This is a genomic window from Stenotrophomonas sp. YJH_SMC_131 (genome assembly GCF_059367975.1).
This window is the reverse complement of sequence record NZ_JCAFRJ010000008.1, coordinates 1-55,785: the sequence shown is the minus strand read 5'-3', so window position 1 is coordinate 55,785 and position 55,785 is coordinate 1. Positions and strand designations below refer to the sequence as shown.

The 55,785-nt window shown below is 67.5% G+C and carries 52 protein-coding genes and 2 pseudogenes (1 of these 54 only partly in view); 26 read left to right on the top strand and 28 right to left on the bottom strand.

Features of this window, described 5'->3' with window-relative positions; all coding sequences use genetic code 11:
• The 4 genes from AC5P56_RS16320 to betT form a co-directional block, all read left to right on the top strand.
• Window positions 1–261, top strand: partial view of an SMR family transporter gene (locus AC5P56_RS16320; protein ID WP_010485170.1) — the 3' portion only. Its footprint begins 93 nt before the window's first position; 261 of the gene's 354 nt are visible here — the last part of the coding sequence; its start codon lies beyond the left edge, outside the window; it ends in the stop codon at window positions 259–261.
• Complete coding sequence (locus AC5P56_RS16315; protein ID WP_014647443.1) at window positions 261–584, top strand: DMT family transporter; 324 nt, start codon at window positions 261–263, stop codon at window positions 582–584. Before AC5P56_RS16320 ends, AC5P56_RS16315 begins: the two co-directional genes overlap by 1 nt.
• A gap of 97 nt (window positions 585–681) precedes the next feature.
• The gene (locus AC5P56_RS16310) at window positions 682–1,062 is read left to right on the top strand and encodes a VOC family protein (protein ID WP_046431075.1); all 381 of its coding nucleotides are present in this window, start codon (window positions 682–684) and stop codon (window positions 1,060–1,062) included.
• A gap of 183 nt (window positions 1,063–1,245) precedes the next feature.
• A complete protein-coding gene (gene betT, locus AC5P56_RS16305) occupies window positions 1,246–3,225 on the top strand; it encodes a choline BCCT transporter BetT (protein ID WP_014647441.1) in 1,980 nt (659 codons plus the stop codon).
• A 110-nt stretch (window positions 3,226–3,335) separates the two neighbouring features.
• Here the strand turns inward: betT and AC5P56_RS16300 are convergent, their stop codons facing one another.
• A complete protein-coding gene (locus AC5P56_RS16300) occupies window positions 3,336–5,963 on the bottom strand; it encodes a TonB-dependent receptor (RefSeq protein WP_495223208.1) in 2,628 nt (875 codons plus the stop codon).
• Window positions 5,964–6,164: 201 nt separating this feature from the next.
• The gene (locus AC5P56_RS16295; RefSeq protein WP_046431070.1) at window positions 6,165–7,142 is read right to left on the bottom strand and encodes a zinc-binding dehydrogenase; all 978 of its coding nucleotides are present in this window, start codon (window positions 7,140–7,142) and stop codon (window positions 6,165–6,167) included.
• Between the two features lie 433 nt (window positions 7,143–7,575).
• Here AC5P56_RS16295 and AC5P56_RS16290 point away from each other — a divergent pair, with 433 nt between their 5' ends.
• The 4 genes from AC5P56_RS16290 (at window position 7,576) to AC5P56_RS16275 (ending at window position 11,872) form a co-directional block, all read left to right on the top strand.
• Entirely contained in the window at window positions 7,576–9,939 is a 2,364-nt protein-coding gene (locus AC5P56_RS16290) for a ribonucleoside-diphosphate reductase subunit alpha (protein WP_495231807.1), read from the top strand.
• A 101-nt stretch (window positions 9,940–10,040) separates the two neighbouring features.
• Window positions 10,041–11,081 (top strand): ribonucleotide-diphosphate reductase subunit beta, encoded by a 1,041-nt coding sequence (locus AC5P56_RS16285; protein ID WP_495231806.1) that lies wholly within the window; start codon window positions 10,041–10,043, stop codon window positions 11,079–11,081.
• 13 nt (window positions 11,082–11,094) lie between these two features.
• Window positions 11,095–11,574: a flavodoxin gene (locus tag AC5P56_RS16280; RefSeq protein ID WP_041864216.1), complete on the top strand. Its 480-nt coding sequence runs from the start codon at window positions 11,095–11,097 to the stop codon at window positions 11,572–11,574.
• Entirely contained in the window at window positions 11,546–11,872 is a 327-nt protein-coding gene (locus AC5P56_RS16275) for a thioredoxin family protein (RefSeq protein WP_005409967.1), read from the top strand. The genes AC5P56_RS16280 and AC5P56_RS16275 overlap by 29 nt, the downstream gene beginning before the upstream one ends.
• Before the next feature lie 62 nt (window positions 11,873–11,934).
• Here the strand turns inward: AC5P56_RS16275 and AC5P56_RS16270 are convergent, their stop codons facing one another.
• Entirely contained in the window at window positions 11,935–13,266 is a 1,332-nt protein-coding gene (locus tag AC5P56_RS16270; RefSeq protein ID WP_049440868.1) for an Nramp family divalent metal transporter, read from the bottom strand.
• 117 nt (window positions 13,267–13,383) lie between these two features.
• Here AC5P56_RS16270 and mntR point away from each other — a divergent pair, with 117 nt between their 5' ends.
• Entirely contained in the window at window positions 13,384–13,854 is a 471-nt protein-coding gene (gene mntR, locus AC5P56_RS16265; protein WP_014647435.1) for a manganese-binding transcriptional regulator MntR, read from the top strand.
• Window positions 13,855–13,968: 114 nt separating this feature from the next.
• On the opposite strand, the gene AC5P56_RS16260 is transcribed toward mntR, so the two are convergent.
• The 3 genes from AC5P56_RS16260 to fabR form a co-directional block, all read right to left on the bottom strand.
• The gene (locus AC5P56_RS16260; protein ID WP_041863553.1) at window positions 13,969–14,517 is read right to left on the bottom strand and encodes a thioredoxin-like domain-containing protein; all 549 of its coding nucleotides are present in this window, start codon (window positions 14,515–14,517) and stop codon (window positions 13,969–13,971) included.
• Complete coding sequence (locus AC5P56_RS16255) at window positions 14,507–16,675, bottom strand: TonB-dependent receptor plug domain-containing protein (RefSeq protein WP_495231805.1); 2,169 nt, start codon at window positions 16,673–16,675, stop codon at window positions 14,507–14,509. The genes AC5P56_RS16260 and AC5P56_RS16255 overlap by 11 nt, the downstream gene beginning before the upstream one ends.
• A gap of 269 nt (window positions 16,676–16,944) precedes the next feature.
• On the bottom strand, window positions 16,945–17,601 hold the full coding sequence (gene fabR / locus AC5P56_RS16250; protein WP_014647432.1) for an HTH-type transcriptional repressor FabR: 657 nt from the start codon (window positions 17,599–17,601) through the stop codon (window positions 16,945–16,947).
• 92 nt (window positions 17,602–17,693) lie between these two features.
• Here fabR and AC5P56_RS16245 point away from each other — a divergent pair, with 92 nt between their 5' ends.
• Together AC5P56_RS16245 and AC5P56_RS16240 are read left to right on the top strand one after the other, a co-directional pair.
• Window positions 17,694–18,764, top strand: coding sequence for a ferredoxin reductase (locus AC5P56_RS16245; RefSeq protein ID WP_288495313.1), 1,071 nt, complete (start codon window positions 17,694–17,696; stop codon window positions 18,762–18,764).
• 11 nt (window positions 18,765–18,775) lie between these two features.
• A complete protein-coding gene (locus AC5P56_RS16240; protein WP_014647430.1) occupies window positions 18,776–19,924 on the top strand; it encodes a fatty acid desaturase family protein in 1,149 nt (382 codons plus the stop codon).
• 5 nt (window positions 19,925–19,929) lie between these two features.
• Here the strand turns inward: AC5P56_RS16240 and AC5P56_RS16235 are convergent, their stop codons facing one another.
• The 5 genes from AC5P56_RS16235 to AC5P56_RS16215 all read right to left on the bottom strand — a co-directional run bounded on the left by AC5P56_RS16235 (window position 19,930) and on the right by AC5P56_RS16215 (window position 24,119).
• Complete coding sequence (locus tag AC5P56_RS16235; protein ID WP_075077115.1) at window positions 19,930–20,265, bottom strand: tetratricopeptide repeat protein; 336 nt, start codon at window positions 20,263–20,265, stop codon at window positions 19,930–19,932.
• Window positions 20,262–20,840, bottom strand: coding sequence for a flavin reductase family protein (locus tag AC5P56_RS16230; protein WP_032962524.1), 579 nt, complete (start codon window positions 20,838–20,840; stop codon window positions 20,262–20,264). The genes AC5P56_RS16235 and AC5P56_RS16230 overlap by 4 nt, the downstream gene beginning before the upstream one ends.
• Window positions 20,837–21,466 carry a superoxide dismutase gene (locus AC5P56_RS16225; protein WP_134808987.1) on the bottom strand — a complete coding sequence of 210 codons (630 nt, stop codon included), beginning with the start codon at window positions 21,464–21,466 and terminating at the stop codon, window positions 20,837–20,839. The genes AC5P56_RS16230 and AC5P56_RS16225 overlap by 4 nt, the downstream gene beginning before the upstream one ends.
• A gap of 585 nt (window positions 21,467–22,051) precedes the next feature.
• Window positions 22,052–23,572, bottom strand: coding sequence for a thioredoxin family protein (locus AC5P56_RS16220; RefSeq protein WP_041863549.1), 1,521 nt, complete (start codon window positions 23,570–23,572; stop codon window positions 22,052–22,054).
• Window positions 23,573–23,669: 97 nt separating this feature from the next.
• The gene (locus tag AC5P56_RS16215; RefSeq protein WP_134808986.1) at window positions 23,670–24,119 is read right to left on the bottom strand and encodes a GNAT family N-acetyltransferase; all 450 of its coding nucleotides are present in this window, start codon (window positions 24,117–24,119) and stop codon (window positions 23,670–23,672) included.
• 66 nt (window positions 24,120–24,185) lie between these two features.
• Here AC5P56_RS16215 and AC5P56_RS16210 point away from each other — a divergent pair, with 66 nt between their 5' ends.
• From AC5P56_RS16210 to AC5P56_RS16165, 10 genes are all read left to right on the top strand, one after another.
• Window positions 24,186–25,121: a TIGR03571 family LLM class oxidoreductase gene (locus tag AC5P56_RS16210; protein ID WP_288495315.1), complete on the top strand. Its 936-nt coding sequence runs from the start codon at window positions 24,186–24,188 to the stop codon at window positions 25,119–25,121.
• Between the two features lie 125 nt (window positions 25,122–25,246).
• The gene (locus AC5P56_RS16205; RefSeq protein ID WP_041863547.1) at window positions 25,247–25,558 is read left to right on the top strand and encodes a DUF3817 domain-containing protein; all 312 of its coding nucleotides are present in this window, start codon (window positions 25,247–25,249) and stop codon (window positions 25,556–25,558) included.
• A gap of 151 nt (window positions 25,559–25,709) precedes the next feature.
• The gene (locus tag AC5P56_RS16200) at window positions 25,710–26,906 is read left to right on the top strand and encodes an MFS transporter (protein ID WP_049439387.1); all 1,197 of its coding nucleotides are present in this window, start codon (window positions 25,710–25,712) and stop codon (window positions 26,904–26,906) included.
• On the top strand, window positions 26,903–28,096 hold the full coding sequence (locus AC5P56_RS16195) for an isochorismate synthase (protein WP_014647421.1): 1,194 nt from the start codon (window positions 26,903–26,905) through the stop codon (window positions 28,094–28,096). Before AC5P56_RS16200 ends, AC5P56_RS16195 begins: the two co-directional genes overlap by 4 nt.
• Window positions 28,093–29,745, top strand: coding sequence for a (2,3-dihydroxybenzoyl)adenylate synthase (locus AC5P56_RS16190; RefSeq protein WP_495231804.1), 1,653 nt, complete (start codon window positions 28,093–28,095; stop codon window positions 29,743–29,745). Before AC5P56_RS16195 ends, AC5P56_RS16190 begins: the two co-directional genes overlap by 4 nt.
• Window positions 29,745–30,377 carry an isochorismatase family protein gene (locus AC5P56_RS16185; RefSeq protein ID WP_329767903.1) on the top strand — a complete coding sequence of 211 codons (633 nt, stop codon included), beginning with the start codon at window positions 29,745–29,747 and terminating at the stop codon, window positions 30,375–30,377. The genes AC5P56_RS16190 and AC5P56_RS16185 overlap by 1 nt, the downstream gene beginning before the upstream one ends.
• Complete coding sequence (locus tag AC5P56_RS16180; protein WP_075077147.1) at window positions 30,377–30,634, top strand: phosphopantetheine-binding protein; 258 nt, start codon at window positions 30,377–30,379, stop codon at window positions 30,632–30,634. Before AC5P56_RS16185 ends, AC5P56_RS16180 begins: the two co-directional genes overlap by 1 nt.
• Window positions 30,631–34,521, top strand: coding sequence for an enterobactin synthase subunit F (locus tag AC5P56_RS16175; RefSeq protein ID WP_495231803.1), 3,891 nt, complete (start codon window positions 30,631–30,633; stop codon window positions 34,519–34,521). Before AC5P56_RS16180 ends, AC5P56_RS16175 begins: the two co-directional genes overlap by 4 nt.
• Window positions 34,512–35,270 (top strand): 2,3-dihydro-2,3-dihydroxybenzoate dehydrogenase, encoded by a 759-nt coding sequence (locus tag AC5P56_RS16170; RefSeq protein ID WP_197574566.1) that lies wholly within the window; start codon window positions 34,512–34,514, stop codon window positions 35,268–35,270. Before AC5P56_RS16175 ends, AC5P56_RS16170 begins: the two co-directional genes overlap by 10 nt.
• A gap of 170 nt (window positions 35,271–35,440) precedes the next feature.
• The gene (locus AC5P56_RS16165; RefSeq protein WP_495231802.1) at window positions 35,441–35,887 is read left to right on the top strand and encodes an REP-associated tyrosine transposase; all 447 of its coding nucleotides are present in this window, start codon (window positions 35,441–35,443) and stop codon (window positions 35,885–35,887) included.
• Window positions 35,888–36,137: 250 nt separating this feature from the next.
• Here AC5P56_RS16165 and AC5P56_RS16160 read toward each other — a convergent pair whose 3' ends face one another.
• The 4 genes from AC5P56_RS16160 to AC5P56_RS16145 are packed head-to-tail and all read right to left on the bottom strand — an operon-like array spanning window position 36,138 to window position 40,074.
• A complete protein-coding gene (locus AC5P56_RS16160; protein ID WP_495231801.1) occupies window positions 36,138–36,587 on the bottom strand; it encodes a DUF2894 domain-containing protein in 450 nt (149 codons plus the stop codon).
• The gene (locus AC5P56_RS16155; protein ID WP_014647413.1) at window positions 36,511–37,149 is read right to left on the bottom strand and encodes an OmpA family protein; all 639 of its coding nucleotides are present in this window, start codon (window positions 37,147–37,149) and stop codon (window positions 36,511–36,513) included. The genes AC5P56_RS16160 and AC5P56_RS16155 overlap by 77 nt, the downstream gene beginning before the upstream one ends.
• A complete protein-coding gene (locus AC5P56_RS16150) occupies window positions 37,146–39,410 on the bottom strand; it encodes a DUF802 domain-containing protein (RefSeq protein ID WP_495231800.1) in 2,265 nt (754 codons plus the stop codon). The genes AC5P56_RS16155 and AC5P56_RS16150 overlap by 4 nt, the downstream gene beginning before the upstream one ends.
• 10 nt (window positions 39,411–39,420) lie before the next feature.
• Complete coding sequence (locus AC5P56_RS16145) at window positions 39,421–40,074, bottom strand: DUF3348 family protein (protein ID WP_014647411.1); 654 nt, start codon at window positions 40,072–40,074, stop codon at window positions 39,421–39,423.
• Window positions 40,075–40,220: 146 nt separating this feature from the next.
• Here AC5P56_RS16145 and AC5P56_RS16140 point away from each other — a divergent pair, with 146 nt between their 5' ends.
• Complete coding sequence (locus tag AC5P56_RS16140) at window positions 40,221–41,141, top strand: M14 family metallopeptidase (protein ID WP_033835608.1); 921 nt, start codon at window positions 40,221–40,223, stop codon at window positions 41,139–41,141.
• On the opposite strand, the gene AC5P56_RS16135 is transcribed toward AC5P56_RS16140, so the two are convergent.
• The 7 genes from AC5P56_RS16135 to AC5P56_RS16105 all read right to left on the bottom strand — a co-directional run bounded on the left by AC5P56_RS16135 (window position 41,045) and on the right by AC5P56_RS16105 (window position 46,980).
• The gene (locus AC5P56_RS16135; protein ID WP_049439411.1) at window positions 41,045–42,853 is read right to left on the bottom strand and encodes a phosphoethanolamine transferase; all 1,809 of its coding nucleotides are present in this window, start codon (window positions 42,851–42,853) and stop codon (window positions 41,045–41,047) included. The two genes, AC5P56_RS16140 and AC5P56_RS16135, sit on opposite strands and share 97 nt — an antisense overlap.
• Window positions 42,854–42,926: 73 nt before the next feature.
• Window positions 42,927–43,313: a diacylglycerol kinase gene (locus AC5P56_RS16130; protein ID WP_014647409.1), complete on the bottom strand. Its 387-nt coding sequence runs from the start codon at window positions 43,311–43,313 to the stop codon at window positions 42,927–42,929.
• 47 nt (window positions 43,314–43,360) lie between these two features.
• Window positions 43,361–44,614, bottom strand: coding sequence for a HAMP domain-containing sensor histidine kinase (locus AC5P56_RS16125; protein WP_049439413.1), 1,254 nt, complete (start codon window positions 44,612–44,614; stop codon window positions 43,361–43,363).
• The gene (locus tag AC5P56_RS16120; RefSeq protein ID WP_014647407.1) at window positions 44,611–45,285 is read right to left on the bottom strand and encodes a response regulator transcription factor; all 675 of its coding nucleotides are present in this window, start codon (window positions 45,283–45,285) and stop codon (window positions 44,611–44,613) included. Before AC5P56_RS16120 ends, AC5P56_RS16125 begins: the two co-directional genes overlap by 4 nt.
• A gap of 104 nt (window positions 45,286–45,389) precedes the next feature.
• The gene (locus AC5P56_RS16115; protein WP_049439415.1) at window positions 45,390–45,920 is read right to left on the bottom strand and encodes a Cif family virulence factor; all 531 of its coding nucleotides are present in this window, start codon (window positions 45,918–45,920) and stop codon (window positions 45,390–45,392) included.
• A 35-nt stretch (window positions 45,921–45,955) separates the two neighbouring features.
• Window positions 45,956–46,408 (bottom strand): YbbD-related protein, encoded by a 453-nt coding sequence (locus AC5P56_RS16110; protein WP_049439417.1) that lies wholly within the window; start codon window positions 46,406–46,408, stop codon window positions 45,956–45,958.
• 32 nt (window positions 46,409–46,440) lie between these two features.
• Window positions 46,441–46,980: a hypothetical protein gene (locus AC5P56_RS16105; RefSeq protein ID WP_478411071.1), complete on the bottom strand. Its 540-nt coding sequence runs from the start codon at window positions 46,978–46,980 to the stop codon at window positions 46,441–46,443.
• Between the two features lie 52 nt (window positions 46,981–47,032).
• On the opposite strand from AC5P56_RS16105, the gene AC5P56_RS16100 reads away from it, so the two are divergent.
• Both AC5P56_RS16100 and AC5P56_RS16095 read left to right on the top strand, forming a co-directional pair.
• Entirely contained in the window at window positions 47,033–47,536 is a 504-nt protein-coding gene (locus AC5P56_RS16100; protein ID WP_478411070.1) for a hypothetical protein, read from the top strand.
• Between the two features lie 17 nt (window positions 47,537–47,553).
• A complete protein-coding gene (locus AC5P56_RS16095; RefSeq protein WP_049439423.1) occupies window positions 47,554–47,868 on the top strand; it encodes a hypothetical protein in 315 nt (104 codons plus the stop codon).
• Window positions 47,869–47,918: 50 nt separating this feature from the next.
• Here the strand turns inward: AC5P56_RS16095 and AC5P56_RS16090 are convergent, their stop codons facing one another.
• The 5 genes from AC5P56_RS16090 to AC5P56_RS16070 form a co-directional block, all read right to left on the bottom strand.
• A complete protein-coding gene (locus AC5P56_RS16090; protein ID WP_049439424.1) occupies window positions 47,919–48,266 on the bottom strand; it encodes an RcnB family protein in 348 nt (115 codons plus the stop codon).
• 134 nt (window positions 48,267–48,400) lie between these two features.
• Window positions 48,401–49,837: an efflux transporter outer membrane subunit gene (locus AC5P56_RS16085; protein ID WP_049439426.1), complete on the bottom strand. Its 1,437-nt coding sequence runs from the start codon at window positions 49,835–49,837 to the stop codon at window positions 48,401–48,403.
• Window positions 49,834–50,718 carry an HlyD family secretion protein gene (locus AC5P56_RS16080; protein ID WP_046431015.1) on the bottom strand — a complete coding sequence of 295 codons (885 nt, stop codon included), beginning with the start codon at window positions 50,716–50,718 and terminating at the stop codon, window positions 49,834–49,836. Before AC5P56_RS16080 ends, AC5P56_RS16085 begins: the two co-directional genes overlap by 4 nt.
• Window position 50,719: 1 nt before the next feature.
• Entirely contained in the window at window positions 50,720–50,929 is a 210-nt protein-coding gene (locus AC5P56_RS16075) for a DUF1656 domain-containing protein (protein ID WP_014647401.1), read from the bottom strand.
• A gap of 4 nt (window positions 50,930–50,933) precedes the next feature.
• Window positions 50,934–52,808 (bottom strand): FUSC family protein, encoded by a 1,875-nt coding sequence (locus tag AC5P56_RS16070; protein ID WP_080355741.1) that lies wholly within the window; start codon window positions 52,806–52,808, stop codon window positions 50,934–50,936.
• Between the two features lie 166 nt (window positions 52,809–52,974).
• On the opposite strand from AC5P56_RS16070, the gene AC5P56_RS16065 reads away from it, so the two are divergent.
• Window positions 52,975–53,769, top strand: coding sequence for an AraC family transcriptional regulator (locus AC5P56_RS16065; RefSeq protein ID WP_049439428.1), 795 nt, complete (start codon window positions 52,975–52,977; stop codon window positions 53,767–53,769).
• 35 nt (window positions 53,770–53,804) lie between these two features.
• Here the strand turns inward: AC5P56_RS16065 and AC5P56_RS16060 are convergent.
• Window positions 53,805–54,347: pseudogene (locus AC5P56_RS16060) on the bottom strand (alpha/beta fold hydrolase); the annotation flags it as partial.
• Between AC5P56_RS16060 and AC5P56_RS16055 the strand changes: the two are divergent.
• Window positions 54,277–55,785 (top strand): annotated as a pseudogene (locus tag AC5P56_RS16055) (RHS repeat-associated core domain-containing protein); the annotation flags it as partial. The pseudogenes AC5P56_RS16060 and AC5P56_RS16055 sit on opposite strands and share 71 nt — an antisense overlap.

Here is a 55,785-nt window from a genome sequence, read left to right as displayed (position 1 = left end):
GCCCACGCCGCCCGCGATGGCGGCTGGACCGGTTATCTGATCATGGCCGGTGCGCTGGCGCTGTCCTACTTCTTCCTGGCGCAGTCGGTGCGTCGCATCGCGGTGGGCGTGGCCTACGCGGTGTGGGAAGGCCTGGGCCTGACCCTGCTGACCGTGGTCGGCCTCACCGTGTTCGGCGAGAGCCTGTCACTGCAGCAGCTGGCCGGCCTGGTGCTGGCGGTGGTGGGCATCGTCTGCGTCACCCTCGGGGAGGCACACTGATGAATACCCTGGCTCTGTTTTTCGTGATCTGTTCGGCGCTGATCGATGTCGCCGCGAACATGATGGTGGCCAAGTCGGAAGGCTTCCGCCGCTGGCGCTGGGGTGTCGCTGCGATCGTCATGGTCTGGATCGCCTTCGCCCTGCTGGGCCAGGCGGTGCGTTACATGGACCTGGCCACCGCCTATGCGATGTGGGGTGCGATCGGCGTGATCGGAACCGCCACCTGCGGACGCCTGTTGTTCGGCAACCGCCTGCGTCCGATCGGTTGGATCGGCATCGGTCTGGTCACTGCGGCGGTGCTACTGCTCAGCACCGCCAAGTAGCAACGGGTCTTTTCGCGGGCGTGGCGGCACCGGTGCGGGCGATTTGCGAAGTCGCCCGCGCTCGCCGACACTGCGGCTTTCCACAAGGAGTGCCCGCATGTTCAGCCACATCACCGTTGGAACGAACGACATGGACGTCGCGCATCGCTTCTACGATGCCCTGTTCGCCGCGATGGGGGCACGTCCGGGTGTGTTCGACGAAAAGGGTCGGCTGCTGTACTTCAAGGATGGGCGGATGTTCGGCGTGACCGCGCCGATCGATGGGCAGCCAGCGTGCCATGCCAACGGCGGCACCATCGGTTTCAGTCTGGGCAGTGCAGAGGCCGTGCGTGCCTGGCAGGAAGCTGGCGTGGCTCACGGTGGTACCGCAATCGAAGATCCGCCCGGCGTCCGCAACATGTCCGGTCGGCAGGTGTTTCTGGCCTATCTGCGTGACCCGGATGGCAACAAGCTGTGTGCGGTGCATGTAATGTCGTGATCGGACAGGATGCGCGTGGCCGCGCCGCGGCCCGCGCGGGCAAGGTTGCGCTCCGGCGCGCGCGTGATAACACGGAATGGTGGGCCGGGCCTGTGACCACAGGCCGCAACTTCATGCTCTGTCCACTGCGGTTCAGCCAGAATCGGTCGGCTAACCCTTTGATCTACCGGAGAACGCCGCCCCATGGATGTACTGGAGCCGCAACAATCCCCGGTGCGCACCCTTCGGCCTGTGTTCGCCTTCGCGGCGATCGTTGTCGTGGCGTTCGCGCTGTTCGTCAGCCTGTTTCCGCTCGGTGCGGGCCGCCTGCTGGTCAAGGCGCAGGACTGGGCCGCACTCAATGTCGGCTGGTACTACCTGCTGGCGATGACCCTGTACCTGGTGTTCGTGGTCGGTGTGGCGCTGTCCAAGTATGGTGGCATCAAGCTCGGCGCCGACCATGATGAGCCGGAGTTCAGCTATCTTTCCTGGGCCGGCATGCTGTTCGCCGCCGGCATCAGCATCACCCTGTTCTTCTTCTGCGTCTCCGAACCGCTGACCCACTACCTGCAGCCGCCGCAGGGCGATCCGGCTGCAGGCGAGGCCGGGGCGCGCCAGGCCATGCAGCTGCTCTTCCTGCACTGGGGCCTGCATGGCTGGGGCGTGTTCGCACTCGCAGCGATGGCGATGGCCTACTTCGCCTATCGCCACAACCTGCCGCTGGCGCTGCGCTCGGCGCTGTATCCGCTGATCGGCAAGCGCATCAACGGGCCGATCGGCTACACCGTGGACGCGCTGGGCATTGTCGCCACCGTATTCGGCATCGGTGCCGACATGGGCTTCGGCGTGCTGCACCTCAACGCGGGCCTGTCGCACCTGTTCAACATCCCGCACTCCAACCTGGTGCAGATCATCCTGGTGGTCAGCATGATGGGCGCGGCGGTGGCCGTCGCGGTTTCAGGCGTGGAGAAGGGCGTGCGCTGGATGGCCAACATCAACATGCTGCTGGCGATCGCGCTGGTGCTGTTCATGCTGTGCGCCGGCCCCACCCAGTACCTGCTGAGTACGCTGATGCAGAACCTGGGCGACTACCTGGGCAGCGTGGTCGGCAAGAGTTTCGATGTGTACGCCTATGGCGGCCGGCCGGAATGGCTGGGCGGTTGGACGGTGTTCTACTGGGCCTGGTGGATCGGCTGGGCGCCGTTCGTCGGCCTGTTCATCGCGCGCATCTCGCGTGGCCGCACCATCCGCGAATTCGTGTTCGGCGTGCTGCTGATCCCGCTGGGCTTCACCCTGGCCTGGCTGTCGATCTTCGGCAACAGCGCGCTGGACCAAGTGCTGCACCACGGCCAGCAGCAGCTGGCGCAGCTGGCGGTGGATGACCCACCGACCGTGCTGTATGCACTGTTGGATGGCTACCCGTGGAGCCGCACGGTGATCGCGGTGACCGTGCTGGTCAGCTTCATCTTCTTCGTGACGTCGGCTGATTCGGGGGCGGTGGTGTTGTCCACGCTGTCCTCGCACGGCGGCGCGCCGGAGGATGATGGTCCGCGCTGGCTGCGCGTGTTCTGGGGCACGGTGATCGCGGTGCTGACCGCCGGGCTGCTGCTGGCCGGCAGCATCGATGCACTGAAATCGGCGGTGGTATTGGCCTCGCTGCCGTTCTCGGCGGTGCTGCTGCTGATGATGTGGGGCCTGACCCGCGCCTTCAGTGACGAATCGCACCGCAAGCGCGCGCTGCAGTACCGGCCCTCGCCGCTGATCGGTGACGATCGCCACCATCAGGGCTGGCGCCAGCGCCTGAGCCAGGCCATGCACTTCCCGGTGCGCGACCAGGTCTACCGCTTCATGGATGACACGGTGAAGCCGGCGATGGAAGCGGTGGCCGAACAGCTGCGCGGGCAGGGCTGGGACGTGGCCACGCGCTTCGAGGCCGGCGACATGGAGCTGACGGTGAACCATGGCGAGCAGCAGGATTTCCTGTACCGGGTGATCCTGAGTGGCTACCTGACCCCGTCGTTCGCCGCGCAGCAGCTGCGCAACCAGCGCTACTACCGCGCGGAAGTGCATCTGTTCGAAGGCAGCCAGGACTACGACCTGGTCGGCTACAGCCGCAAGCAGATCATCAACGACATCATCAGCCAGTACGAACGGCACCTGCAGTTCCTGCACCTGAGCCGGTGATGCGGTGGGTGCGGACCGTTGGTCCGCACACCCCTGCAGAGCCGAGCCCATGCTCGGCTTCCTGTTGCCGAAGAGCAGCCGAGCACGGACTCGGCTCTACAGGTGGCGCATCAGAACCGGTAGCGCGCGCCCAGCGAAACGAACTGCCCGCGCAGGTTGTACTGGCTGATGTCGAAACCGTTGGAGCCGCCGGCCGGGTCGAACGGCGGGTCCTTGTCGGTCAGGTTCAGCACCGACAGCGACAGCGTGGTGTTGGGAATGCCTTCGTAGGCCACGTACAGATCCAGCTGCTGATACGGCTTGACGCGGTCGCGCAGGCCCGGATTGCTGGTGGCCGTCGCCACGCGCTGGTCGTAGCCGCTCACGTACTGCAGGCTCAGCGTGCTGCTCCAGTCGCCCACCGCCCAGTTCAGCGACGTGGTGCCGCGGGTGCGCGGCAGGGCGCCGTGGCGGTTGTTGCCGGCCCCGTCATAGGGCGCCTGGCCGGCCACCAGCGGCTGCTTGAAGCTCAGCAGGTGGGTCCAGCTGCCGGCCACGGTGAAGGTGCCCCAGCCCTCGGTGCGGAAGGTGCGGTTGGCGTCCAGGTCCAGCCCGGAGGTGGTCAGTTCGCCCTGGTTGGCGTACTGGTTGGTGATGAACTGGATGCGCCCCTGCGCATCACGCTGTACACGGCCGGGGAACAGCGTCGGGTTGTCGACGATGAACTGCGCGCTGTCCGGCTTGACCAGGTTGTCCTGCTCGATGCGGTACCAGTCCAGGCCGATGCTGGTATCGCCATCCGGCGACCACACCGCGCCCACGTTGAAGTTGCGCGAGCGTTCGGCCTTCAGGTCCGGGTTGCCGGTGCGGATGTTGGTCACGCCACGGCTGCCACCGGGCTGCAGCGGATCCAGCGGATCGATCACCGAGCCGTAGCTGACGGTCTGGCCTGGCGCGATTTCCGGCAGCGAGGGGGCGCGGAAGCCGCGCGAGAACGAACCGCGCAGCAGCAGGCTGTCCAACGGCTGCCAGCGCAGCGCCAGCTTCGGCGAGAACGCCTTGCCGAAATCATCGTAGTGGTCGCCGCGACCAGCCACCTGCAGCTCAAGCGTGCGGTGCAGCGGCACGCTCAATTCGGCGTAGGCGGCGCTGACCTGGCGCTCGCCGTTGACCACGTTGATGGCCGGGCGCAGTTCGGTGCCCGACAGCACCTGTGCACTGGTGCGCGCATCCAGTGACTCCTTGCGGAACTCGGCACCCCAGGCGAAGCCGACCGCACCGGCCGGGAGGTCCCACAGCGAGGTCGAGGCCTTGACGTTCAACGCGTGCAGCTTGTACCAGCCTGGCCGCTTGGTCTGCAGGCGCAGTGCATCCAACGCGCCCGGCGTGCTGGACGGATTGAGGAAGTTGTAGCTGCCATCGCGCAGGATCTGTTCGAACGCGTAGCGGTTGACGAAATTGTCGACGTACTCGCGCTGCGCGCTCTGCGAGGTCAGCGCCGCCGCTTCCCAGTCCCAGCGCTCGCCACTGCCACGCACGCCGGCCAGGGCACGGTAGAACACCTGGGTGTTGTCCTTCAGGCGCGGGCCGAGGTCGAAGAAGGTGTACTCGAACGGCAGCGGCGTGCTGCCCGGGTTGTTCGGGTGGCCCACCGGCAGCACCGCCGGCACGTCGATAAGCGTGCCGGTGGCCGGGTTGTAGGCACGCAGGCCAGGGCCCACGGTGAGCGGCGCGCTGAAGATCTGGTCGGCCTTGTTGTGGCTGTACAGCACATCGGCGAAGGCTTCGACGCTGTCGTTGAAGCGGTAGGTCGCGCTCAACGACGCCTGCAGGCGCTCGGCGCCGGGCTGCAGGGTCTTGAACGGCTGCGCGTTGAAGGCGCAGGCCTGGCCGGGCAGGGTGCTGCCGAAATCGCTGTAGGGGCGCAGCTGGCTGCCCTCGGGGCAACTGGCGAACGGTTGCGGCGCGCGCGGGTTGGACAGCCAGTTGCCACCGGCAGTGGACCAGCCGGCCAGGCGGCCGCCGGGCCTGTCGCGGAAATCGCCGCTGCGGGTAAAGGCGCGCTGGTCTGCATCGAGCCGATCGCGCTTGAGCAGGTCCAGCCCGAACAGCACGTTCCAGCCCTGCTGTTCGAGGTCACCGAAGCCGGCCAGCAGGTTGGCCTTGCGTTCGTCCAGGCCGCCCTGGGTGGCGGTACCGAAGCCGCCGCCGACTTCCACGCCCTGGAAGTTCTTTCGCAGGATGATGTTGATGACGCCGGCGATGGCATCGGAACCGTACACCGCCGAGGCACCGTCCTTCAGCACTTCGATGCGTTCCACTGCGCTGATCGGCAGCGCGTTGAGGTCAACGAAGGTGTCCTGCGTGTTGAGCGCGAAGCCGAAGTTGGACACGCGATAGCCGTTGACCAGCACCAGCGTGTTCTTCGGCGACAGGCCGCGCAGGCCGATCGATGCAGAACCGGCGGCGAAGCTGCCGGTGTACTGCTCGTCGAAACTGTTGCCGGCATTGGCCGACAGGTTGCGCAGCACGTCGGTGAGGGTGGAGCGACCGGTCTGCTCGATCTGTTCGCGGCTGACGATCTGCACCGGGTTCGGCCCGGCGGTGTCGCTGCGCTTGATGTTGGAGCCGGTCACCAGCACGGTGCCCAGGGTGGTGCTGTCCTTGCCGGCATCGGCGGTTTCAGCGGCGCCGGCAGCGCCGGCGGTGAGGCCCAGCGCGATCGCGCCGGCAAGCAGGTTCAGGGTGGTGCGGTACATGGAAGCGACAACGCCGAACGGGGGAGGAGCCGTCAGTACCGCATGCAGGCAAGTACGCCTTCCAATGACGAAAGCGCATTCAGTTATACATCACAGGTTCTTAACGAACTGACTCGGTGGGTGCGGACCGTTGGTCCGCACTCCTCCTGGGGGTCAGATCCCTTTCCAGCGGAAAGGGATCTGACCCCGGTTGTCCTACCCTCAAGGCCGCAGCAACACCTTGCCGTTGCGGCCCGAACCGGCGCCCGCCTTCGCTGCCTGGGTAATGTCGTCCAGTGCGAAGATCTGCTCCACCGGCAGGGTCAGTTCGCCGCTGGCCGCACGCTTCAGCAGCTCGCCGACCAGCCGGCGCTTGTCCTCCACCGCCATCGCCTGGCTGACTTTGCTGCCCCAGAAGCCCTTCACCGTGGCCTCCTTGTAGATCAGGCCACCGGCGGGAATGCGCATCGGCTCGCCGCTCATCACCCCGAACGACACCAGCGTGCCGTGGTGGCCGAGCAGGTCGACCAGGTCACCGCTGGCGTCGCCGCCGATGGAATCCACCGCGGCCGCGGCCTGTGCTTCGCCAGTCGCTTCACGCACGCGATCCTTCCAACCCTCCACCGAGGTGTCGAACACATGATCGATGCCCAGCGCCTGCAACTGCGCGACCGCATCGGCATTGCGCACCAGGTTGGCCACATGCACGCCACGCGCCCGCGCCAGCATCGCCAGCGACTTGCCCACCGCGCCATTGGCGGTGTTCTGCACGATCCACTGGCCTGCTTCGACGTGCAGGAATTCCAGCAGCATCAGCGCGCTCAGCGGCATGGCGATCAGCTGCGCGGCCATTTCGTCGGGGATCGCCTCGGGCATCGGAATTACCATGCGTGCCGGTGCAATGAACGCTTCGGCCCAGGTGCCATGCACCGAGGCGGCGGCCACCCGCTGGCCGATCTGCAGGCCGTCGACGCCTTCGCCGAGTGCATCGACCACGCCCAATGCTTCACTGCCACCGATCGCCGGCAGTGTCGGCTTGTAGCCGTAGAGGCCGCGCACGGTCAGCAGATCGTGATTGTGGATCGAGGCCAGCACGGTGCGGATGCGCACCTCGCCGGGGCCGGGCTCGGGGAGGGTGGCATCGGCAATGGCGAGGACGTCGGCCGGGTTGCCGAAGGAAGGGTACTGGGCAGCGCGCATGGGCGGTGTTCCGCGGAAAGTTGATGTTGTACCGAACTGGGGACGCAGGCGCTGTCGACAAGGCGCCGCAGGTGCAACACGGCATCCTGCGACTGATCGTCGCGGCATGTCGTGATTGCCGCATCTTGTGTTGACGGTTCCGATTATCCCCACTATGTTGTGGTCGTCACTCCCGGTCAGCCGCCGCCGCCGGACACGCAGCAAACGTCCCGCGGCCCGCCCCTGAAGGCTTGCCGTGTCGACGCGGCCGCCATCGTGCGGACCCAGATCGCCCCCACGGCCCGGATACCGGCCGCAGGCGCAGGCTGTTGCCGACGATCTGGTGTTCCCGCGCTTTGGCATCCCACCCCGACCGCCCCGTGCGCCGGTATCGCGTGCAGGGCCGCCATGGCATCGACCGCCAACGCGCGTGCGAGCCTGGAGCTTCACCACCATGACCGACAGTACCTTCCGCGTGGCCGATCTGGCCGGCGCTGGCGACGCCTTGCGCGCCGGTGGCGAGCGCGTGCCGACCTGGGTCACCAAGGAGGCCGGCAACCGCCGCCTGCCATTCGACGCCGAGCGCCTGCAGCGCAGCATCGATGCGGTGCACGCCGAGTTCCCGCAGCTGGATGTGAGCGACTACCGCCGCGTGGTGCAGGCAATGGTCGAGCGCAAGCCCAGCATCAGCGCCGATGACCTTGTCGATCTGCTGATCCGCGAGGCCGAATCGCGCGTGGACCTCGTCGCGCCGGAGTGGGAGCAGTTTGCCGCGCGCATCTACCTGCGCCGCCTGTACAAGCGTGCCAGCCGCAACCGCTTCTACGATGTCGGCCTGAAGTACGGCTCCTACGTGGGCCTGCAGGAAAGCCTGGCTGACCGCGGCATCTACAGCAACGACATCCTGCGCTGCTACTCGAAGGAAGAACTGCAGCAGGCCGGCGGGATGATCGACCCGGAACGCGACCGCCTGTTCGCCTACAACGGCCTGTACCTGCTGGCCACGCGCTATCTGGCCAGCGACCGCAGCCGCGAGGTCTATGAGCTGCCGCAGGAGCGTTGGCTGACCATCGCGCTGCACCTCATGCAGGAAGAAAAGCCGCGCGAGCGGCGCATGCAGCTGGTCGGCGAGGCGTACTGGGCGCTGTCCAACCTGTACATGACGGTGGCCACGCCGACCCTGGCCAACGCCGGCAAGGTCGGGGGGCAACTGTCCAGCTGCTTCATCGACACGGTGGACGACAGCCTGCAGGGCATCTATGACTCCAATACCGACATCGCCCGCGTGTCCAAGCACGGCGGCGGCGTGGGTGCCTATCTGGGCTATGTGCGCAGCAGCGGCGCGCCGATACGGGGCGTGCCCAATTCCTCCGGCGGCGTGGTGCCGTGGATCAAGCAGCTCAACAACACCGCAGTTTCGGTCGACCAGCTTGGCCAGCGCAAGGGCGCGGTGGCGGTGTACCTGGACATCTGGCACCGCGACATCGAAGCCTTCATGGACCTGCGCCTCAACAACGGCGACCAGCGCCTGCGTGCGCATGATGTGTTCACCTCGGTGTGCGTGCCGGACCTGTTCATGGAAGCAGTCGAACGCCGTGCCGACTGGTACCTGTTCGACCCGCACGAGGTGAAGCAGGCCAAGGGCTGGTACCTGCAGGACTTCTACGACGAGAAGCGCGGCGCGGGCAGCTTCCGCGACCGCTACGCCGAACTGGTGGCCGACGAGCGCATCAGCCGGCGCACGGTGAAGGCGATCGATCTGTTCAAGCGGATCATGCTCAGCCAGCTGGAGACGGGCAACCCGTTCCTGTTCTACCGCGACGAGGTCAACCGCCGTAACCCGAACAAGCACGCCGGCATGATCTATTCCAGCAACCTGTGCACCGAGATCCTGCAGAACATGAGCCCGACGCGGATGATCCAGGAGATCGTCAGCGGCGACCAGATCGTCACCACACGCCGCGCCGGCGACTTCGTGGTCTGCAACCTGTCTTCGATCAACCTCGGCCGCGCGATCCGTGCGCCGGATGACCTGCTGGCCACCGATGTGCTGGAGCGCCTGATCCCGATCCAGGTGCGCATGCTGGACAACGTGATCGACCTCAACGCACTGCCGGTGCCGCAGGCCACGATCACCAACCGCAAGTACCGCGCCATCGGACTGGGCACGTTCGGTTGGCACCACCTGCTGGCGCAGCAGGCGATCCAGTGGGATTCACCGGATGCCGAACAACTGGCCGACCGCCTGTATGAGCGCATCAATTTCCTGACCATCCAGGCCAGCGCGCAACTGGCGAAGGAAAAGGGCAGCTATCCGATGTTCACCGGCAGCGATTGGCACAACGGGCGTTACTTCCGTGATCGCGACTACACTGGCGCCGCATGGGACAGCCTGGCGCGCGAGGTCGCCACGCACGGCCTGCGCAACGGCTGGCTGCTGGCGGTGGCGCCGAACATGAGCACCGCGCAGATTGCAGGTTCCACCGCATCGATCGACCCGATCTACAGCGCGTTCTACTACGAGGAAAAAAAGGACTTCCGGCGGCCGGTGGCAGCGCCGGGGTTGTCGCTGGAAACCTGGCCGTACTACGAGAAGGGGGCGTACAAGGTCGACCAGTTCGCCAGCGTGCGCCAGAACGCGCGTCGCCAGCGCCATGTTGATCAGTCGATCAGCTTCAACCTGTACGTGCCCAGCACGATCCGCGCCAGCACCCTGCTGGAGCTGCACCTGAGCGCCTGGCGTGAAGGCCTGAAGACCACGTACTACGTGCGCTCCAACGACATCGACATCAGCGAATGCGAGTGGTGCGCCAGCTGACCGCTGTAGCGCCGAGCCCACGCTCGGCTCCGACGCGAAGAGCAGCCGAGCATGGGCTCGGTTCTACATCTGCAACGCACGTAATACGAAGGTAGACGACCATGGCAACCCCCCTCGACCGCATCAAGATCCTCGAACCGCGCCATCCCAACCGCAGCACCGGCATCATCAACGGCCGCACCAGCGGGATCCTGAACTGGAATGACATCCCGTACCCGTCGTTCTATCGGGCCTACAAGGAGCTGTCGACCAACTTCTGGATCCCTGACGAGGTCGACATGAAGGCCGATGCGCGCCAGTACGGCGAGCTGTCCGGGCGCGAAAAGAACGCCTACGACTCGATCATCGGCCTGCTGGCCACGCTCGACTCACCGCAGACGCGCTTCATCTACAACGTGGCCGAGTACATCACCGACCCGGCGGCGCATGCCAATGCCGCGATCATCGGCCAGCAGGAAGTGATCCACAACGAGAGTTACAGCTATGTGCTGGCCTCGATCACCGACCTGCCGAACCAGAACCGCGTATTTGAACTGGCGCGCACCCATCCGACCATCATCAAGCGCAACGCGCCGATCATGGGCGCGTATGACGACTTCATGCGCGAGAAGACCGCCGAGACCCTGTTGAAGTCGTTGATCCAGTCCTCGATCCTGGAGGGCATCAACTTCTATTCCGGATTTGCGTACTTCTACAACATGGTGCGGCAGAACCGCATGACCGGCACCGGCAAGATCGTCAGTTTCATCAACCGCGACGAACTGGCCCATACCAAGTTCATCAGCGAGCTGATCCGCGCCATCATCGGCGAGAACCCGGAGCTGCAGACCAACGAGCTGACCGCCTATGTGCACCAGGCGTTCGAGCACGCCATCGAACTGGAAACCCAGTGGTCATCGGAAGTACTGGACGGCATCGATGGCATCGATGTGGAGGAAATGACGCGCTACGTGAAGTACCGCGCCAACAAGATGGCCGGCATGCTCGGCATCGAGCGCCTGTACAGCGACACCACCGACAACGTGATGCCGTGGATCAAGGCCTACGCTGACAACTTCACCGAGACCAAGACCGACTTCTTCGAGATGCGCAATGCAAGTTACAAGAAGACCAACGTCGACAACGGCTTCGACGACCTCTGAGTCCGGCACGGCGCTGAGCATCCTGCTGGTGGTGGCCTCACTGAGCGGCAACACCCGCGAGCTTGGCCGGCAGATTGCCGAGCGTTGCCGCGCTGCAGGCCATGCCGTGCACTGGCAGGAGGCCGACGACCTGCAGCAGGCGCCGTCCCTGGCGGCCGACGAGGCCGACCTGGTGCTGCTGGGCTGCTGGACCGACAACGCCGGCCGCACGCCTTCGGAGATGAAGGCATGGGTGGCTGGCATCGCCGAGCGCGGCGAGCGGCCGCGGCAGCTGGCGGTGTTCGGTACCGGCGAGACACAGTGGGGGCAGGAGTACTACTGCGGTGCTGTGCACCGGCTGATCCGCTACTTCCACAGCGACTATCCGCCGCTGGAGATCGAACAGATGCCGCATGGCGAGCGCCATGCCGCGGCCATCGAGGCTTGGACCGATGCGGTCCTGGCCCATTACTGGAGCAACAGCGATGCAGATCATCGACGCCACCACGCCTGAGCAGTTCCAGCAGCTGCTGGCCGAACACCCGCGCGTACTGGTGGACTTCCACAAGGACCAGTGCCCGGGGTGCCGGATGCTGGAGATGTCGCTGCACCGGGTGGCCAACAGCGTCGCGGGGCAGGGCACCACGCTGCTGCGCGTGCAGCTGGAGGTGCTGGGCGAGGCGTTCTTCAGGGAACTGGGGCTGCGGCAGACGCCGACGCTCTCGCTGTTCCGTGACGGGGACGAACGTACCCGCCTGGCAGGGTTCCAGTCGCCGCAGCAGATCGAGGCCGCGATTGCGTTGCATCTGTAGCATGGAGATGGCGGGGTCGGAGCCCTTGCCTGCGGCAGGGAGTCCGACCCCAGGGATGCGGTTTACGCCCCGGCGAAGGTGTCCACCAGCAGCTTCACGTTCAACACCACGATGACCAGCGCGATCACCCAGGCGATCGCGCCCAGCCAGCGCGGTGCGACCAGCGCGCCCATCGTCACCTTGTCGGTCACGATCCGTACCAGCGGGATGATCGCGAACGGCAACTGCATCGACAGCACCACCTGGCTCAGCACCAGCAGCTTCACCGCGCCCTGGTCGCCGAACAGCAGGATCACCACCACCACCGGGATGATGGCCAGCGCACGCGTGATCAGCCGACGCAGCCACGGCGGCATTCGCAGGTGCAGGAAGCCTTCCATCACGATCTGGCCGGCCAGCGTGGCGGTCACCGTCGAATTCAGGCCCGAGGCCAGCAGGGCCACCGCGAACAACGTCGCCGCCGCGCCCACACCCAGCATCGGTGCCAACAGCTGGTGCGCCTGCTCGATGTCTTCCACATCAAATCGGCCATTGGCATGGAACACCGCCGCCGCCAGGATCAGGATGCTGGCGTTGATGAACAGCGCCAGGGTCAGCGCGAGGGTGCTGTCGGTCACCGCCCAGCGCAGCGCACTGCGGCGGCCTTCATCGGTACGTGGGTAGGCGCGGGTCTGCACGATGGACGAATGCAGGTACAGGTTGTGCGGCATCACGGTGGCACCAATGATGCCGATCGCGATGTACAGCGCGTGCGGATCGGTCACCACCTGCGCGCGCGGAATGAAGCCGCCCAGCACCGCCATCACCGGCGGCGCAGCCATCGCGATCTGCACCACGAAGCAGGCGAAGATCACCATCAGCAGCGCGATCACGAACGCTTCCAGCGCACGGAAGCCGCGGTTCATCAGCAGCAGCACCAGCAGCGTGTCCAGCGCGGTGATCACCGCACCCCACAGCAGTGGCAGATCGAACAGCAGTTTCAGTGCGATGGCGGTGCCGATCACCTCGGCCAGGTCGCAGGCGATGATCGCCGCCTCGCACAGCGCCCACAGCGCCAGGTTCACCGGCTTGGGGTAACGCGCGCGGCAGGCCTGCGCCAGGTCCATGCCGGTGGCGATGCCGAGCCGCGCCGACAGCGCCTGCAGGATCACCGCCATCAGGTTGGAGACGAGGATGACCGACAGCAGCAGGTAGCCGAAGCGCGAACCGCCGGCGAGGTCAGTGGCCCAGTTGCCAGGGTCCATGTAGCCGACCGAGATCATGTAGCCCGGGCCGAGGAAGGCCAGCAGGCGGAACCACCAATGGCCCTTGTCGGGCACCGCGACCGAGGCGTTGAGCGCACCCAGGCTGGCCGGAGTGGAGGCCGAAGGGTCGCGGGGCGCCAGGGTGTTCATGGGTCCGAATATAGCTCCTGCTATAGTCATTAGCAATGTGAAACAATCGTCTTTGTCGTGTGACTGGTCCAGAATTCAGGTTCAACACCGGATTGCACCGGAAGGACAGGCGCAGGCGTGGGCAAGACCGACGATTCGACATCGCTGAAAAGCACCCCCTTGATCGAGGCCGAGCGCCAGGTCGAGAGCTTCCGGCAAGTGCGCGAGGCGCACCGGATGGAACTGGTGGAGGACTATGTCGAGCTGATTTCGGACCTGCTGGCCGACGGCGGCGAGGCCCGCCAGGTCGACATTGCCACCCGACTGGGCGTGGCCCAGCCCACCGTGGCGAAGATGCTGCGGCGCCTGGCCCGTGATGGCTGGGTGGTACAGCGGCCGTACCGTGGCGTGTTCCTGACCCCGGAAGGCGAAGCGCTGGCCCACGCCAGCCGCCAGCGCCACCAGACCGTGGAGCGTTTCCTGCTGGCGCTGGGCGTGGACGCGGATACCGCGCGGCGCGATGCCGAGGGCATCGAGCACCATGTGAGCGAGCAGACGCTGGCCTTGTTCGAAGCCTTCGTGCGCAAGGCCGAGGGCGAGGCGCCGTAACGGTAGCGCCGGGCCATGGCCTCCGGCCGTTCGCGCGATCCCGGTTTTTGTAGAGCCGAGCCATGCTCGGCTGCCGTTCGCACGGTGATCGAATGCGTCGAGCGTGGCTCGACTCTACAGATCGGGCGGGCAGCGCGCCTGCTGCTGCGCACACGCCCGTTTCATCCATTCCTTCAACACCGGCTGCAGGCCTTCATAGCGCCGGCCTTGCCAGCCGTTGGCCAGCACCGTGCCGTCGGCATCGATCAGTACCAGGTTCGGCGGTGCCAGCCCGGCCAATGCCTGCAGCGCCGGCATGCGCGCGGCGCGGCGCGGGTCCAGCACCGGCCACGGCATGTCCTGCGCGTGCATGTAGCGGCGCAGCGCGCTCTCGCTCTCATCCAGGCTGACGTACACCACTTCGGTATCGGCGCCGGCTTCGCGCAATGCGTCGCGCACGCTGCGCAGCGTGGGAACGAACGCATGGCACGGTGCGCACCAGTCGGCACCGAAGTACAGCGCGACCAGCTTCGGCGGCGGCGACCACTGCATCGGCCGCAGCGAGCGCTGCTCCGGCCGCATCAACGAGGCCGAGACCTGCGCGTGCAGGTCCGCAGCCACCGTCGGTGCGGCCGGCAGCACGGCACAGGCCAGCACCAACGCTCGCAGCGCTTCAGAACGCATAGCGCAGGTTGACATACCACGAGCGCGCGAAGCGCGGCCCGTAGACATAGTCGCTGTCACGCAGTGCGCCCACTTCCAGATCCTTCTGGCGCTGATCGAACACGTTCTTGACGCCCGCGGCCACCGACACTTCCTGCTGCGCCTGTGCGCCCAGGTGACGGTGCCAGCGCGCCCCGAGATCGGTGACCAGGAACGAACGCGTGCGGTGCAGTTCGCCCAACCGGTTGTTCAGCACCGACATCGGCCCGGTATGGCGCAGCGCGACGAAGGTCTCCCACGGTTCGGCCGGCATCCAGCTGAGCTGGGCCAGGCCGGTCCAGCGCGGAGTCTTCAGGTAGTCGCGGCTTTCGATCACGGTGTCGCCACCGTCGCCACCGTCGCCGCTGTCGTCGAAGATGCGCTGCGGCTCGCGGAAGCGCGAGCGGTACCACGAGGCGCCGGCGGTCAGGCGCCACTGCGGCGACGGCTGCCAGCCGAGGTTGGTTTCCGCACCCAGCACGTCCGAGCCGGAGGCGTTGTAACGCAGCTGGCTCAGCTGGCCGTCATCGCCGCGCTGGATCTCGCCCAGCGCGAAGGTATCGCGGATGCGTGCATAGGAGGCGGTAGCATCCCAGCTCCACACCGGATTGGCCGGGTCCGAGCGCCAGTCGAAGCCGAACAGGGTGGTCAACGCGCGCTCTTCCTTCAGGCCATCGGTATTGCGCACGCGTACCTGTTCGCCACCGAGCGTATCGACGTGCACATCCTCAACGAAGATCTCCGGAGCACGGAAGCCGGTGGCGATGCCCGCCCGCCATTTCAGGTTCGGTGTAGCCTGCCAGGCCAGCGCGATGCGCGGCGAGAACACCGCGCTGTCCAGTTCCGAGCTCTTGTCCACGCGTGCACCCAGCACCAGGTCGACGTTGTCGCGCAGGCTCCATTCGTCCTGGATGAACGCGCCCAGGTTGTGGAAGGTCGCATCCTCCAGCACCGCAAGACGCTGCCCGTCACCGGTGCGGTTGTCGTCGCGCAGCGCCTCGTGCTTGTACTGCACGCCGAAGGCCAGCGCATGCGCGCCCAGCCGCCAGTTCAACTGGCTGTCGATGTAGTGCAGCGGGTTGTGGGTGCGGCCGTACTGGCGCCACGAACGCGAGGCCGCGCTGCCGGCCACGTTGCGGTCCAGCTGCGACGGGTCATAGCCGGGTGCGGACGGATCGGTGACTACGTCGCCGAGACCGCCGTAGAAGCTGTCGCGGTCGATGTCGGCGAAGGCGTAGGCCAGGCGGAAATCGACGTCGGCAGTGATCTCCTGGTCCCACGACACACTGCCGCGCCGGTATTTCGTATCCAGCGATTCGGCGATGTTGGCCAGGTATTCGGGCTGGTCCAGGCGGTTGCCGCCGCGGCGGGTTTCATCGGTCACCTGCAGGTCCAGGCGCAGCCGCGTACCCGGCGTGGGCGCGTACCAGGCCTGCAGCCCGCCGACCTTGAGGTTCTTGCGGGTGATCTCGGTGTAGCCGTCACCGTTGTAGTCGATGCCGTTGTTCCAGTTGCGCTGGGCAATCACGGACAGGCCGGCGTCTGCTTCCTTGGCCACCAGGTCCAGCCGCAGGTCGGCGTTCTTCTGCGGCGTACCTTTCAGGACATCCACGCCGGCCTGCACATGGCCACCACTGCGCGCCGGCAGCGGCGGAATCAGGTTGATCACACCGGCAACCGCACCCGGGCCGTACAGCGCCGAGCCACCGCCCTTGACCACTTCGATGCGGTCGACGAATCCAGCAGGAATCTGTTCCAGGCCGTACACGCTGCCCAGCGTGGACAGCAGCGGGATGCCATCGAACAACAGCTGGTTGTAGGCACCGGGCAGGCCCAGCAGCTGCACTTCGCTGGTGTTGCAGTTCTGGCAGTTGCTCTCCACGCGCAGGCCGTTGATCAGCTCGGCGGCGCGCGAGAAGTCGGTGGCCGCGCGCAGCGCGATGTCTTCCTTGCGCAGCACCTCGGTGCGGATCGGCACGTCCGACAGCAGGCGTTCGCTGCGCGTGGCGGTGCTCACCTTGACCTGCACACGGTCCAGTTCGGTCGGTTTCGGAGTGGCGGCCAGTGCAGCCAGCGGCAGGGTCAGGGCAATGGCGGCGGCCAGGGGCAGCCGATCGAAGAGGGGCGTGGCAACGGGCATGAGGGCGTCGTCCTTGGGGTAAAGAAAGGCGGCGAGGGCGACCTGGCTGACGCATATGAAAGCAGTGGCTTATCAATATAGCAAGTGCTATATAAGGAAGCCGCAGTCATTCCGAGCGGAACGCCGATCGAGCCAGATCATGGCTGTGTTATAACATTACATTTGGCGGCCGCAACCCTGCCTGTGGTCATGCACGGAGGTTGGTGTTGCTGTGTGGTTGGGGTCAGAGCCCTTTCCCCTGGAAAGGGATCCGACCCCGGGGGCGATCGTCAGCCGCGGCGGAACGCGGCGGGCGTGCGGGCGCCGACGATGATCATGCGGATCATCGTGGAGATCTCTTCGATCAGCTCCGGGTCCTTCTCCGGCGGCAGGTCCATGGCGGTGGCACCCATCGCGAACACCAGCCGGGTGATGGCCTTGGCCACCAGTTCCGGGGCATGCAGCACGGCGCCGTCCAGCGCGGCCAGACGCACCAGGTCGTGCTGCAGCTCTTCCTCGAAATAGTGCAGCTCACGTTCGACCGCGTGCTTGAAGTCGTCCGAACCCACCGCGCCTTCGCGCAGCAGTACGTGCAGCAGCTTGTCGTCGGCGCGCAGCTGTTCCATGAAGGTCTCCACCGAAACCCGCACCACGCTGGTGGCGGTGGAGGTGGCGCGCTGGCGGGCCTCGCCGATGATGGTCCGCAGCGAACGGCCGGCGGCGTCGATCAGCGCCACGGCCAGTTCGTCCATGTCGCGGAACTGCCGGTAGAAGCTGTTCGGCGCGATGCCGGCCTCACGTGCCACTTCGCGCAGGCTGAGCGTGGACAGGCTGCGGTGCGGCCCGATCAGTTTCAGGGCGGCGGCCAGCAGGTCCTCGCGGCTCACCGTACGGCGGGCCGGGCTGTTGGCATCTTCAGGCGTCGACAAGGCGGTGGCGGCGGCCATGGGGGTTCCGGTGGGGCGAGGCTGAATCATACCCAATCCGGTTCAATATACACATGTATACACAGGTGTATGTGCGCCCGTATAGTTCGCCCATGAGCGCTGTCGTCCGTCCGTCCCTGTTCTCTCCGTACCGCTGGGTCTCGCCGTCGCTGTTCGATTTCTGGGCGGGCCAGCTCAATCCCCTGTGGACCCTGCGCGAGCCGGTGGCCCGCCTGGTCCGGCGAGAGCCGGCCGGCGAGGGCGCGGCGACCCTGGTCCTGCGCACCAACCGGCACTGGGCCGGCATGCGCGCCGGCCAGCACGTCACCCTGGGCGTGGAGATTGAAGGGCGCCTGTGGCAGCGCAGCTACAGCCCCACCGCACTGGGACGGCGCGAGCTGGCGATCACCGTCAAGGCGATCGACGGCGGCCTCGTCAGCCAGCACCTGGTCAACCACGCGCAGCCGGGCGAACTGTTCCGCCTCGATGCCGCCTTCGGCGAGTTCCACATGCCGGCTGCGGCGCCGGTGTTGCTGCTGGCTGCCGGCAGTGGCATCACGCCGATGCGCAGCCTGTTGCGCGACGCCTGCCAGCGCCCGCTGGCAGCGCCGGTGGACCTGTTCTACTGGGAACGCAGCGCCGCCCACCTGCAGTTCCGTGATGAGCTGCAGGCGTTGGCCGCCAGGCAGCCGAACCTGCGTGTGCACCTGCTGACCACCCGCGAAGGGGATGTGCCCGCCGCACGTATCGATGCCCACGACCTGCAGGTGGCGGGCGATGACACCCCGTTGGCGCAGCGCCATGTGCTGGCCTGCGGCCCGGACGGTTTCGTTGCCGCCGCCCGCGAACGCCTGGCGCACCAGGTCGCCGGTTTCCAGGCGGAAGCGTTCACTCCTCCCGCACCGCTGCGTGACGCCAGCAGTGAAGGGGAGGTCGTGCTGACGCTGGCGCGCAGTGGCCGCCAGCTGAGCGTGCCGCGTGGCAGCTCGTTGCTGGAAAGCCTGGAAGCCCATGGCATCAAGCCCAGGCATGGCTGCCGCATGGGCATCTGCAACACCTGCAGCTGTGACCGCGTCAGTGGCGCCACCCGCCACCTGCGCACCGGCGACCTGCAGTCCGAATCGGCGCGGCCGGTACGGATCTGCGTGAGCGCACCGACCACCGACCTGACCCTGGATCTCTGAGGACGCCTGCCATGACCCGCGCTACCGACCGTGCCCTGAGTACTGCCGAGATGCATGCCTTCGGTGAGGAACTCGACGCGATCCGCGACCGTGTGATCGGCAGCCTCGGCGCCTCCGATACCCGCTACATCCGCCGCGTGGCCGCCGCCGTGCGCTGGTTTGGCGTGGGGGGCCGTGGCCTGCTGTTCCTGGCGGCGTTCTCGCCACTGTTCTGGATGCCGCTGCTGTGGCCGGCCGCGATCACCGGCACGCTGCTGCTGGCGCTGTCGAAGATCCTGGAGAACATGGAGCTGGGCCACAACGTCATGCACGGCCAGTTCGACTGGACCGGCGACCCCAAGCTCAACGGCAATACCTATGAGTGGGACATCGTTGCCACTGCCGACAACTGGCGCAAGACCCACAATTTCCGCCACCACACCTATACCAACGTGCGTGGCATGGACGATGACATCGGTTATGGCCTGCTGCGCATCTTCCCGGAGCAGCGCTGGAAGCCGTTCTACCTGCTGCAGCCGATCATCGCGCCGATCTTCGCGCTGCTGTTCCAGTGGGGCGTGGCCGCGCAGGACCTGCGCCTGGGCCGCTGGCTGAAGGGCCGTATCAGCGGCCGTGCGATGTGGCTGCAGACCCGCCCGGTGGCGCGGAAAATGGCCCGCCAGGTGCTGAAGGACTACGTGTTCTTCCCGCTGCTGGCCGGCCCGTTCTTCCTCACCGTGATGCTGGGCAACATGGTGGCCAACGGACTGCGCAACATCTGGACCTACGTGATCATCTTCTGCGGCCACTTCACCGCCGAATCGGAAACCTTCCCGAAGGAATGCCTGCGCAATGAATCGCGCGGCCACTGGTACCTGCGCCAGCTGCGCGGTTCATCCAACATCAGCGGCGGCTTCCTGATCAACGTGCTGTCGGGCAACCTCAGCCACCAGATCGAGCACCACTTCTACCCGGATCTGCCAGCCAACCGCTACGCGGCCATTGCCAAGGAAGTGAAGGACATCTGCCGTCGCTACGGCCAGCACTACAACAACGGCTCGCTGCCGCGCCAGTTTGGCCAGGTGGTCTGGCGCATCCTGCGCCACGCATTCCCGAGCAAGCCGCGCCGCCTGCCGATGTCGGACATCATGTCCGCACCGGCATCGGCCAACGCGGGCTGATCAACTCAGCCCGCCTTCGCCGGCTCCGCCTGCTCGCGGTCCAGGCGGCGCAGGAACACCTGCATTTCCCTGCGTGCCTGCTGGTCGCCCTTGCTGCCGGCCACGCTCAATCCGCGCTGCCAGGCTTCGCGCGCCGCCTGCGGCTGGCCACTGGCCAGCCAGGCCTTGCCCAGCAGCTTCCACGCCGCCGAGTACTGCGGATCAAGCACCACGCAACGGCCCAGATGGGTGGCCGCGCGCACCGGGTTGCCGGCATCCAGCCAGCCCTTGCCCAGGCCGAAGCGCAGCAGCGCGCCATCCTTGCCGGCGGCGAGCATGCATTCCAGAGCTTCGATGTTCATCCGCGCACCTCCACCAGCAGTTCGGCCGGGCCGGGCTGGAAGCGGCCGCGATGGAACAGCAGCGGCGCGCCGCCGTTCTCGTGCACGTCGATGATGCGGCCGGCCAGCAGCAGGTGATCGCCCACCGGCCACTGTGCGTGGCGGGTACAGGTGAGATGGGCCACGGCACCGGCGATGCGGGGTGGGGCGTCCTCGTCGTCATCCAGCAATGCCAGGCCGTCGAAGCGATTGCGGACCTGCGGATCGGCGAAGCGCCGGGCCAGCGCTTCCTGGTCGGCCGCCAGCACGCTGATTGCAAAGCGGGTGGCGCGCTGGAAGGTGGACAGGCTCTGCGCGTGCAACGCCAGGTTCCACAGCACCAGCGGTGGCTGCAGCGAGACCGGTACGAACGAGTTGATGGTCAGGCCGACCGGCTTGCCCTGTGCATCGCGCGCGCAGACGATGGCCACGCCGGTCGGGAAATGGCCGAGCAGCCGCCGCAGGGCACGCGGCGGCATCTCGACCGACGGCACCGGCGCCGGTGCGGGGAAGACCCCCGCCCACGGCCCGGCGTACGGCACTGTCTCGCCGCTCATGAGGCCCGGGCCTGGCGGTAGCGCCGGCCGACCTCGGCCCAGTTGATGATGTTGAAGAACGCACCGATGTAGTCCGGGCGACGGTTCTGGTAGTGCAGGTAGTAGGCGTGTTCCCAGACGTCCAGCGCGAGGATCGGGGTATTGCCGGACAGGCCCACGGTTGCACCCATCAGCGGGCTGTCCTGGTTGGCGCTGCTTTCGACCTGCAGGCGGCCATCGCGGTCACTGGTCAGCCAGGCCCAGCCGCTGCCGAAACGGGTCTGCGCGGCCTTGCTGAAGGCGCCCTTGAAGGCATCGAAGCTGCCCAGGTCACGGTCGATGGCGGTGGCCAGTTCCTCATCGGGTGCACCACCGTCGGCGCTGAGCACGGTCCAGAACAGGCTGTGATTGGCGTGGCCACCGCCGTTGTTGCGGACCGCGCCACGCTGCGCCTCGGGCACGGCACCGAGGTTGGCGATCAGCGCCTCGACCGGCTGCTCGGCGATGCCGGCCTGCTCGATGGCGGCATTGAGGTTGTTGACGTAGGCCTGGTGGTGCTTGCTGTGATGGATCTCCATCGTGCGCGCATCGAAGTGTGGCTCAAGGGCGTCGTAGGCGTAGGGGAGCGGGGGAAGCGAGTACGACATCGAAGCAATCTCCGTGGGGAAGGCCAGTGGCTGGCCGTGGGGAGATTGTTATCGCACCTCAACATTGGTTGAGGTCAAGGGGCGGGATTGAAATGCGTGCGCGTTCGTCGCCTTGATTCTTCCTGGCAGGCAGGGGCTGATGGGTCAGCGCAGGACACGCCGTGAACCCATCCATGGGGGCTCGATGGCGCCATCCGTGGCGCCAACGGTCCTGCGCTGACCCATCAGCCCCTGCAGGACAGCTCCCTGCGCTGGCGCGGAGACGGAGTCAGAGGCAGGAGCAGGAGCGGCATGGTAGTGCCGGCCGCTGGCCGGCAATCAGCGAAGGTCGGGTTGCCGGCCAGTGGCCGGCACTACCAGAACCCGCTTTTCGAACCTCACCGGCGCGCTGTTGCGCTGCCCGCGCTCGCAGGAAACCGTCGGGTGGCGGGGGAAGGGGCTGGCCGGGACCGTTGGCGCCATGGATGGCGCCATCGAGCCCCCAAGGATGGGTTTACGGCGTGTCCCGGCCAGCCCCTTCCCCCGTCACAGCCGATATCAACAAAAGCGCCGGCAGGCGAACCAGCCGCCAGCGCCTTCATCAACTCAACTCAACCAATCCTTGCACGCACCATCAACCTGTTCCCCGCACGCCTGCTGCATCCGCTGCTGCAGCCGCGCCAGTGTTTCGGCGCCCTGGTGCTTGCCGCTCCACGTCTTCAACTGCCCGGCCAGGCGCTCGAAACGCTGGCGGGTACGCTGGTGGTAGCCCGACGGCTGCGCTTCCAGTTCGGCGATCAGCGAGGCGGTGGCCTGCTCGATGCGTGGTGCATCGTCCGGCGCCAGCTTCAACAGGCCCTCCACGTACAGCACGCCCCACTGTACGCGGGTGGCCGGGCCCTGCGCGCCATCGTAGGCGCGCTTCAGCCACTCCAGTGCGCCGGCGGTGTCGCCGCGCTGCTCGGCCAGTTCGGCCAGCTCGGGCATGTAGTAGTACGGCTGCTCGCTGCGCTTCAGCTCGGCCAGCAACAGCGCCTCGGCGCCCGCGTCGTCGCCGACCTGGCGCAGTGCGTAGACCGCGCTGCTGATCGTGGCCTGGCGTGCATGCGCATCGGTGGCGGCGGCATCGGCAGCGGCCACGCGCTGCTTGACCCGCTCAACCAGGGCCGCGGGCAGTGCGCCGTTGGGCTGCTGCTGACGGGCCAGCGACACTTCGGTCAGCGCACGCGACAGCGCGTCGTCGGCACGGTTGCCGCGCTCGGCATCTGCGCGCTCCAGTGCGACCAGCAGCTGCTGTCCCAGCGTGTTGCTGGTGGCCGGCCCCGCACTGGCCTGCTTGACCAGCGTCGCGCCCGCGTAGCCCAGCAGTTCGCGGTTACGACGGACTTCGGCAGGTTGCGCCAGCACTGCCTGTAGCAGCTCACGCACCTCGGTGGGCGAGCTGGCGGGCGTGTCGGCGGTGGCCAGGGCCAGCAGGGCGAAGCGGCGTTGCAGCGCCGCGTCGGGTGCGGCCTTGGACAGCTGGCGCAGCACATCCTGGCTCCTGCGCTCGCCGGCCAGGCGGTTGGCGTCGACTTCCCAGCCGTAGTCGCCCAGCACCTGCCAGTCTTCGGCGGCCAGCCTGTCCGGCGTGGCCAGTGCCGTCGCCAGGGTGGCGGCGATGGCGCTGCGGCGCCCGGCCGCGACGGTCAGCGCACGGGTCAGTTCGGCCGCGTCGTTGCCGCCGGCCACGCGGGTGAGCTCAGTGCGTTGTGGGTCCAGCACGATCAGGGTCGGATAGCCGCGCACCCCGAAGCGTTCGCCCCAGGCCTGTGCCCCTTCCTCGTCGCCATCCAGGTAGACCGGCACGAACTTGCCGGTCAACGCGATGAACGCCGGGTCCTTGAACAGGCCGGCTTTGAGCTGGTTGCACGGCGGGCACCAGACCGCGCCCCAGTACAGCAGCACCGGCTTTCCGCTGTCGGCGGCCTCGGCGAAGGCATCGTCCACATCGCCCTGGCGCCAGGCGATGGCGGACGCCGGCGCGGGCGCCTCGGCGGAGCTGGCGGTGGACACCGGGGCCGGGGTGCAGGCGCTCAGCGCCGAAGCCAGCAGCAACACGGAAAGCGCGACGCGCATCGGCGGCATCTCGAAGGGGGGACACTCCATTGTAGGAATGGCCGGGGAGTGTGCTGATTCAGTTTGCTTATATCGGCCGTGCAGCGGGGCATGACACCCGCTGCCCTCAGGCGGCTGCCCGCACCATCTGCTGGTACACCAGCCCGTTGAACTCGCCGACATCACCGTCCAGCACGAAGCCATAGCGCAGGTAGGTAGGCACTGCGTTGAGCGAGGCGCGCACGGTCAGCACCGGTGTGCGCAGGTGCGGCAGCACGGCTTCGAACAGGGCATGGCCGATGCCCTGGCCCTGGCAGGCGGGATCGACGAACAGCATCGCCAGGTGGCGGCCTTCCTTCAGCTCTACCACGCCGAGGATGCGGCCATCCTGCTCGGCCACCAGGATGTGGTTGTCACCCTGCAGGAGTGCAGCGAACGCATCGGCGGCGGCGACACTGCCGAACGTAGCAATGCCGGCCGCGCTGAGCGAGGGCGCGACGGCCGCAGTGAATGCGGCCAGGCATACCGCGCTCATCGCGGGCATGTCATCGATGTGGGCGGGGCGGATCCTCGGCATGCAGCGATCTTCCTGTGGCGTGTGGCGTGTGATCGTCGCCGGTTGCCTGCACGCTAAGCTGGTCCCATGAGTGAATTCAATCCCGCCTACGCTTCGTTGTTTCCGCAACAGGGACTGAGCCTGGGCCTGATGACGCCCGTTGCGGCGCATGGGCTGGCCGATCCGGGCGCGGCGCGGCGCATTGCGCGGCTGGCCGACGATCTTGGTTTCGCCGCGTTGTGGGCGCGCGATGTACCGCTGATGGTGCCGCAGGGTCCGGACGCGACGGCGAGCGCGCTGGACGACCCCTTCCTGTGGCTGGGCATGCTGGCCGCCGCGACCACGCGCATCGTGGTCGGTACCGCCGCCATCGTGTTGCCGTTGCGCCAGCCGTTGCAGGTGGCGAAGTCGGCCTTGAGCCTGGACCGGATCAGTGCAGGGCGGTTCGTGCTGGGCCTGGGTTCGGGTGACCGCCCGGAAGAATTCGCCGCCTTCGGCGAGGATCTGGAGGGCAGGGCGGCGACCTTCCGTGAGCGCTGGACGTTGCTGCGCGCGGCGTTGTCACCGGAGGCCGATGCGCGGACCGCCGTACTGCAGGCCACGGGTGGCTTCGACGTGCTGCCGGCGCCGGCAACCCGCATCCCGATGCTGGTGGTGGGTACCGCGCGGCAGAGCCTGCAGTGGATCGCGCGCGAGGCCGAAGGCTGGGCCACCTATCATCGTGAGGAGGCCGCGCAGGAGGGGCGCATCGGCCTGTGGCAGCAGGCGCTGGTGCAGCGTGGTGGCCCAGGCAAGCCGTTCGTGCAGTCGATGCTGCTGGATCTGCAGGCAGATCCGCAGGCGCCAGCCGAGCCGCTGCCGCTGGGCCTGAAGGTCGGCCGCGATGGCCTGCGTGACTATCTGCTGCGCGTGCATGGGCAGGGCGTGGCGCACGTGATGTTCAATCTGGTCGACAACGGGCGGCCGATGGACGCGGTGTTGCGTGAGATCGGGGAGCAGGTTCTGCCGAATATGCCCCGGTAGGTGTCCACCTTGGTGGACACGCTCCAGCAGTCGAGCACGGCTCGGCTCTACATGCAGTGTGCATCTGCGTATCATTCGCATTTGATACCCCGCTGCCGGAGCCCCGTGTGACCCAACGTTCCCCCATGCACCCGAGCGGACGCCTGTTCGCCGCGGTCGCTTTCATCGAGGCCGTGACCTGGGCCGGCCTGCTCATCGGCATGTGGATGAAGTACGGCCCCATGGCCAACGTGGCGCTGGTGAAGCTGTTCGGACCCCTGCACGGCGTGGCGTTCCTGCTCTATGTGGCGGTGACGCTGTTCGCGGCGCTGCGCCTGCGCTGGCCGTGGTGGGCCAGTGCGCTGGCGCTACTGGCAGCCATCCCGCCGCTGGTGACGCTGCCATTGGAATGGTGGTTCAAGCGCCGTGGCCTGTTGGGCCTGCGCGCGGTGCGCTGAAGTCGCTGTTGCGTGCCCGTTCAAGAGAATGGGTATCAAATGCAAATACGAGCCGTTATCATTTGAGGATGGCGTCCGGTCCTGAGCAGGGCCGGCGCCGGGCGGGGCGCACGTGCGCCCGGCGATCCCTTCCTGTTACGGCTGGTGTTCCATGCACGCACGTCCCGTCGTTCCCGGCTTGCCGGCGCTGGTAGTGGCCGCCCTGATCGGCACCATGGCGATGATGTCCTTCGTCGCCGTGATCGGTCCGGTGGTCCGCATGCTCGGGCTGTCCGAGTGGCATGCCGGACTGTCGGTCACCGCCGCGGGCGCGTTGTGGATGCTGGCCGCGCGCCCATGGGGCCAGCTCAGCGACCGCATCGGCCGCAAGCGCGTGCTGATGCTGGCGATGAGCGCCTACACCGTGGTCTACATCGCGCTGGCGGTGTTCATCGACGTTGCCCTGCAGGCGGTGCCGCCGGTACTGGTATCGGTGCTGGTGCTGGTCGGTGCGCGAGGCCTGATCGGCCTGTTCTACGCGGCGGTGCCGCCTACCGCAGCCGCGCTCATCGCCGACAAGGCACCGACCGGCCAACGTGCGAAATTCCTCGCCCGCCTGGGCAGCGCCAATGCGCTGGGCATGGTGCTCGGGCCGGCCGCTGCCGGCTGGCTTGCCTATACCAACCTTTCGCTGGCGCTGTACGTGGCCGCGTTGCTGCCGCTGCTGGCACTGGCATTGCTGGCCTGGCGGCTGCCGGCTACACCGCCGGTGGTTGGCGCGTCCGCACAGCGCCGCGCGCCGATGAGCCGCCTCGACCCGCGCCTGCGCCTGCCGCAGCTGGCGGCGCTCATCGCCATGGTCTCGGTGACCATCGCGCAGGTGACGGTGGGCTTTTTCGCGATTGATCGCCTGGGCCTGGATGCTGCCGCTGGTGCACGCATGGCCGGCATCGCGCTGACCGCGGTCGGCATCGGCCTGATCCTGGCGCAGGCGCTGGTGATGAAGCTGGAGGTGCATCCGCGCCGCTGGATCATCCTCGGCGCGCTGATTTCCGGCATTGGCTTTGCTTCGGTGGCGGGCGTGCAGCAGGGCTGGCAGTTGCCGGCGGCATACGCGCTGGCCGCGTTCGGCATGGGCTTCGTATTCCCCTCGTTCCAGGCGCTGGCCGCCGACGCGGTGGAAGCGCACGAGCAGGGTGCCGCGGCGGGCACGGTCGCTGCCGCGCAGGGGCTGGGCATGGTGGCCGGGCCGATGCTCGGCACGCTGTTGTATCGCGGCGGGCCCAGCCTGCCATATCTGCTGGTCGGCGCGCTGCTGCTGTTGTTGTGCGCGCTGGCTGCAGCGCATCGGATGAAGGAGACCCCATGAACGATTCCCTGATGCAGGGCGCGTGGCCGGAGGCTGCGCCCGCGCCGCTGGAGAGCACTGACGACGCGTCGTTGTTCCTGCTGCAGCATGCCGGCCAGCATGTGCACGCACGCGGTTGCCGCCTCGCGCTGCCGGGTGGCGCGCTGGCAACCCTGGCGGAGCGCGTTGCGGCCTTCTTCGCCCAGCAGCGTGGCGGTCCGGGCCTGCTGGTCGGTGCGGTGCCATTCGAACCGCGTGCCGACGACGCGTTGTACCAGCCCGAGCGCCTGCTGCCGGCCCTGCCGTTGCAACCACGGGCGGCGCCGGCGCTGCAGGGCCCGCTGCAGGCGGAGCCCGCAGCGCAGGACTATGCAGCCGCGGTTGCCGAGGCAGTGAAGGCGCTGCGCGCGCCCGACCAGGACCTGCACAAGGTGGTGCTGGCGCGCAGCCTGCTGGCGCACAGCCGCCATGCGCTGTCTCCAGAGGTGCTGCTGGCGCGGTTGGGCGCGGATCCCTCGGTGGCGACCTATGCGGTGCCGCTTCCGGTTGAACCGGGGCACGCACCGGCCTGGCTGGTCGGCGCAACACCGGAGCTGCTGCTGCGCAAGCGTGGCGCCGAGCTGTTGTCGCACCCGCTGGCCGGGTCCGCGCGCCGCAGTGCCGATGCCGCCGAGGACGAGCGCGCCGCGCAGGCGCTGCTGGCTTCGAACAAGGACCATGACGAGCACCGCCACGTGGTCGAGGCCATCATCGAGGGCCTGGCGCCGTACTGCAGCCACATCGATGCGCAGCCGCGCCCGGTGCTGCATGCCACCGCCAGCATGTGGCATCTCGGCACCCGCATCCACGCCACCCTGAAGGATCCGCAGACATCGGCGGCCGAGCTGCTGGCGCAGTTGCATCCAACGCCGGCGGTCTGCGGTACACCCCGGCTGGCGGCACTGCAGCGTATCCGCGAGCTTGAGCCGGTGCCGCGTGGCTTCTATGCCGGTGCGGTCGGCTGGCTGGATGCGCAAGGGGATGGTGACTGGTATGTGGCGATCCGCTGCGCACGCCTGCAGGGCACGCAGCTGCGCCTGTACGCCGGCGCCGGCATCGTTGCCCAGTCGCAGCCCGAGGCCGAGGTCGCCGAAACCGCGGCGAAGTTTGCCGCCCTGTTGAACGCGTTGGGCGTCCACGACGCCGCGCCCGTCATCGAGCCTGCTGCATGAACACGCCCACTGTTTCTTCCCGCCTGCCACTGCAGCAGGCATGGCCCGATGCGCTGGTGGCGCGCTATCGCGAGGCGGGCTACTGGCGCGGCGAGACCTTCCCGGCGTTCCTGCGTGAGCGTGCGGAACGCTACGCTGATGACATCGCCGTGGTCGCTGGCGATGTGCGCCTGAGCTACGCGCAGCTGTGGCACGAGGCCGGTCGCATCGGTGCCGGACTGCTGGCACTCGGCCTGCAACCCGGTGAGCGGGTGCTGGTACAGCTGGGCAACACCGCCGGGTTCATCGCCACCGTATGCGGGCTGTTCCGCGCCGGCCTGGTGCCGGTGTACGCGCTGCCGGCGCACCGCATCACCGAGCTGGTGCACTTCGCCAACAAGGCCGAAGCCAGTGCCTACATCACTGCCGACCTGCACGATGGCTTTGATCATCGCGGGCTGGCGCGGGCGCTGCAGGCCGAGGTGCCGGCGCTGCGCCACGTGGTCATCGATGGCGACGCAGCAGAGTTCACCACGCTCGAGGCGCTGCAGGGAGACCGCAACCAGCTGCCGGCCGACCCGGACCCGCAGTCGGTGGCGTTCCTGCAGATCTCCGGTGGCAGCACCGGGCTGTCCAAGCTGATTCCACGCACCCACGACGACTACATCTACTCGTTCCGTGCCAGCAATGACATCTGCGGCATCGACCGCGACAGCGTGTACCTGGTCGCGCTGCCGGCCGCGCACAACTTCCCGATGAGCTCGCCCGGTTTCTTCGGCGCGCTGTATGCAGGTGCCCGGGTAGTGCTCAGCCCCGGTCCGGGGCCGGACGTGGCCTTCCCGCTGATCGCGCGTGAGCAAGTGACCTGCTGTGGGCTGGTGCCGCCGCTGGCGCTGTTGTGGGCACAGGCCGCCGCCACCAGCAAGCACGACCTGTCCAGCCTGCAGGTACTGCAGGTAGGCGGGGCCAAACTGGTGCCGGAAGCCGCACGGCGGGTGATTGACGGCCTGGGCTGCACCCTGCAGCAGGTGTTCGGCATGGCCGAAGGCCTGGTGAACTACACACGGCTGGATGATCCGGAAGAACTGATCGTAGCCTGCCAGGGCCGGCCGATCAGCCCGGACGACGAGGTGCGCGTGGTCGATGACCATGACCAGCCGGTGCCGGAAGGCGAGGTAGGGCATCTGCTGACCCGCGGCCCTTACACCATCCGTGGCTACCACAACGATGCGGTGGCCAATGCGCGTTCGTTCACCGACGACGGCTTCTACCGCACCGGCGACCGCGTGCAGCAGCTGCCCGGAGGCTACCTGGTGGTGCAGGGCCGTGCCGGTGACCACATCAACCGGGCGGGCGAGAAAATCTCCGCCGAGGAGATCGAAGATCACCTTCTGGCCCACCCCGGCGTGTTCGACGCCGCCGTGGTCTCCATTCCTGACGAGTATCTCGGTGAGCGCAGCTGCGCGTTCGTGATTGCGCAGGGCGAGCCGTTCAAGGCGCCGGCGCTGAAGTCCTGGATGCGCGGGCGCGGCCTGGCCGCGTTCAAGGTGCCCGACCAGGTCGTGTTCGTCGACAGTTTCGATACCACCGCGGTCGGCAAGATCAGCCGCCGCGAACTGCGCGCGCAGCTGCGTGCGCGTCATCTGCAACAGACAGGAGGAACGCGCTGATGGCGCTGCCCCGTATCACCGATTACCCCTTGCCGACTGCCGCCGAGCTGCCGCAGGCGCGCGGCCCGTGGCGCCCGCAGCGCGATCGTGCCGCCCTGCTGGTGCACGACATGCAGCGCTATTTCCTGGCCGCATTCGACGCCGGCAACGCACCGCTGCGGCCGGCAGTGGACAACATCGCACGGCTGCTGGCGCATTGCCGCGCGCACGGCATTCCGGTGTTCTACACCGCCCAGCATGGCGACCAGGACCGCCGTGACCGTGGCCTGCAGGCCGACCTGTGGGGACCAGGCATGCGTCGCAGCGCCGACCATGAACCAATCATCGAGGCACTGGCACCGCAGCCTGGCGAGCACGTGCTGGTGAAGCACCGCTACAGCGCGTTCCAGCGCAGCAACCTGGAGACGCTGATGCGGGTGCGTGGCCGCGACCAGTTGCTGGTCACTGGCGTGTATGCGCATATAGGCTGCACGGCCACCGTGGTCGAAGCCTTCCAGCGCGACATCGAGGCGTTCATCGCGGCCGATGCGGTAGCGGATTTCTCGCGTGCCGACCACGATCAGGCCCTGTACTGGATCGCCCGCACCTGTGGCGTACCGATGACCACCGACCAGTTGCTGGAGGTGCTGTGATGGCCGCCACGGGTGAGGTGCTGGATCTGGAGCGGATGCGTGCCGACGTGGCGCGCGTGCTGGAATGTGCCCCGGCCGAGATCGGTGACGACGACAACCTGATCGACCTGGACCTGGACTCGATGCGCATGCTCGGCCTGGTCCTGGCCTGGGGCAACACCGGATTGCCGCTGGAGTTCTCACAGTTGGCCGAGCACACCACGCTGCGCCAGTGGTGGGCTGTGGTGCAGCAACTGCAGGCCGCGCAGAACGCATGAACGCCGCTGCGCTGGCCACACCGGTGGCATTGACCGAGGCCCAGGCCGGACTGTGGTTTGCACAGCGGCTGGCACCGGACAATCCGTCGTTCAACACCGCGCACGCGGTGTGGATCGACGGCCCGTTGGACGTGGCCGCGTTCATTGCAGCGGCAGACCAGGCTGCAGGCGAGGCCCAGGCCTTCGCATTGCGCTTTGCCGAAGGGGCCGATGGCCAGCCGCTGCAGTGGCATGACCCGGCACACGTGCCGCTGCTTTCGGTGCGCGATGTTTCCGCCGCGGCGGATCCCGCCGCTGCGGCACGCAACCTGATGCACACCGACCGTCTGAGCCCGGTCGATCCCACCCGTGACCGGATCAGTCAGCAGGTGTTGTTTGACCTGGGCGGGAAGCGCTGGGTCTGGTACCTGCGCGTGCATCATCTGGCCGCCGATGGCTACGGCATGGCGCTGTTCACCGATCGCGTGTGCGCGTTGCATGCCGGTCGCATGGCTGAACCGCTGCCAGGGCTGGCGGGCGTGCTGGCGGATGACGCCGCCTATCGTGCCGACCCGCGTCGTGCGCAGGCCGGGCACTGGTGGCGCGAGCAGTTGCAGGGGGCGCCGGCGGGCGTGGGCCTGGCGGGTACCGTGGCGGCCAGCGACGATGCGCTGCGCTGGGTGCAGCCGCTCGATGCGGCCTTCCGTGAGCAGCTGCTGCAGGCCTCGGCACGTTGGCTGCAGCCCTGGCCGGATGTGCTGGCCGCGCTGGCGGCCGAGTACCTGCGGCGGATGAGCGCCGCCGATGAAGTGGTGCTGGGCGTGCCCTACATGGGCCGGCTCGGCAACGCGTCGGCGCGGGTGCCGGCGATGGCGATGAACGTGTTGCCGCTGCGCGTAGCGGCCGGCGAGGGCAGCGTCGAGGCCTTCACCCGCGGCCTGGGCCGGCAGCTCAGCCAGGGTCGCAAGCACGGCCGTTACCGCAGTGAGCAGCTGCGCCGGGACCTGGGGCTGGTCGGCGCGCAGCAGCGCCTGCACGGTCCGCTGGTGAATGTGCAGCCGTTCTACAAGCCGCTGGCGCTGGCCGGCGTGCAGGCGACGCTGGAGGTGCTGTGCACCGGGCCGGTGGATGATCTGACACTGGGCTTCCGTGGCGATGGCCAGCACCTTCTCGATCTGGAGATCGAGGCCAATCCCGCGCTGTACAGTCGCGAGGATGTCGAGGCGCATGCAGCGCGGTTGCTGCATTTCGTGTCGGCAGCATTGCAGGCTGACGATATCGCAGCCGTGCCTTTGGCGACGCTTGAGGAGGCGCAGCAGGTGCTGCACGGTTTCAATGCCACCGCGCATGCGCTTCCCGAGACTACCCTGGTTGAACTGCTGCAGCAGGGCATGGATCGGGATCCGCACGCGCCGGCGCTGGTGTTCGGCGACACTACGCTCGACTATGCAACGCTGGAAGCGCGCAGTTTCGCGCTTGCCGCACAACTGCGCGGGATGGGCGTCGGCCCGGGCAGCGTAGTCGCGGTGGCATTGCCGCGCTCGCTGGAACTGGTGCTCGCGCTGGTCGCGGTGCTGCGCGCAGGCGCGACCTATCTTCCGCTGGACCTTGCCCATCCTGACGAGCGGTTGGCACGTATTCTTGCGTCGGCGCAGCCGGTGTGCGTACTGGCTGCGCCAGACGTATCGGTGCGCGTGGCCGGTGTGCCGGTGCTCGCGCCGGAGCAGTGGACCGCGCTGAGTTTCGCGACGCCATGGGCGGATCCTGCGCCCAGCGATGCCGCCTATGTGATCTATACCTCCGGTTCGACCGGCGAGCCCAAGGGCGTGGTCGTCGAACACCGCGCGATCGTCAATCGCCTGCTGTGGATGCGCGAGCACTACGGCATCGGCGCCGATGACCGCGTGCTGCAGAAGACCCCGGCCACCTTCGATGTCTCGGTCTGGGAATTCTTCCTGCCGCTGCTGTGCGGGGCAACGCTGGTGGTTGCCAGGCCCGATGCGCATCGCGATCCCACTGAACTGGCGCGCTTGATCCGGGGCCATGGCATCACCACCGCGCATTTCGTGCCGTCGATGCTCGACGCCTTCCTCGCTGCGCCGGCCTCCGAAGGTTTGCAGCTGCGCCGCGTATTCACCAGTGGCGAGGCGCTGGACGCTGCGTTGCGCGACCGCTTCCATGCGCGCGTGCGCGCAGAACTGCACAACCTGTACGGCCCGACCGAGGCCGCAGTAGATGTCAGCTATTGGCCGGCGTCAGCGCAGGATTGCTCGCGGCCGGTGCCGATCGGCTTCCCGGTCTGGAACACCCGCCTGTACGTGCTGGACGCCCGGATGCAGCCGGTGCCGGTCGGTGTGGCCGGTGACCTGTACCTGGGCGGCGTGCAGCTGGCACGCGGCTATCTCGGTCGCGACGATCTGACCGCCGAACGCTTCCTTGCCGATCCTTTCCTGGCGGGCGAGCGCATCTACCGCACCGGCGACGTGGCGCGCTGGCGCCGCGATGGTGCGGTGGAGTACCTGGGCCGCAGCGACCATCAGGTGAAACTGCGCGGCCTGCGCATCGAACTGGGCGAGATCGAGGCGGCTTTGCGCGAACTGCCGGGCATGGAGCGGGTGGAAGTGCTGCTACGCCAGGATGCTCCCGGCGAAGCGCGTCTGGTGGCCTATGTGCCGACCGCGCTTGCCGATGCCGTAATGCTGCGCAGCCACCTCGCCACGCGTGTGCCGGACTACATGGTGCCCTCGGCCATCGTTGGTGTGGACCACTGGCCGGTGACCGCCAACGGCAAGCTCGACCGCAATGCGTTGCCGAAGCCACCGCAACGTGAAGTTGCCGGCTTGGCGCCGCGCACGCCGTTGGAACAGGAGCTGGCGTTGCTGTTCGCACAGGCGCTTGGGCGTGAGGCGCCGGTGGCGGTGGATGCGGACTTCTTCAGTCTCGGCGGTGACTCGCTGTCGGCGGTGCACCTGCTGCTGGCGATCGAGCAGCGCTGGCGCTGCGATCTGGGTTTGGGCGCCTTGTTTGCCCAGCCCACCGTGGCCGCGCTGGCGGTTCGTATTGCCGCGCCACCCGCGCTGGCCGATCACGCGCTGGGGCCGGTGATCGCGCTGGCCGCAACCGACGCTGCCGGGCCCACGCCGCTGTTCGTGCTGCACCCGGCCGGTGGCATCGCCTGGAACTACCGCACCCTCGCCCGGGCACTGCAACCAGCCCGCCCGGTGTATGGCCTGCAGTCGCCGGCACTGGACGCGCGGCTGCCACTGCCGAGCAGCATCGAGGCGATGGCCAACGACTACGTACAGCGCGTGGTCGCACTGCAGCCGAAGGGGCCGGTGCATCTGCTGGGCTGGTCGGTGGGCGGCATCCTGGCCCAGGCGATGGCGGTGCGGCTGCATGAGATCGGCCGCGACGTTGGAGAGCTGGTGCTGCTGGACGCCTATCCCAGCGAGTGCTGGCGGGCCGAGCCTGAACCGGACGCCGTCGCCGCACTGCGGGCACTACTGGCGATTGCCGGCCATGACCCGGATGCGCATCCGGAACTGGACAGCCGGGAACGCATACTCGCGTTCCTGCGTCGCGGCGGGAGTGCACTGGGCAGCCTGCCGGATGTGGTGCTTGACGGCGTGGTGCGCGCGGTGACCGGTACCAATCGGCTGATCCGTGAACATATCCACCGGCCGTTCGAGGGCACGCTGGTGCACGTCCGCGCTGGCCGGGATCACCAGGCGCGGCCACAGCTGCAGTCGGCGTTGTGGCGGAGCCACGCGCGCAAGGTGCAGGCACTGGAACTGCCGTTCCTGCACGCCGAACTGACCGGCCGCGATGCGGTGGCGCAGCTGGCACCGTGGTTGTCGGCGCGGTTGCGCCACTGGGACGAGCAACAGGAGACCGCAACATGCAATTGACCGGTTTTGAAGGTCGTGTGGCGCTGGTGACCGGTGCCGCCGGGGGCATCGGTGAGGCACTGGTACGGCTGTTGGCCGCGGCCGGTTGCATCGTGGTGGCGACTGATCGCGAGGCACCCATGTTCGCGGATGCACGTGTGCAGGCGTTTGCTCTTGACGTGACCGACAGTGCGGCCGTCGACGCCTTGGTGGATCGGGTCGAGTCCAGCATCGGGCCGATCATGCTGGCCGCCAGCGTGGCCGGTGTGCTGCATGTGGGCGGCGTGACCGAGACCGGCGATGACGACTGGCGCCGGGTGTTCGCGGTGAACACCGACGGCGTGTTCCATGTCGGGCGTGCTCTGGCGCGGGTGATGTCGCCGCGCGGGCAGGGCGCGATGGTTACCGTCAGCTCGAATGCGGCCGGTGTGCCGCGACACGGGATGGCCGCCTATGCGGCATCCAAGGCCGCCGCCACCATGTTCACCCGCTGCCTCGGGCTGGAGCTGGCGCCGCTGGGAATCCGCTGCAACATCGTCGCCCCGGGATCGACGTTGACCCCGATGCAGACCGGCATGTGGCAGGACGAGCACGGTGCCGAGCGGGTGATCGCCGGCAGCCTGGAGACCTACAAGGCCGGCATTCCACTGCGCAAGCTGGCCACCCCGGAGGACATCGCGCACTCGGTGATGTTCCTGCTCTCCGATCAGGCCGGGCACGTGGCCATGAGCGACCTGTACGTCGACGGCGGCGCCACCCTGCGCGGCTGAGCCCCGACGGCCGCCTGCCGGCTGTGGTCGTGCCGGCCGCTGGCCGGCAACCTACGGCCCCCGGTAGTGCCGGCCGCTGGCCGGCAACCTCATTCACCTTCAGACATCTCCCAACCCCCGTCGAGCCATGGCCCGACAGCCAACGCGCAATGATCGACCCACCATGGCGCATGAGCAGCCATCGCCTCCGCCTGGGCCGTTACTCGATCATCGGCCAGGTCTACGTTCTGACAACTACCACGCATCAGCGCCGCCGGCTCCTTGAAAGCAAAGCTGCAGCAGCATGTGTGATCGACCAGTTCGATTACATCGAGCAGCGCGGGCTCGTACGGTCACACGCATGGGTCGTCATGCCGGATCACGTCCACTGGATGTTCGAGCTGCGCGCAGCCCACCTTCCAGACATCGCACGCCGGATGAAATCGTCGAGCGCGCTTGCCCTGAATCGCTTGGCGGGCCGTCGAAGTACGGTGTGGCAGCCCGGCTACTTCGATCATGCCGTGAGGGCCGATGAGTCGATGGCGCGGCAAGCGCTGTACATCCTGGGGAATCCGGTACGCGCCGGTCTTGCTGGGCAGATTGGCGAGTATCCGCATGCGTGGTCGGTCTGGGTGTGATGCCGGCCAGCGGCCGGCACTACCAGTCAATGTTCAGCGCGGCCATTCGCCGTTCAGCGCCGCTTGAGTGCGCTTCGGCCGTGTTCGGTCCGGTCTGATGCCGGCCAGCGGCCGGCAGTACCACGGCAGAACCGAAGCGCAGCGCAGATCGTGTGCCGGCGCACAGAGCACCCGCGATGGTAGTGCCGGCCGCTGGCCGGCAACCCCATGACCCGCGCGGAGACGCGTAGCCGCCGGCCAGCAGCCGGCGCTACTCCTTCGGCGTCTGGCGCGGCTTGCGCGTGCGCTTCGGCTTTGCGCTATCCGCACCGCTGACGGCGCCATCCTGCAGTGCCTGCAGCCAGGACAAGATGTCCACGTAGTCGATGAAGTGGCGCAGGTAGCCGGGGCTGGTGGCCTGCATCGTGTCCAGCATGCGCTGCACCAGCACCGCCGAGTTCAGCGGGCCGCCGTCAGCCGGGGCCTCGGTGCGCAGGGAGCGGCGCACCTGCAGCTCGCTGCGCAGCTCCGACCACTCGCGCTGCACCTGCTGCAGCATCGGCACCTGCGGGTAATGCGGCAGCGAGCGCGACCCTGCATCAAGGTCGCGCACCAGTGCGCGCAGGCCTTCGAGCGCTGGCGGCTTACTTGGCATCCGGGGCCTTGGGCTTGGGAATCGGCGCGATCTCGACGCGACGGTTGCGTGCGCGGCCTTCCTCATCGGCATTGGAACTGACCGGCTGCTCGCTGCCGAACGCAGCGGCGAACACGGCGTCCGCCGGTACGCCATCGGCGATCAGGGTGCGGGTCACGGTCAGCGAGCGCTGCGCCGACAGCTCCCAGTTGTCGGCGAAACGCCGGTTGCCTTCGCGTACCGGCGCGTCATCGGTGAAGCCGCTGACCATCAGGATCTCTTCGCGGCTGCCCAGGTAGGCGGCCAGCGGTGCGGCCAGGCTGCGCAGCAGCTCCTGGCCTTCGGGCTGCAGCTGGTCGGAGTTCAGCGCGAACAGCACGCTGCCGCTGATGCCGATGCGGCCATCCACCAGCGTCACGCGGCCGGCCGCCAGCGGTCCAGCCAACGCTTGCTCCAGCGTCTGCAGGCGCTTGGCTTCGGCCTGGCGCTGTTTCACTTCCTGGTCCAGTCGCTGCGACAGCTCCAGCTGCACGGCGACCACACCGACCAGTATCAGCACGAACGCGCCCAGCAGCACCGACATCAGGTCGCCGAAGGCTGCCCAGATCGGGGCATGCGAACCGCCGTCGACCTCCAGCTCGTCGCTCATGCGCTGCCGGCCTTGCCGCGGCGCGCGGCCAGCTGCTGCAGTTCTTCCATCACCTGCTTCTGCGACAGCAGGCTGAGGTCGACCACCTCGCGCGCCTGGGCTACGTAGTAGGCCAGCTGCTCGTCGCTGCGGGCCAGCGAGGCATCCAGTGCGCAGCCGATCTGTTCCAGGCGGCCGGACAGCTCGGTGGCGGCACTGCCGAACTGCGCGACCGCTTCGCCGAACGTGCCGGCCAGCTGGCCCACTTCGGCAGCGCTGCCGTTGAGCGCTGCGGCAATGCCATCCAGCTTGCCGGTCTCTGCGGCGATATGGTCGGTGAAGCGATTGCCAACCCGCTCCAGCAGCTCGGCCGAGCCACCGACCAGTGCGTCCACAGCGGTGCGCTGCTCGTGCGAAGCGTGATTGATCGCATCCAGCAGGGTCTGCACGGTGGCCAGCAGGCGGCCGCGCTCTTCCAGCATCGCGTTGTCACGCACCAGGCTCTCGGACAGCGTGCTGCGCAGCTCGTTGATGACGTCGGCAGCAGCCTTGGGCGCGGCCGCGGCGGTCTGCAGCAGGGTAGACACTTCAGCCAGCGTGGCGCTGGCCTGCGCGCGACCGTTCTCGCCGATCTGCTGTGCGGTGGCCGCCAGGGTGTCGCAGACCTGCTGCTGCTGCGCAGCCAGGTGTTCGCCGTTGGCCTGCAGGCGCTCGGCCAGGTCGCTGGAAACGTGCTGCAAGGCTTCGCTCCAGCGCTGCAGGCGCTGTTCGTCGCCGGCCTGCAGCTGCGCCTGCAGCGCGGCGTGGGCCTGCTGCAGCTCGGCGCTGATCGCGTCCCAGCGCGCCTGGCGCTGCTGCTCGCGGCTGTCCAGGCCAGCCTGCAGTTCGGCGTGCGCGGCCGCGGCAGCGGCCTGCGCGGCCTGCCACTGCTGCGAACGCTGCAGTTCGTGGTCCTGCAGCAGCGCCTGGCTGGTGCTGTGGTGCTGCTCCAGCGCCTGTAGCAGCGCCTGCGCGCGCGCGTCCAGATGCTCGCTGGAGGCCAGCAACGCCTGCTGCTGGCGTTCGACCAGCGCGCTGTTGAGTGCCTGCTGCTGTTCGGCGGCGGCGCGCCATGCCTCGGCATTGCCGCGGGCATCGGCCTGCAGGCGCTCGCCGATACGCGCGACCAATGCTTCGGCGTGCGTGCCCTGGCCATCGCTGAAGGCCTGCAGGTGCTGGCGCAGATCACTGACCAGCGCCTGTTGTGCCTGGGTCTGCTCGCTCACCACCTTGGCCCAGCTGGCCTCGGTGGCGACGCGGCTGCGCTCGAAACCCTCGCTCAGGCCGGCCAGCTGCTGCTGCACGGCCTGCTCGACGCGGGCATGCAGTGCTTCGCCGTGATGGGCCAGGCCAGCCAGGGTGGTTTCGGCCATCGGCTGCAGCGCACCACCGATGGCGGCGGCGCTGGCTTCGGCACCTTCGCGCAGCGACTGCTGCAGCGAGACGGCCAGGCGTTCCTGCAGGGCCTGGCTCTGGGTCAGGAACTCGGCCTGGCCGGCCAGCAGGCGCTCATTGGCGGCCGCACTGTGCTGTTCAAAAGTGCTGGTCATCGCCTGCAGGCGGTCGACCAGCGCCGGCAGCGCCGCAGACTGTGCCTGCAGCAGGTGCAGCGATTCGGCGCGCTGCCAGGCCTGCGAGTACGGATGCAGGTCGCCGGCAATGGCGCGGTCCAGCTGCTGCACGGCCTGCAGGCGGTCACGACGCAGCAATGCCGCCAGCAGGCCGAGCATGGCCGAGCTGGCCACACCGGCGATCGAGGTACCGAATGCCACCGCCAGGCCCTGCACCGGCGAGGCCAGCGAGCCGCGGATCGCGGCCATGTCGGTCGCACTCTGCAGCGCCAGGCCGGTGCCACGCAGCGTGTCCATCATGCCCAGCAGGGTGCCGAGCATGCCCAGCAGCACCAGCAGGCCAACCAGGTATGGGGTCAGCACCGGTGCGGGCAGGGCGGTGCGCTCGCCTTCCACGCGCAGGCGCACGGCGTTGCGCAGGCCCAGCGGCACGCGTTCCAGCCAGGCGGCGAGGCTTTCCTTCGCGCTGGACAGGTCGTTCAGCGCGCTGCGCAGGCCGTTGCTGGCCTGGCGGTAGCGATACAGCTCCACGCCACCGGCGACGTAGCAGGCCGCGATGATCGCCGCCACCGCTGCACCCAGCGGATGCACCGAAACGTAGCCAATGCCGATCCAGCACACGGCCAGCAGGCCGACAAGGAAAACAACGACATGGAAAACAGTTCTGGACATGGTGTTCCGGTCAGTGGGAGCGCAGGGCGTCTTGCAGCCCTTCGATCGGGTGGAAGCGCAGCTGCAGCTCGGCGAGCAGCAGGGTGCGCATGTCATGGCGGAAGGCCGCGCGCCAGCCGGGCTGGCCGTGCACGCGTTCAAAACGGGCGCCGAGTACCGCCGGCGCCGTGGCCAGCAGGCTGTGCTCGCGCGGGGTGAGGGTCTGTTCCATCACCGCATCGACCTCGGCCAGCCGCGCCAGCTCGGGTGAAACCTGCACCAGCTGGTCGCGCAGGCGGCCGCGCAGGCGCCCGGTGGCCGTCTGGATGGCCTGCTGCAGCACCCGATAGCGCTGGCGCAGCGAGGCGAAGTTGGGTACAGCGGCGGCTTCGGCCAGGTCCAGCAGGCGCTCGGCTTCGGCATCCTCACTGATCGAGGCCAGCAGGCTGGCGTGCGCCTGCGCGCAGTCGGCCAGCACATCCTCGAGCGCTTCGGCGGCTTCACCGGGCTCGGGCAGGCGTCCGCCGAGCGCCCCGGACAGGGCCACGGCGCGGCTCCAGTCCACCCACTGGCCGAGGCGATCGGTCAGGGCGGGACTGGTGGCCGGCATCGCGCCGTCGCTGAGACGGGCGAGCAGGCGGAGGAACTCCGGTCCACCCAGGACCGGCTGCGCTGCGTTCGCCATCAAGGGGTGAGGGGCCAAAAACCGTTGATTTTACAACCAGATGACCCGGCCTGGATGAAGGCGGGGCCGGGGGGAGGGGCCCCGCAGGCGCGACAAGGCTTAGAATGTCCGGCTGCACCCATCCGTTCGACCCCTGGAGTTCCCCAATGACTGTTGCGCAGTTCTACCCGATCGGCACCCCCGGACAGCCCTGGGGCGACGCGGAACGCGCACAGTGGCGGGCCCGCCAGCAGCGCCAGCGCAGCTACCACGACGATGTGGTGGCCGCGCTTGAACGCCTGGACGACAGCTTCGATGTGATCCAGTACGGTCAGCTGGACTACGCGCCGGACCATTACCCGCTGTTCGCCGTGGTCAACCACGACTGGAACCCGGCGCTGCCGACCGCGCTGATCACCGGCGGCGTGCACGGCTATGAGACCAGTGGCGTGCATGGCGCCCTGCAGTTCCTGGAACAGCAGGCCGAGCGCTACCTGGGCCGGCTGAACCTGATCGTGGCGCCGTGCGTCAGCCCATGGGGCTACGAGCGCATCCAGCGCTGGAACCCGGATGCCGTCGACCCGAACCGCAGCTTCCGTGACGGCGGCCAGATCGAGGAAGCCGCCGCGCTGATGCGCTGGGTGGCCGAGCGCAAGCCGAACCTGCTGGTGCACCTGGACCTGCACGAGACCACCGACAGCGACCTGCACGAGTTCGATCCGGCCCGCTGCGCCCGCGACGGCAAGCCGTTCGAGCGCGACACCATTCCGGACGGCTTCTACGTGATCGGCAACAGCGAGGATCCGCAGGCCGAGTTCCAGAAGGCCCTGATCGCCGCCGTCGCCCCGGTCACCCATATCGCCCCGGCCGACGCCGAGGGCAACCTGGTCGGCCTGCCGTTGCAGTCGCCGGGCGTGGTCTGGGGCGAATCGCGTTCGATTGGTGCCTGCGCCGGCTTCACTGATGCACGCTTTGCCACCACCACCGAGGTCTACCCGGACAGCCCGCGCACCAACCCGCAGGAATGCAACGACGCCCAGGTGGCGGCGGTATGCGCCGGCCTGGATTTCGCCCTGGCCGCACAGTAGCGTGCCACGTTCCGGGCGGTGACCGGCATCAGCCGGTGCCGCTTGGCCGGCGCGGTGGCGAGCGGCGCGCCGGTCGTCGCCCGGCAGCCGGCGAAGACATCCAGATCGCGCTGGTACACGCTGCTGCTGACACCGAACAGGCCCAGCAGGGAATGGAAGACATTGTCGTGGCTGTAGGCGCGGTGCAGCGCATTCCCACGCAGGCAGGCCATGTCCAGGCCCGCGTTGCGGCTGAACTCCGTTGAGAACCACATCACCATCGGCACCTGGGTCTGTTCGCGCGGGGCGATGAAGTAGGGCGTGCCGTGAAGGTACATGCCGCGTTCGCCGAGCGACTCACCATGGTCGGAGATATAGATCAGCGCAACGTCGCGGTGGTCCGAATAGCCCTGCAGCAGGTCGATGGTCTCCGCCAGCACCTGGTCGGTATGCACCAGGGTGTTGTCATAGGTGTTGACCAGTGCCTCGTTGCTGCAGTGCTGGATCTGGTTGCTGTCGCAGGTCGGGCTGAAGGCCCGCGACGCTGCGGGATACCGTTCAAAGTAGGTCGGCCCATGGCTGCCGAGTTGATGCAGCACGACCAGGGCATCGCCGTGGATGGCGTCGATGCGTGCGCCGAGCTGATGCAGCAGCACGTCGTCGTAGCAGGTGCCGTCGGCGTTGACGCACCGGCCGGCCACCTTGAGTGCGGGCATGTCCTCGGTCGGCACGCGCTCGCACACGCCCTTGCAGCCGCCATTGTTGTTGTTGCGCCAGAGCACGCCGACGCCGGTACGCTGCAGGATGTCGAGCACGTTCTCCTCGGTCGCCGCGCGGACGTCGTCGTATTGCTGGCGGGTCATCTGCGAGAACATGCACGGTACCGAAATCGCCGTTGCGGTTCCGCATGAGGAAACATCACTGAAGCTGATGACGCCATCCTTGCGCGAGAGCCGGGGATTGGTCGCGCGTGGGTAGCCGTTGAGCTGGAAGTTCTGTGAACGCGCGGTCTCGCCGACGACCATGACCACCAGCTTCGGGCGCGGGCCCGGAAAGCGCCGCGCGTCCGTGCCGATTGGGCGCAACGGTTGCTGGCGGGTGCTGTAGAGGCTCTTCAGGTAGCCGTGGGTATGGCGCACCACGTTCAACGGCAGTACCTGGTCGCGGATGTAGCGGTTGTTGCGCAGCAGCGAGGAGTAGTCCTTGTAGAACGAAAAGCCGATCACCAGCAGCACCACAAGCGACGCCAGGACGTTGGCCGGCCACACCAGCAGCGAACGTATCGAACCGGCCCCGCTGGTGGTGCGCACCAGGGCGAGCCCGGCAGCGGGCAGCACGCCCAGCGCCAGCAGGGTCAACAGCAGCGGCAGCGACAGATAGGCGTTCAGTTCGGCCTGATTGGTCTCGAACACGTTCTGCACCATGCTGCGATCGATCAGCACGTTGTAGTGCAGCATGAAGTAGCTGCACGCGGCGCTGACGACAACGAGCAGCACCAGCAGCGGCCTGCGCAGGAATGGCAGTGCCAGCAGTGGCGTCAGCAGCAGGTTGAACAGGCAGAACAGCAGCGGCGGCAGGCTGGCCAGGAACAGCATGCTGCGCAGGCTGTTGAGATCGATCAGCCCCCAGAGCGTCTTCCAGAGGGCAATGTTTCCAATCGTGGCGAAGAACAGTGCGGCGGCCCAGACCAGAACGATTGGATGGGACCGCGGGAAACGGAGGCATTGACGCACGAGCAGGTTCCGCGGAACAGGAGTGCGCGCAGTATCGAAACGGCCTTATCAGGAAGTTGTCAGGATTGCCGGGCTAGCCCAGCAGGATCACGCCCCACACCGCACCCACCATCAACAACGCGGTGGTCTGCGCGGCGCTGCCCATGTCCTTGGCGTTCTTGGACAGCGGATGCTTCTCCAGCGAGATGCGATCAACCACGGCTTCAATCGCCGAGTTGAGCAGTTCCACCAGCAGGCTGATGAAGCAGACCGCCAGCACCAGTGCCCGCTCGACCGTGCTGATGTCCAGCACGAACGCAGCCGCCATCAGCAGCGCGTGCAGCAGCAACAACTGGCGGAACGCCGCCTCGCCGCGAAAGGTGGCGATGAAGCCATCGCGCGAATGGATGAGGGTGTGGAAGATGCGGCTCAATCCGGTCTTGCCGTGCGGGTACTTGCCGCTGTCCTTGGGGTGCTGCATGCCGTCTCCAGAGCGGGGGAGCAGCCCGGAGCATGTGCAGCCCGATGTCAGGAATCCGTCAGATGCGGGGGGCGGGGCCAGCGCAGGGTGAACCGGCACCCCTGCCCGGAGGATTGCACGGTCATCGTCCAGCCCAGGTGCTCGACGATGCGCTGCACGATCGACAACCCCAGCCCCTCGCCGCTGTGCGCGCCACCCGGCGCGAAGCGCTGGAACTGCCGTGGGTCGATGCTGGACGGCAGGCCGGGTCCGGTGTCAGCGACGATGAGTGCGGTGTCGTGGAGGGTGATTCGCACCTCGCCGCTTTCGGTGTACTGGCAGGCATTGCGCAGCAGATTCCAGATGATGCTGTGCGCCAGATCCGCGTTGGTGACCAGCACGGCGTCATGCCGGGCATCAAACGCAACGGTCACCGGCTTGCCGGAAAGCCAGGGCTGGCAGCGCTCCATGCAGGATTCGAGCAGCGGACGCAGGGCCACCGCGTTGCGCGGCACGGCGCCGGGGGCACGCGAGAGCAGCAGCAGGCAGGTCAGCTGGCGCTGCATCTCCTGGGTGGTACGCAGGATGCGTGCCGCGCTGGGAACCAGGTGGCTGTCGGCCGGAAGCTGGCAGGCCAGCGTTTCGGCAGCACCGCCGATGATGGCCAAGGGCGTGCGCAGCTCGTGGCTGGCATCGCCGCTGAAGCACTGCTCGCGATGCAGGAACCGTTCGAGCTCGTCACTATGGCGGGCAAAGGCGCGCGCGAGCACGCCGATCTCGTCGCGTGCGTCCTGGTAGGGAAAGGGCTTGTGGCCGTCCTGCACCGCATCGGCCAATCGTGTGATGGGCGCGATGACGTGGGTAGCGACCTTGCGGCCGATGAGGAAGGCGCCGAACACGCAGACCGAAATGACCAGTGCCGCAAAGGCATTGATCAGGTGTTCCAGATAGCCATAGGGTGCGGCGTCCTGCAGCAGGTAGTAGCGTTGGCCACCACTGTCGAACACACGCAGGTGCCACTCGTTGGGCGCCTCTTCGCCGTGGTAGCCCGGGCCGTATTGGCGCAGCACGACAGGCACGTCCTGGGCATCGAACAGCTGGGTCCCTGGTGGCAGGGCGGGGCGTTGGCCACGATCCAGCGCGGCCTGCAGCCTTTGCACTTCGCCGTGCTGGGTCCGTGCGACGACAGCAGTCCGGACCTGGTCGTAGTCGACCTGTTCGGCCAGTACGATGAAGCCCATGGCACCGGCCATCAACAGCACGAACGAGATCGTGATGCGGGTGCGCAGGCTCAGGCGGCGGTAGAGGGAGGCAGGGCTCACGCCTGCATGCGCCAGCCGACGCTGTGCACCGTGGTGATCAGCGCGGTGTCGAAGCTGCGGTCCACCTGCAGGCGCAGCTCATGGATGTGGGTTCGCAGCGCGCCGCTGTCCGGTGGCTCGTCGCCCCAGACCAGGTATTCCATCTCCTGCTTGCGCACCACGGCGGGAGCTGCACGCACCAGGCACATCAGCAGCTTGTGCGACGTGGGCGTCAGCGCAATGCAGCGGCCTTGCCGCCAGGCCTGTGGCGAGCGCGTGTCCACCTGCAGGTCCTTCCACGCCAGCACGCTCTGGACCTGGCGCCCCTGTGCCCTTCGTACGAGGGCCTTGATCCGTGCATCCAGTTCCACCAGCGAAAACGGTTTGACCAGGTAGTCATCCGCGCCCAGGGCCAGGCCCTGCACACGGTCTTCGACCGGATCGCGCGCGGTCAGCATCAGGATCGGCACCGGGTTCTGGAACTCCTGGCGCAGCTTCTGGCACAGCGTCATGCCGTCCAGGCGCGGCAGCATCAGGTCCAGCAGGATGGCGTCGTAGTCGTGCTGCGTGGCCCGGCGCAGGCCACTGGCGCCGTCGCGCGCGTCGTCCAGCACGTAGCCGAGCGGTTCAAAGAAGGCATACAGGTTGGCAACCAGCTCGGGGTTGTCTTCGATGATCAGCAGGCGGGTCATGGCATGCGTCCTTGCGCGTGGCCGAACTCTGCCCGATCGATGGCCGAATGCCAATGCCCTTGCTGAATGGATCGCGGCCTGGGTTCGGCCCGGTCAAGCGACGTTCAATCGCCCGGGCTGCGTGAATCGCGGATCGAGTAGATCACCGAGAAGATCTTCCAGCCCTGCTCCGTGCGGACCAGCTGCCACATTTCCTTGCCCCAGTTGGTCTTCACCCCATCGTCGTGGAAGCTGTAGTCAAACGAGACCGAGGCCACATCGCCGTCCGTCTCGATCTTCGTGTTGGAGAACTTCTCCTCCTTCGGCTTCGGCGAGGCGACCGCCCCGTCGATCAGCGCGATGAAGTTGTTGGCGGGAATCTGCCGTGCCTTGATCGCATCGGGCTTGGCCTTGCGGATGTCCTGCAGGCGCACATCCTCGGAAACGAACTGCCAGCCGATGTCTTCCGGTTTATCAGAGAAGAACAGGCCCATGTAGGTCGGCTTGTCCTTGTTGATCAGCGAGGTGCGGAACGCTTCGACCACCTGTTCGATCGCCTTGACGTCGGCGGGGGCGTCCTTTGCGGCGTGGGCCGGCAAGCACGCCGGGAGGAAAAAGGCGAGGGCAGCGAAGCGTGCACGTGCGTTGGGCATCATGGGGTCCTGGGGAGGAATAGGGTGGCGCGGGCGCATCACCGCGCGTAGGTTCGCCAGAAGAGCACGTGGTCTTCGGTCCTGTTGATGGCGACGAAGACTGATTTTCCGGATTCGGGCGCGCAGCGAAAGACGCGGTACGACGACTTGAGCGTCCCGTCGCCCGGCCACCAGTATCGATCGAACGCAACAGGATCGCTGCTACTGAATGTCGTTGCCTGGCAATCCGCAGGCAGCTGCAGTGATACCGCAGGGGGTTTGGTGAAGGCCAGCGCGCTGGTGCTCGAGTCGAGGTCATGTACCTCCCGCAGGTCGGTCGCCGCTTGCGGCACCCAGCCGGGAATCCATCCCTTGTTCACCATGTCGGAATCGAGCGCCTCGCGCAGCGTGTCGAACGAACTGTCCATAACCAGGCCGCAGGCGCATAGCACCGTGCAGGCCGCCAATGGAAAGGCAGATCGCAACTTGATCCAGGTGGTGGGTGGAAACATGGTTCCTGCTACCCCGGGGAATACCGTCCGACCTATCGGGTCAGTGCGTCGAACAGGCCATTGCGGTCCGCATCGCTCATCGACCAGCTCTGCCCGAGCGGGGCCATGCGCACGGATTCGGTCTGGCCACAGGCCCGGTACTGCCAGGTTTCCGAGCCATCGGGCTGGGCGGTCACGTCGATGCCGTCCAGGCGCGCGCACTGCAGCCGAGCCAGCACCATCGGTGCAAAGTGCAGCATGTAGTGCTGCACCCGGTCGGCCGGCATTGCCGTGCCGGAAGGCAGCGGGTGGGCCGGGCCGTACTCGGCGAGCAGGCCAACGCAGGTCGCTGCGACGGACAAGGTATTGCGACCGAAGGCGCGGGAGGCATCCCGCTCCACACTCTTTCCCAGAGTCCTGCCTTCCTTGCTGCTGGCATAGGCCTCGGCGGCCTGCAGTTGCGCGGCGTCGAGTGTCGACAGCCAGTGCTTGCGGCCCTCCTGCAACTGCAGTTCCAGGCCGGGCAGGCTCTTCTGGCAGCGCGCGGCGATCGCCTGTGTCTGCACGAAATCCTGCCCACGATCGCCCGGCATTGCGGTCGCTGTTGCGGCCGCTGTTGCCGCCGCTGGGGCAACAGCCAGGGCCATGCAGGCGATCACCAGATTCCGTCCCATTCCATTGCGCATCCTGCACCCCATGGAGAGTTTGACGGCGCACGCTAGCACGGATGCCGGGCGCTGCAACAGGCCCGCGTGTCGAGGTTTGACGTTGAAGAAGGTCTGCGCGGATGATGCGCGGGCGCGCGGCGCAGGAGGGGATCTGTCAATGAGGACACTGATGTGGGGGCTGGTCGGGCTGTTCGTGGCGTACGTGGCCGGTTGCTCGGCGATCTCGGCGTGGCATTCCCACGCGCTTGCCTCGGTCTCGGTCGGGGCGAGCAGGGCCGAGCTACTGCGGGCGCTGGGGCACCCTGACGTGGTGGAGCACGCCGGTGCTCCCTTTACCCGCTATGCCAGCCGTGGATGCAGTGGTCGCTGTGCGCAGCGATGGTGGTATGAGAACCGGCTGCGCCTGGATACCCAAGCCTGGTCGGTAGAGCTGGATGCTTCCGATCGCGTGCTCGCAACGTCGCGCTGGACATCACCGTAGAAGACCGCGACGAGCGCATGCGTATCCATCGACCTTTCATCTTCATCGCAAGCCTGGCCCTGATGGCGTGGTGCGGGCTGATGGGCGTACTGGTGCTCATCCATGGCTTCAACGAGCACGGCCTGCGCTGCGGCAGGCTGTGCTCACTGGAGACCTCCATCCGCCTGCTCTTTGGTGATCGGGGATTCGAAATACTGGTGGCGATGGGGCTATTTGCCACAGCGCTGATGTGCGGGTATATCGCGCTGCGGGAGGGCCTGCATGGCGGGCCGCGGAGGCGGGCGGGGCGCCGTGGGCGCAGACACCGCCGACCGGGGCGGCCCCGGTCGTAAGGTGTCTGCACCGATGTAAATCGCTGCGTGTGCGGACGCTGCAGGTCGCTTCAGCGATGCAGGGCGTCGATGATCAGCCCGGTGGCGATCTCCACCAGCAGGTACTCGTTATCGGACTGGCGCACCCAACGCCGGTCGCGGCCCGGTTCGCGCAGGTCATAGCGCGCGTAATCGTCTACCCAGTAGCGGCGGTCCACTTCGGCCCACGGCAGGCGCTCGCCACGTCGCCAGGCCTTCTTCTGCCAGCCCGGCGGCGGCGCATCGCGGTTATGCGGGCCGCCCGCATGCGGCGGCGGGCCGTTGCCGCGGGCGTGGTGCGGCGGATCGGCGAAGGCGGGGGCCGCAGCCAACGCGGTGGTGGTGGTCAAGGCGATGGCAAGCAAGCGTGTGGTCTTCATGGAGATGCCTCCGTCATGGCCGCAGCATGCGGCGCTGTGGCGGGAATATAGGGCAGTCAGTGTGAATGAATACGGGTGTAGGCGGTACATTCCTGAACAGACGGCGCGGCCTGCAGCCGCTGCCAGGCAACGGGTCACTGGACCCCGCCCGGGGCTGAATCTGTTGCAGCCCAGCCTCCACCCAACGACAGGAAAAGATCCATCTGCCGGTCAATGCGCTCCGCGCGCGAGACGGCCAATGCGGACTCCGCATCTGCCAGCGCGGCCTGGGCCGAAAGCAGGTCGAGAAAATCGATCCTGCCGAAACGGTAGAGCTGCTGCGCCTGCCCGGCGGCCCGCGCTGCATCCCCACGCGCCTGCGCCAGGCTGCGCTCGCGTTCAAGCTCCTGCGTGCAGGCAGAAAGCGCGGTCTCGGTCTGCCGCAGTGCCTGCAGCACGACGCCGTCAAAGGACGCGAGCGCGGTATCTGCGTTGGCACCGGCCGCTGCGATGCGGGCCTTGGCCACGCGGCGGTTGGACCAGTGCCATGACAGCACGGGACCGATGCCCGCACCGAAGCCGTCGGCCGACAGCAGATGCGCCGGTGTGCCGGCCACGCCCGAAGAGGCGCCCAAGGTGATCTGCGGATAGAGACCCGCCGTCTCGACACCGATCATTGCAGTCGCGGCGGCCAGGCTGCGTTCGGCGGCACGTATGTCGGGGCGCCGCTGGAGCAGCTGCCAGCCATCACCGACCGGCAGCGCCTGCTCCAGCTCAGGGGGCTGGGGGCAGGCTTCGGCCTCCCTGGGATAGTCCGCCGGGAGCCTGCCCATCAATGCGGCCAGTTCGAACAGTGCGGCCTGCCGTTCCGCCAGCAGGTGCGGTATCGCCGCCGCGCTGCGATTGACGGCGGCACCGGCACGGCTGACATCGAAGTCCGTTCCGCGCCCGCCTGCAGCCAGGCGTCGGGTTGCGTCCAGGGTGGCGCGCTGCACCGCCAGCACCTGCCGGGTTGCAGCGAGCGTGTGATTGCGGGTGCACACCTGGAGATAGGCACGGGTGACGGCCGCAGCGACGACCACGCGGACCTGGTCGCGTGCCGCAGCAACCGCCTCCGCGTCGGCGTTGGCGGCTTCGATGCCGCGGCGGATGCCGCCTGCAAGATCCAGTGGATAGGAGAGGTGAAGGCCGAGCGCATACGACTGTGGCGCGGCCGATGCCTGGGTGTAGCCACCGGCATGGGTGAGCGTGCCCGATGCATCCACGTCGGCTTGCACGGCACCGCGCGCGCGGTACTCCAGCACGGTGGCGCTGGCGCGCCGAAGGTTGGCATCGGCGGCGCGCAGGTCGGTATTGGCCGCCAGTGCTTCGCGTACGTAGGCGTCAAGCTGGGGGTCGCCATACAGGTGCCACCACCGATCCGGTGGCACGTCGTGACTGAGCGACGGGTCCTGGCCCGAGACGAACGCCCGCGCAGCCCGTTGTGAAGCTGCGACGGCGTTCGCAGGCAGGTGATAGTCGGGGCCGGATACGCAGGCCGTCAGGGGCAGCAACAGGGCAAGCAGCCCACCACGTACTGTCCGCACGCTCACTTGCAGGCTCCCGGTGCCGAGGGCGTGATGGTCACACTCGCAGTGCGACCCACGATCAGGCGCGTATCCGGCGGCGCATCATCGATGCGGATGCGTACCGGGATGCGCTGTGCCAGCCTCACCCAGGTATAGGTCGGCGCCACGGCCGGCAGCAGGTTGTGCGTGCTTGAGCGCTGATCGTCGGCAATGCCGGCGGCGATGCTGTCAACGTGTCCGCGGACATCGCGGGTGTCGCCCATCAGCCGCGCCACGGCGGCATCGCCCTCGGTGATGCAGCCCAGCTTGGTTTCCTCGAAGTAGCCCTCGATGCGCAGGCTGCCGGTGTCGATCAGCGCCAGCGCCTGCGCGCCCGGTTGCAGGTAATCGCCCGCATGCAGGTCCAGGTTGGTGACGATGCCGTCGGTGCTCGCGCGCACCTCGGTGCGTTGCACGTTGAGCTGGGCAACGCGCTGTTCGGCCCGTGCCTGCGCCAGGGCGGCCAGCTCGGTGTCGACCTTGGCCGCATTGCGTTCGCGTGTCTCCGAGGCGACCAGGTTGCCCAGTGCGTTGTCCCGCGTCGATTCGCGGCGGGCCAGCGCCAGCGTCGCGCGTGCGCTGCTGACCGCTGCGTCGGCCTTCTCAAGCGCGGCAGCCAGGCGTGGCTGATCCAGCACCAGCAGCAGTTGTCCGGCGCTGACCCGCTGGTTGTCGTGCACCAGCACCTGGGTGACCAGCCCCCCCATGTCCGACGCAACGCGCACCACATCGGCGCGGACCCGTCCATCCCGCGTCCACGGGCGTGTTTCGTAACGCTTCCAGATGGACAGCGCGGCGACGACAGCAATCGCGAATACAACCAGCGTAGCGCTCCAGCGCCCGATGACAGCAAGCAGGTGTTTCATTTCATTTCTCGAGCAGGGGCGAGAGCCGGATCATCAGCTCCGCCAGGATCACGAACAGGGACAGGCCCACCAGTGGTCGCGCGGCGAACAAGCGGTACAGACCGAGACTGGCGAGCAGGCGCGAGGTCAGCATCGACAGCGCCAGCGCGGCGGCGGCCACGGCGAGCAGGCCGGGGATCAGCACGCCATCAATGGAGAGATCAGAAAACATGAGGTCAGTGCCGAAGGGTGAGAGCAGGCGCCAGCAGGTCGCGGCGCAATCCGCAGAGCAGGTGCGACAGATGCTCACGATCATCCCCGCTGCTGGCCACTGCTGCCTCGCGCATGCGGTCGAGCAGTTCCAGAAGATGGGCGTCGACGCTGCGTGGCGCGTGGGCACGAACCCTGAAATGTGCGGCGACGCGTTCGATCAGCGCCGCATGAAGCACCCGGACCTGCGGGTTTTCCTGGCACTTGTCCAGTGCGCGGAGTTGGTTGGATGCACGTACCGCACGCACGTCCGCAAACAATGCCCGCAGGTCGTCTGCGGCACTGGAACCGCCCCGCAACCGGGGAGCGAGCAGCCCGATTCGATCCAGCATGCGGCTGAGCCAGGCCCGGGCCACGCCACCTTGTCCGGCGGCGTGTCGTGCGATATCCCGACGGATCGAACGCTCCAGCCGTGCGCGGTTGCGGCCCGCATCGGCGGTCTGGAACAGCTGCATGCTGCACACTGCCACTGTCGTACCCACGAACAACGCTACGCTGTTGTTGAGTGCGCCGACGATGTTGGCCGTATTGGTCGCGCCCAGTCCCGCGATGAGCGGAAACGTCAGCACCACGCCCAGGGCAGCCATGATGAAGGGAGGCCGGGCCAGGAACGATCCGCACAGCAGCAGCGCAGGCGCCAGCGCGGCAGTCAGGCCGACGACATCGGACAGCGCGGGGAAGATCAGCAGACCGTAGAGCAGGCCGACGCCAACGCCGATCAACGATCCCACCAGATAGCGCATGACATGCGGCGCAGGCGCTTCGATCGTGCCGAACAGCACGCACGCCGTGCCGATGATGGACACCGCCGTGGCGCCGTCCGACCAGCCGGTAACGATCCACAACACGCAGCTCAGCAGGATGCCGACGAACGCGCCCAGCGCGCTGCGCAGGGCAAGCCGATGATCCCGGTGAAGTACCGCACCCTGCGCAGGTCGCGCAAGGCGGGCAGGTACATGCCGGCGCCAGTCGGGCCGGGCAGTGCATAGTTGTGCCTGCAACACGCGGCAGTCGGTGTGGGCGAGGTCGAGCTCGGCCTGTTGCGCGGCGAGGCCGGTCTGCATCAGCTCGCGCCAGCCAGGCGAATCCATCGCGCTGGCCTGTGATGAGCGCAGCCGTGCGAGGGAATCTTCCACCGCGCTGGAGAGCATCAGTACATCCAGCATCCGGTCATGCAGGGCGCGCAGGATCTGCACCTGGGCCACGCCGTGGGCGCTGTCGAAGGGCAGGTGGATCGACAGCACATGCAGCTCGAGCAGGTCGGCCGCCACTTTCGAGCGGTCCGTCGCCAGCACCGTGTCCGATGCACCGGCGCGCATGTCCCGTGTCCATCGTTCCGCGTCATCCAGCACGGCAGCAACCCGCGCGTGCACGCGTATCGAGACCCGGCGCGGCAGCACCAGCGCGTGTACCAGCGTTGCGGCCAGGATGCCGATGGCGATTTCCTGCACCCGTGTGATGGCGATGGTGAACAGGTCTCCCGGCACCATCACCGCAGGAAAGCCGATCAGGCTGGTGGTATAGCCGGCCAGCAGGAACGCATAGGCACGCGGCGTGCGGTCGAGCATCGCCAGGTACAGGCACAGCGCCATCCAGGTGGCGAGCGCGGCGCTCAGCACCAGGGGTGCATTGGCGAAACGTGGCACCAGCACGACGGTGGCGACGGCCCCGCCCACGGTACCGAGCAGGCGGAACAGGCCGCGGCTGAGTGTTGCCCCGGACAGGGGCTGCGACACCAGATAGACCGTGCCGATCACCCAGAACGGGCGATTCAGGCCGATCCGCAGGGAGACATACAGCCCCAGCGACGCGGCGAGCAGGCATTTGAGCGAGAACAGCAGCGCTTCCTGATCGGCTCTGAGGGAAGGGTTTTTCAACCGGGCAAATGCCTGGAACACGTGGGGACGGGCAGGGGTGGGGAAGTGCATGCGGCTCATGCTAGTGATCGGCCGCACTGGCGAATTTCGCTACAATGACAACCAATCGCTAAAACCGGTCAATGTGAGAATGGCTCGCATTTCGCTCCCCGGCTTTGACCTGGACCCTGACGAGACCGATCGCCCGGCGGTTGCCAGCCGCCTGCAGGTGGCCGAGCACGACGCGGAAATTCCGGTGCATGAGCACCGCAAGGGCCAGCTCATTCTTGCGCTGCATGGGGCGGTGACCTGCGAAGTCGCCAATGCGTTGTGGATCGTGCCGCCCCAGTGTGGCGTCTGGATTCCGGGCGGCATGCCGCACAGCAACCGCGCCACCGCCAACGCGCGCCTGTGCTACCTGTTCGTCGAGCCCGGCGTCGTCGACCTGCCGGCGCAGTGCGTGACGCTGGCCATCTCGCCGATGCTGCGCGAGATGATCCTGCACCTGGCCGACGCGCCGCTGGACTACCCGCATGGCAGCCACACCGACCGGCTGGCGCGGGTGTTGCTGGACGAACTGGTGCAGATGCCGGCCGAGCATCTGTCGCTGCCGGTCAGCCATCACCCGAAGGTGCGGGTGTTGGCGGCGGCGCTGTCGGCGGATCCGTCAGACCGCAGCACCATCGGCCAGTGGGCCGTGCGCCTGGCCCTGGGCGAGCGTACGTTGACCCGCCTCATCGAACGGGAAACGGGACTGTCCTTCGGGCGCTGGCGGCAGCAACTGCACCTGCTCATCGCCATTCGGGAACTCGCCGCCGGTGCACCGGTACAACGCGTTTCCGAGACGCTGGGCTATGAGTCGGTGACGGCCTTCATCACGATGTTCAAGAAAGCGCTTGGCCTTTCCCCGGCGCGGTACTTTGCGGTGCGCCTGCGTGGGCAGTAGCCGGGGACAGCCCGGGAAGCTCCTGCCTGGAACAGCTACTTCGAGGTGCCGGAGACCGATTGAATCGCGGCCACCACCGCAGCAGGAACTTCGCGCTGGAGGGTGTGGCCGGTTGCCAGGTAGCGGTGCGAGCCGCGCGTGAATCCCGAAAAGAGCAGGGCGTGCTGTGCTTTCCAGAGTGCCTTGCCCTCTGCGGTTTCCTCGAAGAACAGCGGTTCGGCAGCCAGCTGGGTTGCAGTCAGCAGCGCTACCGGCACGTCCGGCATCGTGCGCGGGGTTTCCGCACCGGGTGCATCCAGCTGTTCGGTCAACACGGCGTAGTCGGCGGCCATGGCCGGCGGCAGCATTGCCCGCAGCTGGGCGTCGTCTGCCTGCACGCGTGCACTGTCGGCCTGCTTGAACGCATGGCGCTGCCCCATCGTGGCCGGGTCCACCAGCACCAGGCCCTGCAGGCGCTCCGGTTGGCGGCGTGCAAACTCCGTGGCCAGCAGGCCGCCATAGGAATGACCCACCAGCACCACGCGGCGACCGGGGGCGAGCGTATCGATCACGGCCGTGAGGTCGGCCAGATGCGCATCGCCGACCGGCCAGGTGCAACAGATCACCGAGCCCGACGGCAGCAGCGTTTCCTATGTCTACGATGCGGCGCTGCGCTTGACTGATATCGAGGACAACGTAGGCAACACGATTCACTACACGCTGGACAACGCCGGCAACCGCCTCAAGGAGGACACGCTGGATACCGGCGGCACCCTGCGCCGTACCCTGGCACGGACGTTCAACACGCTCGGCCAGCTGACCGCGCTGAAGGACGCAGGCAATCACGCCACAGGCTTCGCCTACGATGCCAACGGAAACCCGCAGACGATCACCGACGCACTGCAGCGCGTGACCAGCCAGCAGTACGACCCGCTGAACCGCCTGGCGCAGACGCTGCAGGACGTCGGCGGCGTCGCGGCGGAGATCCGCAGCCAGTACAACGCGCTGGACCAGGTCACCCAGGTCACCGACCCGAAGGGCCTGCATACCACCTATGCCTACAACGGTTTCGGTGATATGACCGGGCAAGTCAGCCCGGACAGTGGCGCCAGCAGCTTCACCGTGGACGCCGCCGGCAACCGCAAGACGGCCACCGATGCGCGTGGCGTCACCGCCACCTATCACTACGATGCACTCAACCGCCTGATCGGTATCGCCTACCCGGACCCCAATCTGGACGTGGGCTACAGCTATGACGTGGCGCCTGCTGCGTGTACCGCCGACGAGCGTTTTGCCAAGGGGCGCCTGGGGCAGGTGCTGCACGCCAATGGCAGCACCCAGTACTGCCATGACCGTTTCGGCCAGGTCACCCGCAAGGTGCAGACCGTCAATGGTGTGGCCACCACCCTGCGCTATGCCTACAGCAAGTCGGGTCGCTTGACCGCGCTGACCTACCCCGACGGCAGCGTGGCCGACTACGTGCGCGATACCCAGGGCCGCATCACTCAGATCGGCCTCACCCGCCCCGGCCAAGCGCGCCAGATCGTGGTGAACAACGTGACCTACGCGGCCTTCGGCCCGGCGACGGGCTGGACCTATGGCAATGGCCGCCAGCTGCAGCGTCCGCTGGACTTGGACTATCGCCCGCAAGCGGTGCATGACCCGGCCGCGGGCGGCCTGTCACTGGGCTACGGCTATGACCCGGTCGGTTCAATTACCGAGCTGAAGAACGGCACAGGCTCGACGGTGCTGGCCAAGTACGCCTATGACGCGCTGGGTCGCCTGACCCAGACCCAGGACGGCACGACCGGCACGCCGATTGAAACCTATGCCTACGACGCCACCGGCAATCGCACCGCGCTGACCACCTCGGCAGGCACCGCCAGCTACACCTATCCCGCAACCAGCCACCGGCTGACCGCCGTGGACGGCGAAGCGCGCAACCATGACGCAGTGGGCAACACCACCAGCATCGGCGGCAAGACGTTCATCTACAACGATGCCAACCGCATGAACGCGGTGAAGCAGGGCAATGCC

Excerpts from the sequence above, each read along its gene's own strand:
- AC5P56_RS16315 (WP_014647443.1), top strand. The coding sequence starts at position 261 with ATGAATACCCTGGCTCTGTTTTTCGTGATCTGTTCGGCGCTGATCGAT.
- AC5P56_RS16310 (WP_046431075.1), top strand. The coding sequence starts at position 682 with ATGTTCAGCCACATCACCGTTGGAACGAACGACATGGACGTCGCGCAT.
- betT (WP_014647441.1), top strand. The coding sequence starts at position 1,246 with ATGGATGTACTGGAGCCGCAACAATCCCCGGTGCGCACCCTTCGGCCT.
- AC5P56_RS16300 (WP_495223208.1), bottom strand. The coding sequence starts at position 5,963 with ATGTACCGCACCACCCTGAACCTGCTTGCCGGCGCGATCGCGCTGGGC.
- AC5P56_RS16295 (WP_046431070.1), bottom strand. The coding sequence starts at position 7,142 with ATGCGCGCTGCCCAGTACCCTTCCTTCGGCAACCCGGCCGACGTCCTC.
- AC5P56_RS16290 (WP_495231807.1), top strand. The coding sequence starts at position 7,576 with ATGACCGACAGTACCTTCCGCGTGGCCGATCTGGCCGGCGCTGGCGAC.
- AC5P56_RS16285 (WP_495231806.1), top strand. The coding sequence starts at position 10,041 with ATGGCAACCCCCCTCGACCGCATCAAGATCCTCGAACCGCGCCATCCC.
- AC5P56_RS16275 (WP_005409967.1), top strand. The coding sequence starts at position 11,546 with ATGCAGATCATCGACGCCACCACGCCTGAGCAGTTCCAGCAGCTGCTG.
- AC5P56_RS16270 (WP_049440868.1), bottom strand. The coding sequence starts at position 13,266 with ATGAACACCCTGGCGCCCCGCGACCCTTCGGCCTCCACTCCGGCCAGC.
- AC5P56_RS16260 (WP_041863553.1), bottom strand. The coding sequence starts at position 14,517 with ATGCGTTCTGAAGCGCTGCGAGCGTTGGTGCTGGCCTGTGCCGTGCTG.
- AC5P56_RS16255 (WP_495231805.1), bottom strand. The coding sequence starts at position 16,675 with ATGCCCGTTGCCACGCCCCTCTTCGATCGGCTGCCCCTGGCCGCCGCC.
- fabR (WP_014647432.1), bottom strand. The coding sequence starts at position 17,601 with ATGGCCGCCGCCACCGCCTTGTCGACGCCTGAAGATGCCAACAGCCCG.
- AC5P56_RS16245 (WP_288495313.1), top strand. The coding sequence starts at position 17,694 with ATGAGCGCTGTCGTCCGTCCGTCCCTGTTCTCTCCGTACCGCTGGGTC.
- AC5P56_RS16240 (WP_014647430.1), top strand. The coding sequence starts at position 18,776 with ATGACCCGCGCTACCGACCGTGCCCTGAGTACTGCCGAGATGCATGCC.
- AC5P56_RS16235 (WP_075077115.1), bottom strand. The coding sequence starts at position 20,265 with ATGAACATCGAAGCTCTGGAATGCATGCTCGCCGCCGGCAAGGATGGC.
- AC5P56_RS16230 (WP_032962524.1), bottom strand. The coding sequence starts at position 20,840 with ATGAGCGGCGAGACAGTGCCGTACGCCGGGCCGTGGGCGGGGGTCTTC.
- AC5P56_RS16225 (WP_134808987.1), bottom strand. The coding sequence starts at position 21,466 with ATGTCGTACTCGCTTCCCCCGCTCCCCTACGCCTACGACGCCCTTGAG.
- AC5P56_RS16220 (WP_041863549.1), bottom strand. The coding sequence starts at position 23,572 with ATGCCGCCGATGCGCGTCGCGCTTTCCGTGTTGCTGCTGGCTTCGGCG.
- AC5P56_RS16215 (WP_134808986.1), bottom strand. The coding sequence starts at position 24,119 with ATGCCGAGGATCCGCCCCGCCCACATCGATGACATGCCCGCGATGAGC.
- AC5P56_RS16210 (WP_288495315.1), top strand. The coding sequence starts at position 24,186 with ATGAGTGAATTCAATCCCGCCTACGCTTCGTTGTTTCCGCAACAGGGA.
- AC5P56_RS16205 (WP_041863547.1), top strand. The coding sequence starts at position 25,247 with ATGCACCCGAGCGGACGCCTGTTCGCCGCGGTCGCTTTCATCGAGGCC.
- AC5P56_RS16200 (WP_049439387.1), top strand. The coding sequence starts at position 25,710 with ATGCACGCACGTCCCGTCGTTCCCGGCTTGCCGGCGCTGGTAGTGGCC.
- AC5P56_RS16195 (WP_014647421.1), top strand. The coding sequence starts at position 26,903 with ATGAACGATTCCCTGATGCAGGGCGCGTGGCCGGAGGCTGCGCCCGCG.
- AC5P56_RS16190 (WP_495231804.1), top strand. The coding sequence starts at position 28,093 with ATGAACACGCCCACTGTTTCTTCCCGCCTGCCACTGCAGCAGGCATGG.
- AC5P56_RS16185 (WP_329767903.1), top strand. The coding sequence starts at position 29,745 with ATGGCGCTGCCCCGTATCACCGATTACCCCTTGCCGACTGCCGCCGAG.
- AC5P56_RS16180 (WP_075077147.1), top strand. The coding sequence starts at position 30,377 with ATGGCCGCCACGGGTGAGGTGCTGGATCTGGAGCGGATGCGTGCCGAC.
- AC5P56_RS16175 (WP_495231803.1), top strand. The coding sequence starts at position 30,631 with ATGAACGCCGCTGCGCTGGCCACACCGGTGGCATTGACCGAGGCCCAG.
- AC5P56_RS16170 (WP_197574566.1), top strand. The coding sequence starts at position 34,512 with ATGCAATTGACCGGTTTTGAAGGTCGTGTGGCGCTGGTGACCGGTGCC.
- AC5P56_RS16165 (WP_495231802.1), top strand. The coding sequence starts at position 35,441 with ATGAGCAGCCATCGCCTCCGCCTGGGCCGTTACTCGATCATCGGCCAG.
- AC5P56_RS16160 (WP_495231801.1), bottom strand. The coding sequence starts at position 36,587 with ATGAGGAAGGCCGCGCACGCAACCGTCGCGTCGAGATCGCGCCGATTC.
- AC5P56_RS16155 (WP_014647413.1), bottom strand. The coding sequence starts at position 37,149 with ATGAGCGACGAGCTGGAGGTCGACGGCGGTTCGCATGCCCCGATCTGG.
- AC5P56_RS16150 (WP_495231800.1), bottom strand. The coding sequence starts at position 39,410 with ATGTCCAGAACTGTTTTCCATGTCGTTGTTTTCCTTGTCGGCCTGCTG.
- AC5P56_RS16145 (WP_014647411.1), bottom strand. The coding sequence starts at position 40,074 with ATGGCGAACGCAGCGCAGCCGGTCCTGGGTGGACCGGAGTTCCTCCGC.
- AC5P56_RS16140 (WP_033835608.1), top strand. The coding sequence starts at position 40,221 with ATGACTGTTGCGCAGTTCTACCCGATCGGCACCCCCGGACAGCCCTGG.
- AC5P56_RS16130 (WP_014647409.1), bottom strand. The coding sequence starts at position 43,313 with ATGCAGCACCCCAAGGACAGCGGCAAGTACCCGCACGGCAAGACCGGA.
- AC5P56_RS16120 (WP_014647407.1), bottom strand. The coding sequence starts at position 45,285 with ATGACCCGCCTGCTGATCATCGAAGACAACCCCGAGCTGGTTGCCAAC.
- AC5P56_RS16115 (WP_049439415.1), bottom strand. The coding sequence starts at position 45,920 with ATGATGCCCAACGCACGTGCACGCTTCGCTGCCCTCGCCTTTTTCCTC.
- AC5P56_RS16110 (WP_049439417.1), bottom strand. The coding sequence starts at position 46,408 with ATGTTTCCACCCACCACCTGGATCAAGTTGCGATCTGCCTTTCCATTG.
- AC5P56_RS16105 (WP_478411071.1), bottom strand. The coding sequence starts at position 46,980 with ATGCCGGGCGATCGTGGGCAGGATTTCGTGCAGACACAGGCGATCGCC.
- AC5P56_RS16100 (WP_478411070.1), top strand. The coding sequence starts at position 47,033 with ATGCAGGCGATCACCAGATTCCGTCCCATTCCATTGCGCATCCTGCAC.
- AC5P56_RS16095 (WP_049439423.1), top strand. The coding sequence starts at position 47,554 with ATGCGTATCCATCGACCTTTCATCTTCATCGCAAGCCTGGCCCTGATG.
- AC5P56_RS16090 (WP_049439424.1), bottom strand. The coding sequence starts at position 48,266 with ATGAAGACCACACGCTTGCTTGCCATCGCCTTGACCACCACCACCGCG.
- AC5P56_RS16080 (WP_046431015.1), bottom strand. The coding sequence starts at position 50,718 with ATGAAACACCTGCTTGCTGTCATCGGGCGCTGGAGCGCTACGCTGGTT.
- AC5P56_RS16075 (WP_014647401.1), bottom strand. The coding sequence starts at position 50,929 with ATGTTTTCTGATCTCTCCATTGATGGCGTGCTGATCCCCGGCCTGCTC.
- AC5P56_RS16065 (WP_049439428.1), top strand. The coding sequence starts at position 52,975 with ATGGCTCGCATTTCGCTCCCCGGCTTTGACCTGGACCCTGACGAGACC.